39 protein-coding genes, 1 riboswitch and 1 other annotated feature are annotated in these 43,895 nt (G+C 29.7%); of the genes, 33 read left to right on the forward strand and 6 right to left on the reverse strand.

Annotated features, from left to right (window positions below; genetic code table 11):
- Position 1: 1 nt before the first annotated feature.
- The 23 genes from RSF37_RS08690 (at position 2) to RSF37_RS08800 (ending at position 26,004) form a co-directional block, all read left to right on the forward strand.
- Positions 2–1,693 (forward strand): GspE/PulE family protein, encoded by a 1,692-nt coding sequence (locus RSF37_RS08690; RefSeq protein WP_332564015.1) that lies wholly within the window; start codon positions 2–4, stop codon positions 1,691–1,693.
- Between the two features lie 21 nt (positions 1,694–1,714).
- Positions 1,715–2,929: a type II secretion system F family protein gene (locus RSF37_RS08695; RefSeq protein WP_332564016.1), complete on the forward strand. Its 1,215-nt coding sequence runs from the start codon at positions 1,715–1,717 to the stop codon at positions 2,927–2,929.
- Positions 2,930–2,992: 63 nt separating this feature from the next.
- Positions 2,993–3,424, forward strand: coding sequence for a type II secretion system protein (locus RSF37_RS08700; RefSeq protein WP_332564017.1), 432 nt, complete (start codon positions 2,993–2,995; stop codon positions 3,422–3,424).
- 67 nt (positions 3,425–3,491) lie between these two features.
- The gene (locus RSF37_RS08705; RefSeq protein WP_332564018.1) at positions 3,492–4,256 is read left to right on the forward strand and encodes a prepilin peptidase; all 765 of its coding nucleotides are present in this window, start codon (positions 3,492–3,494) and stop codon (positions 4,254–4,256) included.
- Positions 4,257–4,274: 18 nt separating this feature from the next.
- On the forward strand, positions 4,275–5,276 hold the full coding sequence (gene pilM, locus RSF37_RS08710; protein WP_332564019.1) for a type IV pilus biogenesis protein PilM: 1,002 nt from the start codon (positions 4,275–4,277) through the stop codon (positions 5,274–5,276).
- A gap of 6 nt (positions 5,277–5,282) precedes the next feature.
- Positions 5,283–5,873: a PilN domain-containing protein gene (locus tag RSF37_RS08715; protein ID WP_332564020.1), complete on the forward strand. Its 591-nt coding sequence runs from the start codon at positions 5,283–5,285 to the stop codon at positions 5,871–5,873.
- Positions 5,848–6,498: a hypothetical protein gene (locus RSF37_RS08720; protein WP_332564021.1), complete on the forward strand. Its 651-nt coding sequence runs from the start codon at positions 5,848–5,850 to the stop codon at positions 6,496–6,498. The genes RSF37_RS08715 and RSF37_RS08720 overlap by 26 nt, the downstream gene beginning before the upstream one ends.
- Before the next feature lie 32 nt (positions 6,499–6,530).
- A complete protein-coding gene (locus RSF37_RS08725) occupies positions 6,531–7,022 on the forward strand; it encodes a type IV pilus modification PilV family protein (RefSeq protein ID WP_332564022.1) in 492 nt (163 codons plus the stop codon).
- Positions 7,023–7,035: 13 nt separating this feature from the next.
- A complete protein-coding gene (locus RSF37_RS08730) occupies positions 7,036–7,614 on the forward strand; it encodes a PilW family protein (protein WP_332564023.1) in 579 nt (192 codons plus the stop codon).
- 19 nt (positions 7,615–7,633) lie between these two features.
- Entirely contained in the window at positions 7,634–8,782 is a 1,149-nt protein-coding gene (locus RSF37_RS08735; RefSeq protein ID WP_332564024.1) for a hypothetical protein, read from the forward strand.
- A 122-nt stretch (positions 8,783–8,904) separates the two neighbouring features.
- Positions 8,905–10,038, forward strand: a complete 1,134-nt coding sequence (locus RSF37_RS08740; RefSeq protein ID WP_332564025.1) for a hypothetical protein — start codon at positions 8,905–8,907, stop codon at positions 10,036–10,038.
- 101 nt (positions 10,039–10,139) lie between these two features.
- Positions 10,140–10,237: riboswitch (purine riboswitch) on the forward strand.
- A 116-nt stretch (positions 10,238–10,353) separates the two neighbouring features.
- Entirely contained in the window at positions 10,354–11,808 is a 1,455-nt protein-coding gene (gene guaB / locus RSF37_RS08745) for an IMP dehydrogenase (protein WP_332564026.1), read from the forward strand.
- A gap of 136 nt (positions 11,809–11,944) precedes the next feature.
- The gene (gene guaA / locus RSF37_RS08750; RefSeq protein WP_332564027.1) at positions 11,945–13,477 is read left to right on the forward strand and encodes a glutamine-hydrolyzing GMP synthase; all 1,533 of its coding nucleotides are present in this window, start codon (positions 11,945–11,947) and stop codon (positions 13,475–13,477) included.
- Between the two features lie 133 nt (positions 13,478–13,610).
- Positions 13,611–14,735 (forward strand): sigma-70 family RNA polymerase sigma factor, encoded by a 1,125-nt coding sequence (locus tag RSF37_RS08755; RefSeq protein WP_332564028.1) that lies wholly within the window; start codon positions 13,611–13,613, stop codon positions 14,733–14,735.
- Positions 14,736–14,971: 236 nt separating this feature from the next.
- Positions 14,972–17,098 carry an immunoglobulin-like domain-containing protein gene (locus RSF37_RS08760; protein WP_332564029.1) on the forward strand — a complete coding sequence of 709 codons (2,127 nt, stop codon included), beginning with the start codon at positions 14,972–14,974 and terminating at the stop codon, positions 17,096–17,098.
- A gap of 157 nt (positions 17,099–17,255) precedes the next feature.
- Entirely contained in the window at positions 17,256–17,558 is a 303-nt protein-coding gene (locus tag RSF37_RS08765; RefSeq protein ID WP_332564030.1) for a hypothetical protein, read from the forward strand.
- A 39-nt stretch (positions 17,559–17,597) separates the two neighbouring features.
- Entirely contained in the window at positions 17,598–17,774 is a 177-nt protein-coding gene (locus tag RSF37_RS08770; RefSeq protein WP_332564031.1) for a hypothetical protein, read from the forward strand.
- Positions 17,775–18,125: 351 nt separating this feature from the next.
- Positions 18,126–19,478, forward strand: coding sequence for a glucose-6-phosphate isomerase (locus tag RSF37_RS08775; protein WP_332564032.1), 1,353 nt, complete (start codon positions 18,126–18,128; stop codon positions 19,476–19,478).
- A gap of 3 nt (positions 19,479–19,481) precedes the next feature.
- On the forward strand, positions 19,482–19,925 hold the full coding sequence (locus RSF37_RS08780) for a YaiI/YqxD family protein (RefSeq protein ID WP_332564033.1): 444 nt from the start codon (positions 19,482–19,484) through the stop codon (positions 19,923–19,925).
- Positions 19,926–20,122: 197 nt separating this feature from the next.
- The gene (locus RSF37_RS08785; protein WP_332564034.1) at positions 20,123–22,123 is read left to right on the forward strand and encodes a triple tyrosine motif-containing protein; all 2,001 of its coding nucleotides are present in this window, start codon (positions 20,123–20,125) and stop codon (positions 22,121–22,123) included.
- Between the two features lie 129 nt (positions 22,124–22,252).
- On the forward strand, positions 22,253–22,969 hold the full coding sequence (locus tag RSF37_RS08790; RefSeq protein WP_332564052.1) for a pseudouridine synthase: 717 nt from the start codon (positions 22,253–22,255) through the stop codon (positions 22,967–22,969).
- A 401-nt stretch (positions 22,970–23,370) separates the two neighbouring features.
- Positions 23,371–23,611, forward strand: a binding site (T-box leader).
- Positions 23,612–23,659: 48 nt separating this feature from the next.
- Complete coding sequence (gltX, locus tag RSF37_RS08795; RefSeq protein WP_332564035.1) at positions 23,660–25,321, forward strand: glutamate--tRNA ligase; 1,662 nt, start codon at positions 23,660–23,662, stop codon at positions 25,319–25,321.
- A gap of 110 nt (positions 25,322–25,431) precedes the next feature.
- Positions 25,432–26,004, forward strand: a complete 573-nt coding sequence (locus RSF37_RS08800) for a helix-turn-helix domain-containing protein (RefSeq protein ID WP_332564036.1) — start codon at positions 25,432–25,434, stop codon at positions 26,002–26,004.
- 80 nt (positions 26,005–26,084) lie between these two features.
- On the opposite strand, the gene RSF37_RS08805 is transcribed toward RSF37_RS08800, so the two are convergent.
- The 3 genes from RSF37_RS08805 to RSF37_RS08815 form a co-directional block, all read right to left on the reverse strand.
- Complete coding sequence (locus RSF37_RS08805; protein ID WP_332564037.1) at positions 26,085–27,749, reverse strand: glutamine--tRNA ligase/YqeY domain fusion protein; 1,665 nt, start codon at positions 27,747–27,749, stop codon at positions 26,085–26,087.
- Positions 27,750–27,968: 219 nt separating this feature from the next.
- Entirely contained in the window at positions 27,969–28,595 is a 627-nt protein-coding gene (locus tag RSF37_RS08810) for a superoxide dismutase (protein WP_332564038.1), read from the reverse strand.
- Between the two features lie 52 nt (positions 28,596–28,647).
- Complete coding sequence (locus tag RSF37_RS08815; protein ID WP_332564053.1) at positions 28,648–29,547, reverse strand: radical SAM protein; 900 nt, start codon at positions 29,545–29,547, stop codon at positions 28,648–28,650.
- Positions 29,548–29,740: 193 nt separating this feature from the next.
- Between RSF37_RS08815 and RSF37_RS08820 the strand changes: the two genes are divergently transcribed.
- The 3 genes from RSF37_RS08820 (at position 29,741) to RSF37_RS08830 (ending at position 31,879) form a co-directional block, all read left to right on the forward strand.
- Entirely contained in the window at positions 29,741–30,322 is a 582-nt protein-coding gene (locus RSF37_RS08820; RefSeq protein WP_332564039.1) for a pentapeptide repeat-containing protein, read from the forward strand.
- A gap of 20 nt (positions 30,323–30,342) precedes the next feature.
- Positions 30,343–31,155 (forward strand): aminoglycoside N(3)-acetyltransferase, encoded by an 813-nt coding sequence (locus RSF37_RS08825; RefSeq protein WP_332564040.1) that lies wholly within the window; start codon positions 30,343–30,345, stop codon positions 31,153–31,155.
- Positions 31,156–31,396: 241 nt separating this feature from the next.
- Entirely contained in the window at positions 31,397–31,879 is a 483-nt protein-coding gene (locus RSF37_RS08830) for an HdeD family acid-resistance protein (protein ID WP_332564041.1), read from the forward strand.
- A gap of 84 nt (positions 31,880–31,963) precedes the next feature.
- On the opposite strand, the gene RSF37_RS08835 is transcribed toward RSF37_RS08830, so the two are convergent.
- Positions 31,964–32,419 carry a hypothetical protein gene (locus RSF37_RS08835; RefSeq protein WP_332564042.1) on the reverse strand — a complete coding sequence of 152 codons (456 nt, stop codon included), beginning with the start codon at positions 32,417–32,419 and terminating at the stop codon, positions 31,964–31,966.
- 135 nt (positions 32,420–32,554) lie between these two features.
- Between RSF37_RS08835 and RSF37_RS08840 the strand changes: the two genes are divergently transcribed.
- Genes RSF37_RS08840 through RSF37_RS08850 form a run of 3 tightly spaced genes read left to right on the forward strand, consistent with a single transcriptional unit; the run spans position 32,555 to position 38,181 of the window.
- Positions 32,555–35,887: a UvrD-helicase domain-containing protein gene (locus RSF37_RS08840; protein WP_332564043.1), complete on the forward strand. Its 3,333-nt coding sequence runs from the start codon at positions 32,555–32,557 to the stop codon at positions 35,885–35,887.
- A gap of 23 nt (positions 35,888–35,910) precedes the next feature.
- On the forward strand, positions 35,911–37,902 hold the full coding sequence (gene ligA / locus RSF37_RS08845) for an NAD-dependent DNA ligase LigA (RefSeq protein WP_332564044.1): 1,992 nt from the start codon (positions 35,911–35,913) through the stop codon (positions 37,900–37,902).
- 6 nt (positions 37,903–37,908) lie between these two features.
- Positions 37,909–38,181: a hypothetical protein gene (locus tag RSF37_RS08850; protein WP_332564045.1), complete on the forward strand. Its 273-nt coding sequence runs from the start codon at positions 37,909–37,911 to the stop codon at positions 38,179–38,181.
- 41 nt (positions 38,182–38,222) lie between these two features.
- Here RSF37_RS08850 and RSF37_RS08855 read toward each other — a convergent pair whose 3' ends face one another.
- Positions 38,223–38,504: a hypothetical protein gene (locus tag RSF37_RS08855; protein ID WP_332564046.1), complete on the reverse strand. Its 282-nt coding sequence runs from the start codon at positions 38,502–38,504 to the stop codon at positions 38,223–38,225.
- A gap of 144 nt (positions 38,505–38,648) precedes the next feature.
- Between RSF37_RS08855 and RSF37_RS08860 the strand changes: the two genes are divergently transcribed.
- Positions 38,649–40,136, forward strand: coding sequence for an ABC transporter substrate-binding protein (locus RSF37_RS08860; protein ID WP_332564047.1), 1,488 nt, complete (start codon positions 38,649–38,651; stop codon positions 40,134–40,136).
- A gap of 62 nt (positions 40,137–40,198) precedes the next feature.
- On the opposite strand, the gene RSF37_RS08865 is transcribed toward RSF37_RS08860, so the two are convergent.
- A complete protein-coding gene (locus RSF37_RS08865) occupies positions 40,199–41,686 on the reverse strand; it encodes a hypothetical protein (RefSeq protein WP_332564048.1) in 1,488 nt (495 codons plus the stop codon).
- Positions 41,687–41,786: 100 nt separating this feature from the next.
- On the opposite strand from RSF37_RS08865, the gene rph reads away from it, so the two are divergent.
- The 3 genes from rph to RSF37_RS08880 are packed head-to-tail and all read left to right on the forward strand — an operon-like array spanning position 41,787 to position 43,623.
- Positions 41,787–42,533 (forward strand): ribonuclease PH, encoded by a 747-nt coding sequence (gene rph / locus RSF37_RS08870; protein ID WP_332564049.1) that lies wholly within the window; start codon positions 41,787–41,789, stop codon positions 42,531–42,533.
- A 3-nt stretch (positions 42,534–42,536) separates the two neighbouring features.
- On the forward strand, positions 42,537–43,145 hold the full coding sequence (locus RSF37_RS08875; protein WP_332564050.1) for an XTP/dITP diphosphatase: 609 nt from the start codon (positions 42,537–42,539) through the stop codon (positions 43,143–43,145).
- A 1-nt stretch (position 43,146) separates the two neighbouring features.
- On the forward strand, positions 43,147–43,623 hold the full coding sequence (locus tag RSF37_RS08880) for a metallophosphoesterase (protein ID WP_332564051.1): 477 nt from the start codon (positions 43,147–43,149) through the stop codon (positions 43,621–43,623).
- The last annotated feature ends 272 nt before the right edge of the window (positions 43,624–43,895 follow it).

Raw genomic sequence — 43,895 nt, forward strand, 5'->3', positions numbered from 1 at the left:
TATGAAAACAAAAATGAGATTAGGAGACATATTAGTTCAAGCAGGTAAGATAACTCAAATTCAGTTAGTAGAAGCATTAAGAAAACAAGCTATGCAAGGAAAAAGATTAGGAGAAATCTTATTAGAAGAAGATCTTGTTAATGAGGATGACATATTAGCCGTACTAGAAATTCAGTTGGGGATAAAGAGAGTAAAGTTAGATTATATAGAATACCAAGAAGAGGCAATAAGAAAAGTACCAGAAAATTTATGTAAGCAACATAATATTATGCCTTTTAAAATAGAAGATAACAATATTCATGTAGCAATGTCTGATCCATACAACATAATAGTTGTTGATGATATTAGATTAATTACTGGTCTTAAGACAGTTAAGTATCTTGCTAGTGAAAGTGATATAAAAAAAGCTATAGAAAGTAAGTATAAAAAACAATATGCAGAAAAAGTTGCACAAGATTTAGTTGCAGAAGAAAAAGCAAATGAATTAGATAATAAAAAGCAAGATCAATTTGGAGAAAGTGAAGAGACTAAGGATGCGCCGGTAGTTAAGTTAGTTAACACAATTATAGGTAACGCAGTAATATTAAAAGCTAGTGATATTCATATAGAACCATTTGAAGATATTGTAAGAATCAGAGCGAGAGTTGATGGACAACTACAAAAAATGTTAGAGATTCCTAAAAACTCACATAACTCGTTAGTAACAAGAATTAAAATATTAGCAAATTTAAATATAGCAGAAAAAAGAGTACCTCAAGACGGAAGAATATTAACTAGAGTAAATGGTAAAGAAGTCGACCTTAGAGTTTCAGTGTTACCTACTATAAATGGAGAGAAGGTAGTTATAAGAATACTTGCTCGAAATGTAGAACTAATTGATAAACAGAAGTTAGGTATGAGAGATGACGATTTAGTTAAATTAAACAGTATATTAAGTAATCCTTATGGAATTATTTTGGTAACAGGTCCTACTGGAAGTGGTAAATCAACTACATTGTATGCAGTTCTTAGTGAACTAAATACTATTCAACAGAACATAATAACTGTTGAGGATCCAGTAGAATTTTCTATAAATGGTATTAATCAAGTTAATGTTAATGTCAAAACAGGACTAACATTTGCATCAGGACTTAGATCAATACTTAGACAAGATCCAGATATAATAATGGTTGGAGAAATTAGAGATGGTGAGACAGCAGAGATTGCAGTAAGGGCATCAATAACAGGACATGTTGTGTTAAGTACACTTCATACAAATGATGCACCATCAACAGTTGCAAGGTTGGTTGATATGGGAATAGAACCATATTTAATATCAACATCAGTTACAGGGATTATAGCACAGAGGCTTGTTAGAAAGAATTGCCCTAAATGTTCAGTTTGGTATGACGCAAAAGAAAGAGAAAAAGAAATATTAGGTTTTAATTATAATGATGAACTGAGACTGAAAAAAGGGGATGGATGTCCATTCTGTAATGGGACAGGCTATAAAGGAAGAGTTGGGATTTATGAAATATTAGATATCAATAAAGAAGTTAGGGAAGTAATATCGAGTGGTAGAAATTCAGATGAAATAAGAGATAGTGCAATAAAGAATGGAATGAAGACTTTAAGAGATGCTTGTGTTGAACATGTCCTGGAAGGAATAACAACAATAGAAGAATTAATGAGAGTAGCATTCTTAAAAGAATAGATAGAGAGGGAAGTATGGGATATGGCTGTTTTTAAATATGTAGCTATTAATAATGAAAATGTAACCATAAAAGGTACCTTAGAAGCACAGAGTAAAAAAGAGGTTGTTAAAAGCTTAAGGGAGAGAGGATATTATCCTACTGAGCTTATACAAGAGGGAATTGGTAATAAAGATATAGAGATAAATTTATTTAATAAAATTACTCTTAAGGATTTATCACTTTTCTGTAGACAATTTTCTTTTACATTAGAAGCTGGAACTCCAATGGTTAGGGCTTTAGAGCTATCTATAGCTCAATGCCATAATAAGAAGTTAAAGGAAGTTTTAATAAGGACTAAAGAGCAAGTTCAAAGAGGAAGAAGTTTTGCGGATGCTTTAAGATTTGAAGAAGACATACCAAACCTTATGGTAAGTATGATTGAAGCTGGTGAAGCATCAGGGAGATTAGAATTTGTAATGAGTGAACTAGCTAAATATTATGAGAAGCAATATAAGCAAAAACAAAAAGTAAGTTCTGCAACTATGTATCCTAAAGTTGTATTGACATTTGCTGTATTAATAGTAATGGCAATGATGACATTTGTTGTTCCACAGTTTATAGAGAATTTAAAAAGTGCAGGGGCAGAATTGCCACTTCCTACTAAGCTACTAGTATTAATAAGCAATGTATTTAAAAAATATTGGTTTATATTACTTATAATAGTAGGAATTTATATTGCATTTAAAAAATTGGTTTTAGATAAGGATCCAAACTATATAAGAAAGTCTGATGAGAATAGCATTAAAGGACCTTTGTTTGGAAGTATAAATAGACAACTTGTTGCGGCTAGATTTGCAAATACATTTGCAATACTTAATGCATCTGGAATTGGGCTTATTACAGGGATAGATATTGCAGGGAAAGTACTAGAAAATAAGTTTATAGAAGAGAGACTTGATATAGCAAAAGAAGATATAAAAAAAGGAAATCCAATAGGTAAGACAATTGAAGATTTAGAAGTTTTTCCTTTGATGCTTACTCAAATGATAACTATTGGAGAAGAAACAGGAACATTAGATGATATATTAAGAAAAACTTCAGATTATTATGATGGGGAAGTTGAGTACGCTACAGAAAAGTTAGTTACATTAATAGAACCATTGTTAATAGTTGGATTATCGGTAATAGTACTATTTATAATTACATCAATAATGTTACCAATGTTTAGTATGATGGATGCAATAAAAGTTATGTAAATAAGATAAATGTCCAAGAAAGACTTTATTTTATAATAAATTATTATTTATGGAGGTATAATTATGATCAAAACTTTAAAGAAAAGAAAGAAAAAAGGATTTACTCTAATTGAATTAATTGCAGTTATAGCAATTATAGGTATTTTAGCAGCGGTATTAGTACCAAAGGTATTTGGATACATGCAAGATGCTAAAAGATCTAAAGTAATAGCTCAATCTAGAAGTGTTTTAATGGCATATGAAGCATATAATGCAAAAGTAACTGTACCATTAGCAGCTCCAGCAAATTGTGAAGTTTCAGATGTTAAAAAGGGAATAGCAGATGAGAATTTAACAGAATATGCTGATTTAGATGGAATTGATATGATTGCTGATACTGTCACACTTGACAAATTAAAAGAAGCTACTGATGGTAAAAAAGAAGTTGTAATTGGAGAAGGTGGAATCTGGACAGGAACATTTAAAGAAGATTCAACAGGCGGTTCAGAAAAATAATAATTATTAAATAAAAAATAAGCCTCTTATTAAAAGAGGCTTATTTTAAAACAAAGGAGGGATATACATGGAATTAATTTTAATGATAGGAATATTTATATTCGGAGCAATTATAGGTAGTTTTTTAAATGTATGTATATATAGAGTAATGAAAGAAGAATCGATTGCATATCCACCATCACATTGTGGAAGCTGTGGAGAAAACCTAAAAGCTAAAGATCTGATCCCTATTTTAAGCTATATATTATTAAAAGGTAAATGTAGGTATTGTAAAGAAAAAGTTTCGATACAATATCCTATTATAGAAGCGGTTACAGGGTTTTTATTTTTACTAGTATATTTAAAGTTTGGATTTTCTCTAGAACTTATACAGTATATGTTTTTCACATCAATTTTAATAGTAATAGGTATGATTGATTTTAAAACACAAGATGTTTATACAAATACTATAATAACAGGCCTAATTGGAGGGCTTATTTTTTTAGTGATAGGATATTTTACAGGTCAAGAAATAAATTTAATTAATTATATATTAGCAGCAGTAGTGCCAGCTGGAATAATAGCAATATTTTATTACTTTGGAGCTATGGGGTGGGGAGATGTAGAAATAGTCTTTTTTATGGGATTATTTTTAGGCTTTAAACTAAGTTTGTTAAATTTATTTTTATCAATAATAATAGGTGGAATAGTTGCACTTATCATTATTATGATTTATAGGAAAAAAGAAAGAGGAGCAGAAATGGCCTTCGGACCATACATAGCAATAGCTGGATTTATAACTGTTATGTATGGAAATGAAATAATATTATGGTATATGTCAACTTTTTTTTAAATTAAGAGGGGGAGTAAAATGTTTGATAAAGAGAGAGTTGCTATAGATATAACAAGTAAGACTATATCAGTTTTGATTGGACATAAATATAGCATAGCAGATGGAATGGTAATTGAGACACCAAAGGGAGCTTATAAGGATGACTGCATAAAAAATGTTGATGCAATTGCAGATGCTATAAGGCCTATGCTTAAAAAGAAAAAGGCAAAGGATGCATATTTCGTCTTAAGAGGTGAAGATATAATAATAAGACATATTGAACTTCCATTTATGAAGGATGAAGCACTTAGAGATTCGGTTGAATTTGAACTTAGACAAGTTATAGGGGATAGAATAGAATATTTATACTTTGATTTTGAAGTTATGAACAGTAAGGCGCAAGGAGCAACAAAGGCTAAGATAGTTGTTGTTGCTGTAGAGAAAACAAAGGTAGAAAGTTATATTGAGCTTGCTAATAAGTTGAAATTAAAAATAGAAGCTATTGATGCTTATGCAACAGTTGCTACTAGATTTGTTAGAAGTCTAAAGAAAAATTCTAAAAGTTACAGTAAAACAGTTGGCGTATTAGATTTAAGTGCAGATACTAGCTCAATATCAATAATTGAGTGGGATAAATTATTATTTGAAAGATATCAAAGTTTTGGTATTGCAAATGCAGCACCAAATACTATAGAAAGTTTAAATGATTATAATGATTTTTTAAAAACTATAGATTTAACTGATGTTGATATTGAGTCTAATGAGAATATAGATAGATTAATGAAAACTATAGTAGGAGAATTTAATTCATTTATTGATTACTGTATGACTGGAAAAGCCAAGAAACATTTAGATAGATTAATCGTAATTGGAAGTGGTAAAGAGATAAGAGGTATAGATAAATATTTAGAATCATATTTAAACTCAATTGTTAGTGATGGACCGGATTTTAGTGATATTAAATTAAATGTAAAAGCTCCAAAGAAATTAGCATTAAAGGATTATATATATCCGTACGGTTTATTATTAAGGAAGGAGTAGATAGGAATGGGTAAAGAATTAAATTTACTCCCAAGAGAGTATGGAAAAGGTACTATAGAAAATAGAAGGAAAAATAATACATTAATAGCTATAGTAGCGATAGCATTGATGGTTGCATTAAGCTTCGGTGGAGTTACAGCGAGAGAGTTGTATTTAAATATACAAAATAATAAGTTAAAAATGAAATTACAAGAGAGTAAGTCACAAGTGCTAGAAAAGGAAAGATTACAATTACAAATTGATCTTACTAAAAAGCATATACAAGTTGCAAATTCACTAAAGACTATAAAAGATAAAGATACTGATGAACTTATTAAATTATTAAAGAGTGAAGCTGAAAAACAAAGTGGAATTAAACTAACAATAGATTATAAGAATACAGGATTCTCAAAAAATCAAAGCTCAATAAATATAGATGGAAACGCTAAAAGTGTAGAAGATATAAATAAATTTTGGGCGAATTTAAGAGAAAATGATTTGTTTAAAAAATCACATTTAAATGGATACAATGAAGATAAAGGAAAAGGATTTGTTTTCAATGGAAAAATAATTATAGAAGGAGTTGATGAAAATGTTCAAACTCAGCAAGGACAATAGAGAACTTTCAAAAAACGAGAAAATCCTTCTAGGAACTATTGGAATAATGTCTATATTGGCAATTTGTTATATTTTGATAATACAACCAAATTTCAAGAAAACAGAGCCACTAGTTAAAGAAAATCAAAAGCTTACAAAAGAAATTGAAGCTGTGAAAAATATTCAAAATGAAATTGCAAATAGAAATAAAGAATTAGAAAGTCTTAATGCTGAATATAAAAAAGCTGCAGAAAGCTTACCAGAGTTAGATAAATATCCTTTAGTAGCCAATGACTTAAATGAGATGGCAAAAAAACATAAATTGAATATTAAATCATCTAAATTCGAAGAAGCAAAGATATTTGAAGAAAAAGAAGCTAATCAAGATGCTGAGAAAAAGAATACTGAGGACCAAAAAGAAAATGAAATGGTAAAAAATTTAAATGGTTTAAAATATTTAGATGTCTTTTTAGAACTTCAAGGAAATGAAGGCGATGTAATAGGTTTTGTTAATGAATTAGAAAATACAGATAGAATACTTGTAGTAGATACTTTGAATTTGGATGAGAAAGATAGTTCTATAAGAATAATTTACTATATTTCAGAACAAGGTAAAAACGAAAAAGAAGAATATGACTTCAATTAAAAGAACGCTAATGAAACATTGGAGGTGCTAAATTGAAGAAGAAAAAAGGGTTCACACTTATAGAAGTTATGGCTGGATTAGCTATGTTTACAATAGTTATGTTAGCCTTAATGTCTTTATTAAGCATGGCAATAAAATATAATTCATTAAATCAAAGAACGTATAATTCTAATATAAATTCAAAATCTTTTTTTGAGATGTTGAAATCAGATAGACCATTAGCACCAGCAGGTGTAGCTAAAGATTCTATAAATGGAGAGTATAAAATTGGTGTTGATGATGAACTTGATATAAAGAATTTTTCAGATAGTTTAATAAAATATAATATTAGTGGATTAAGTTCATACAAAGTTGGTTCTGGATTAGCTGATGATTTTCAAAACTTAGGTAATGAATATACATTAGGGGTAAAAGTTGAATGGGACAATTCAAAAGGAGTATATATTATTGAAAGTTGGTCATGGGATATGGGTGCAGGAGAAGTAAGTGAAATTAATAGAAAAACTTATTTAGCACCAAAGTAGTAGGTGAAATAATATGGTAAGAATAAAGAAGAAAAATAAAGGGTTAACATTAGTTGAGTTAATGGCAGTGATAGCTATTTCAAGTGTTTTAGGAGCATTAGTATTAACATTATGTGTAAGCTTAAGCAAGAATTTTTCAATAGCGCAGAAAGAAAATATATTTCAGGATAAGGCAAGGGTTATATACTCTCATATTGAAGATAATATAAGAGGTGCAAAGTTTGTAGAAGTAAATCCAGCATACTCAGGAGGACAAGTGACTATAAATGGCGATGTATATACTTTGCCATCCGTTGCAGTTAGACCTGTTATAACATTTACGTACAAAAAAAATGGTGATGTAATGAGTTGTGCATATGTATACGATGATACAAATAAAGAAATTTATAAATCAGAAATAGCTGAAGCATTACCGATAAACTCATTAAATAAAGTAACTAGTGAGTTTACAGAAGTTAAAGATTTTAAAGTAGAAGAACTAAGAAACTCAGATGGAACGATTGATTCAAAACGATATAAGGTTACATTAGAATTTGAAGATAGCAGAGGAAGAACGGATAAATATGAAAGTATAGTTGTAACAAGAAATTAATTTTACAAGGATGGTTGATATGAAGATAGGATTAAAAAATAAAGGATCATCACTTATATTTGTTCTTGGTGTTGCACTTGTTTTTGCAGTAATTTCAGGTATAACTGTAACAGCTGTAGTAGCAACAACAAAAAGCAATTCAGCAGAAGAAGAATGGGAAGATTTATTATATGCTGCTGAATCAGGAGTAGATGATGCCGTTGTAAGAGCCTATGCTGGAGAATATAATTCTATGGCAGAAGGTAGTACGAAAGATAATCCTATAATAACAAGTTTTAACGATATGGAAGTAAAGGTTAAAGTTAAATTTGTAAAAGAAATTACACCAGAAGGATATAAGAAATACTATGATATAGAGAGCCTTGCTAAGAATACTTTAGATGGTAAAGAAAGAATAGTACAAGCTAGAATTAACAAAAAACTAAAAAGTGGAGATTTATTTAAATATTCTATTTGCGGAAAAGTTACTGAAGTTGAATCAGGGTCAATAATGACAGGACCAATTAACTCAAGCATAGTAACACCCTCTTTAGAGGGTGGTTCAGTTGCGACGGGGGATAAAGAGTCGGCGGAGTTTAATCTTCCTAAATATAATTTTCAGAAAATGGATAAAGATGCAACGGGAAAAAGTAAAGTACGAGTAGGAAGTGGAAGTACGTTAATAAAAGAATTAGATTACTTAGCATCAACTGGAGATAACCCAAGTGATAATTTACAAAGTGATGGAAGTAAAATAATTAAGGGAAATAAAGGTGTAGTGAAAATTGCATATAATGATACTGGCAATTCTAATCCGGCGGATGCTGATTTGTATAATGTTTATTTAATAAATGCAGATGAATTAGTTTTAGAATTAAACGGAGACAATATAAAACGATGTATGATTATATGCAGTGGAGATATAAAAATGGAAATACCATCTACAATACAATATTCATATGGTTCTATAATTGGTAAAAAAGTAGATTTTGGGGTTACGGGAGCGCTTCAATTTGTACATCCGCCATATGCTGAGCCTGGTAGTATAGATTTCGGTCATTCTCCATTTGATAAAGATGATATAAAAAATATAAATAAATTTATAGGGTTATTTGCTAATGATTGGGATACATCAGGCGATGTTGGAACTGATGTAGACTATTGGGGATCCTTAGAATATGGCTATTAAAAGAACTAAGTAATTAGTTCTTTTTTTTGTGTTTAAAAATGTAAAAAATGTAATAAAATTGTTGAAAAAAGTGATTTTTTGAATTATAATTTAATTAATGTATTAGATTGGGGGAGTGGGTTGTGAAAGGTAAGAAGAGGGGTTCATCGATAATAGCAGTTATGGCAATGAGTATGTTTTTTATGACGATAGCATCAATTGTAGTTACATCTGTTGTAGCAACTTTGAGTAGTAATGATGCTGAAAAGGGATATGAAGATTTAACTTATGCAGCAGAGAGTGGAATTGAAGTAGCATATTCACAAATAAAGTTAGGTAATATTACTGCTTATCCAAGTAATTTAGATAATAGATATTTGGATCCTTTAAAGACTGAAGAGGTACAGAGTGTAGTAGTGGAGATGAATAAAGATAGTGTTGATAATAATAAAATTAATCTAAAGAGTACTGCTTACGGCTATAAGGGAGCTGAAAAAGTTGTGAAAAGTAGCTTGAAGATTACAAATACTTCAGGTAACACAAGTCCCCGTGCAGAAGATATATTTAGTAATTCACTAGTAGCAGAAAATAATATTAGTATTGATTCTTTAGGTAGTTTTGATATGAGTGATACTGAGGTTTCCTTAGGAGGAGCATTTACTAAGCCGGGTAGTGGAGGACAAGGTCCAACGGTAAAACCCCAGGGATTCGAATCAGCAATATTCAAACCTAATGTTATTAAGGTACCTGTGGTAGAAGCGGATTGCATAGAAAGAAGTGGATACAGCCCATTAATATCAAAAGCAATTGATATTAATATTAATGGTGGAACAAATGTTGTAAATGGAATAGGAAAATTTAGATATACAAAATCTAACTCAGTTAGTTTTGATATTATAATAGTAAATGCAGATAAGTTAATAATAAAAAATAGTAATACATGGCCCATGGATGAATTTAATAAAGTAGTTATATGTAGTGGGGATGTAGAAATAATCACTAACTCAGGTCAAACAAATAAATTAACTAATAGTAATATATTTGCTAAAAATATAGTTATGTCTAAGCCTGGAAGTATGCATATTGTAAAAGCGCCTGCACAAAATACTACTGTAAGTGATCAATTAAATGAAGATGACTTAAAAAAAGTTGATAAGATTTTAGAAAAATATATAGAAAATTGGAATTCATCATCAGGTGGAACTGGTGGCGGATCAGGAAGTGGTGGATCTACAACTACTGTGGAATTCGATGATGGTTCATTTGAATATGAATAAATGAAATAAAGAAATCATAAATTCAAATTAATGACTGCTTTATTTCATATAACTTATATAAAGCTATTGACTTAATTCATTAACTAATTTATAATTATCATAATTTAAAAGACGAACGAGCTCATATATCCCCTGAATACGGCAGGGAGTATCTACCGGAAACCTTAAATTTCTGACTATGAGTGAAATTGATATACCATACTAATTCAGCATAGAATTAGTCTAAAGGCGTATTAACTTCACTTATGAAGTTAACTACGCCTTTTTTTATTATCTATTATATTACATAGCGTTTAGAAGAGGAGGAAATTAAAAATGGCAAGAATTTTAAAACAAGCTTATACATTTGATGATGTATTATTAGTACCAAATAAATCTGAGGTATTACCAAACGGGGTAACACTAAAAACTAACGTAACAAAGACTATTGCATTAAATATTCCTTTAATAAGTGCAAGTATGGATACAGTAACAGAATCAAAGATGGCAATTGCGATGGCTAGAGAAGGTGGACTTGGAATAGTTCATAAAAACATGAGCATAGAAGCACAAGCTAAAGAGGTAGATAAAGTAAAGAGACAAGAAAACGGAATAATTACAGACCCAATATATTTATCACCAGAACATACATTACAAGATGCAGAAGAATTAATGTCTCAATATAGAATCTCAGGAGTTCCAATAACAGTTGACGGAAAACTAGTTGGAATACTTACAAACAGAGATGTAACTTTCGAAGATGACATGACAAGAGTAATATCAGAAGTAATGACAAAAGAGAACTTAATAACAGCTTTAGAAGGAACAACTATAGATGAAGCAAAAGAAATATTAAAGAAGCATAAGATTGAAAAACTTCCATTAGTAGATAAAGACGGAAACTTAAAAGGTCTTATTACAATAAAAGATATAGAAAAGACAAGAATATTCCCAAATGCAGCAAAAGATAGTAAAGGAAGATTATTATGTGGAGCAGCTGTTGGAGTAACTAAGGATATGATGGAAAGAGTTGATGCTTTAGTTAAAGCTAAAGTTGATATAATAACTATCGATACAGCACATGGACATTCAAGAGGAGTTCTTGATGCAGTTAGCAGAGTAAAAGAAAAATATCCAGAACTTCAAATAATAGCTGGTAACATAGCAACACCAGAAGCTACAGAAGACTTAATAAAAGCTGGAGCAGACTGTGTTAAAGTTGGTATAGGACCAGGATCAATATGTACAACAAGAATAGTTGCAGGTGTTGGGGTTCCTCAACTTACAGCAGTTATGGATTGTGTTGAAGTTGGTAAGAAACATGGCATACCTGTAATTGCAGATGGTGGAATTAAGTATTCAGGAGATGTTGTTAAAGCATTAGCAGCAGGTGCTTGTGCAGCTATGATGGGATCATTATTTGCAGGATGTGAAGAAGCTCCAGGAGAAGTTGAAATATTCCAAGGTAGAAGCTATAAAGTTTACAGAGGAATGGGATCACTAGGGGCTATGGCTAAAGGATCTAAGGATAGATACTTCCAAGATGGAAATAAGAAATTAGTTCCAGAAGGTATAGAAGGAAGAATAGCTTATAAAGGATCAGTTTCAGATACTATTTTCCAAATGCTTGGTGGAATAAGAGCAGGTATGGGATATTTAGGATCACAAGACTTAGAAACTTTATACAATACAGCAACATTCGTTGTTCAAACTTCAGCAGGTCTTAGAGAGAGTCATCCACATGATATTAACATGACAAAAGAGGCTCCAAACTATAGTGTAATGAAATAATTTGAATATATAACGAAATATATTAACAAAAATATAAAAAATATTCGTATCAGAAGAGAATTTTCTCTTCTGATATGATATAATATTAATAGATAAAAGTAAGAAAATACAAACTTAGTATGTCTAGGAGGCAAGCATGAAAAATGATTTAGTTTTAGTTGTTGACTTTGGTGGACAATATAATCAATTAATAGCAAGAAGAGTTAGAGAGTGTGGAATTTATTGCGAAATAATACCATATACATATAGCCTTGAAAAAATAAAGGCGAAGAATCCTAAGGGAATAATATTTACTGGTGGACCAAACAGTGTTTACGGAGAAGGTACACCACAATTAGATAAAGAAATATTTAATATTGGAGTTCCTATACTTGGAATATGTTACGGTGATCAATTAATGGCTCATCTTTTAGGTGGAGAAGTTAAGACAGCACCAGTAAGAGAATATGGAAAGACAGAAATTCAATTAGATACAAAATCAAAGTTATTTAAAGGAATTGACAGCGTAGGAAGTTGCTACATGAGTCATACTGATTACATATCAAAAGCGCCTGCAGACTTTGAAGTAATAGCACATACAGAAGTATGTCCAATTGCAGCAATGCAAAATGAAGAAAGAAATCTTTATGGAGTACAATTCCATCCAGAAGTAGAACATACTTTATTTGGACAACAAATGCTTAGAAACTTCTTATATGAAATTTGTAAATTAGAAAAGTCATGGACAATGGCTTCATTTGCACAAGATAAGATTAAAGAAATTAAAGAATTAGTTGGAGATAAAAAAGTTTTATGCGCATTATCAGGTGGAGTTGATTCATCAGTTGCAGCTATGATAGTACATAAAGCTATAGGTCACAACTTAACTTGTATATTCGTAGATCACGGTTTACTTAGAAAAGATGAAGGTGATACTGTTGAGAGAGTATTTAAGAAAGAATTTGATATGAATATTATAAGAGTTAATGCTGAAGATAGATTCTTAGGTAAGCTTAAAGGAGTTTCAGATCCTGAAACTAAGAGAAAGATTATCGGAGAAGAATTCATTAGAGTATTTGAAGAAGAAGCAAACAAAGTTGGAGATATAGATTACTTAGTTCAAGGAACAATATATCCTGACATAGTTGAAAGTGGAACAGATACTTCAGCAGTAATTAAGTCACACCATAATGTTGGAGGACTTCCAGAAGATATGGACTTTGAACTTATAGAACCTTTAAGAGAGTTATTTAAGGATGAAGTTAGAGCTGTTGGAGAAGAACTTGGAATACCTCATAAGTTAGTATGGAGACAACCGTTCCCAGGTCCTGGTCTTGCAATAAGAGTACTTGGAGATATAACTCCAGAAAAGCTTGAAATTGTTAGAGAAGCTGATGCAATATTTAGAGAAGAAATTGCAAATGCAAACCTTGATGAAACAATATGGCAATACTTCGCTTGTCTTCCAAACATAAAGTCAGTTGGAGTTATGGGAGATGAAAGAACTTACTGTCACACAATAGCACTTAGAGCAGTTACTTCAAATGATGCTATGACATCTGAATGGGCTAGAATACCATACGATATACTAGACCTTGTAAGCAGAAGAATAGTTAATGAAGTTCCAGGAGTTAACAGAATAGTGTATGATGTAACTTCTAAGCCACCAGCAACTATTGAGTGGGAATAAAATAGTAAAATTATAAGATGATTTATAAAATATCTATGATATATCTTTAATATATCATAGATATTTTTTTAATTTAATTAATAAAAAAATTTTACTATATATGGTATAATCATTGAGTGATTAAGGAGGTTATATGGATTTAGATAGTAAATTAGTTAGTTTCAAAAATGGTAATCTAGATGATTTCGAAGAAATATATAATTGTTATTATAAAAAAATATATTTCTTATGCTTCAAGATTTTAAAAAATGAACATGATAGTATTGATGCGACACAAGAAGTTTTTATTCAAGTGTACAAGTCAATAGGTACATTAAGAGATATAAGCAAATTTAATTTTTGGATAAATAAAATTGCTATTTCAAAATGTAGTTACATAATAAAGAAAAATAAAAATATAGTTTTAGATGATGATAATTTTGATAACATTACAAACTCTGTAGAAGAAGAGAACCCAGAATTAATAGTTTGTGAGGATGAGAATAAAAAAATAATATTAGAAATGATTAATAAGTTAGCTGTTAAGAAAAGGACTGTAGTACTTTTATATTACTATAGTGAACTAAAAATAGAAGAAATATCAAATATTATTAAGTGCCCTACAGGTACTGTTAAAAGTAGGCTTAATAGTGCAAAAAGAGATCTTAAAATTTACTTAGATGAATATAAAGAAGGCAGTAAGTTATATGGAATGTCACTTCCTGCATTATTATTATTACTTAAGTACAATAGTAATGACATATTTAATATTCCAGCGGGAAATCAAGTACATGAAATAAAACAAAATGTACAAAGTAATAAGTCTAGTTTGAATAGTGGAAAAGTCACTAAAATTTTAAGGAAAATTGATATATATAAAGTAGTTGGTATTATTTTGATTTCAGTTATGCCGGCAATGAGTGCGTATAATTTTATTGAAAAGAAAGTTACGGAAAAAGTAGAAATGAATAATACAACTAATATAAATAATAATTCTGAGAAGGCTACTCAAAAAGATACAGAAAAAATAAGTGAAGAGTCAGTTCCAGATAAAGCTCCAGAAATAATCGGAGCAAATAATGTTACTATTAAATTAGGGGACACCTTTGATAAGCAAAAGGGTGTTTATGTTAAAGATGATAATAATGATATTAATACTACAAGTATAAATGGATATGTGGATACTAATAAAGTTGGTAACTATACACTCGATTATTTAGCTGATGATCATAGTGGAAATAAGACATTAATAAAAAGAATAATAACTGTAGAAAAATAAATATAAAAAAGGTTCATTAAAAATGAACCTTTTTTTGTTTATATGCTTCTATATTATATAAGGCTAGATAATATGGATGTTATATATGAATTCAATAGACATATAGTTAACAAATGTATCAAAAAGTTAACGATATAGACACACATAATACATTATTTATAGTTATATTGATAATTCATATTATAAAATAATTTTTATCCATAAAAATTCAATTGAATATAAAGGAGGATATTAGTTTGAACAAAAAAAATATACTAGCATTAATAATGTCAATATGCATATTTTCATCAATAGCAATAGAACCTATGACTGTATATTCAGCAGAAGAGAATATATCGATGAAGGACGAGGAAAATAAGGGGGATTCATGGATAGAAATAGAAATGAAAAATAATGAACCTTTTATAAAAGCTATAGAAAATGCAACTAAAAAAAGTAGAGAAAATATTACAAAAGATGATTTAAAAAGAATAAAAAAGCTAATAGGTGGAGGGGCTAGTGATATACCTGATAAAATTGATGATTTGGAAAATTTAGTTGAACTTGATTTTTCAGGTGGAACAATAGAAAAGGTTCCTAATAGTGTTGGTAATTTGAAAAATTTAGAAAAAATAAATTTAAATCAAAATAACCTTCAAGAATTTCCTAACGCTGTACTTAGACTGCCTAAATTGAAAAATTTATGGATAAATAAAGGGAATATAAAAGAAATTCCTGAAACAATAATAGAACTTCAAAACACCTTAATAAATTTGGATATAAGATTTCAAAATTTAGTAGAAATACCAGAGGTATTATTAGATGTGGACAAGTGGCCTGCAGCTTCAAAAGTATATGATGGAATGGGACTTGGTCTTGATATAACAGATAATCAAATATCACAGCCATATACTTGTGAAATTAATGCTCCATTTTCAAGTAGAGGGAACTTATTAGGTGAAAGTAAATTTGAAAAACCTTCATATGGAATAAAACAAGATCAATTATATTATAGTGGTAAAACTATAGAGATACCAATTGGGACAAATATCAAAGCTATAGAAGTTCCTATAAGTGATTTGTTTCTTTCATCAGGACATAAGTTATTTGAAAATCATATATTTGAAGTAGGTGTTGATTCAAAATCAGATTATAAAGATCTATTTGAAGATGGAATAGCAAAAACTAAAGGTAAAACTAATATTTTCATTAAAACTATTCAAGCAAGTAGTGATAATATGAAAGCAAGAGCAGTTGTTCCTGTTGAAATAATAGGAAGTAATGACAAACCGATAATAAGTGGGGCTGACAACTGTAGTATAAAAGAGGGTGATATATTCGATCCGATGGCTGGGGTAACAGCAGAAGATACTGAGGATGGAAATATAACAAAAGATATAAAAGTAATTGGCGAAGTAAATACAAATAAGCCAGGAAAATATGAGATAACATATGAAGTAACAGATTCAGACGGTAATAAAACAATGGTCAAAAGAATAGTTACCGTAAATCCAAAATGGTCAGATTTAAATAGTGTTCCAACAATAAATGGAGCAGAAAATAAAACAATAAAAGTTTCAGATATCTTTAATCCGTTAGATGGTATAACGGCAAATGATAAAGAAGACGGAGACATAACAAAGAACATAAAAGTTATAGAAAATACAGTAGATACAAGTAAAACAGGAACTTATAAAGTGGTATATGAAGTGACTGATAGCAAGGGTGCTAAGACTACAAAAACTATAACAATAATAGTTAGAAGCAATGACAAACCGGTAATAAGTGGGGCTGACAACTGTAGTATAAAAGAGGGTGACACATTCGATCCGATGGCTGGGGTAACAGCAGAAGATACTGAGGATGGAAATATAACAAAAGATATAAAAGTAATTGGCGAAGTAAATACAAATAAGCCAGGAAAATATGAGATAACATATGAAGTAACAGATTCAGATGGTAATAAAACTATGGTCAAAAGAATTATTACAGTAAATCCAAAATCTATTGAAATAAACAATGCACCAGTAATAAATGCAAAAAACAAGACACTTAAAGTAGGGGAAAAATTTAATCCAATGGATGGAGTAACAGCTGAGGATAAGGAAGACGGAGATATAACGAAAAATATAAAAGTTATAGAAAATACAGTAGATACAAGTAAAGCTGGAACTTATAAAGTAGTGTATGAAGTAATTGATAGTCAAGGCGTTAAAACTATAAAAGAAATAACAGTAATAGTAAATAACGAGGAAGATAATAGCACAATTACTAATGGTAAAAATAATTTACCTAAGACAGGTTATACAGCAGTAATGACAGTAATAGGAACTATAACAACAGGTGTAGGTGCAGCATTTTTAAATAAAAAGAGTAAGAGATAACAAATAAATTAATCATAATAAATTTTGTATGCTAATGTATGGTGAAGATTTATTTAAATCTTCACCATATTATTTAAAAAAATGAACTTTTTTTACATTAAAATACTCTATAGTATATGAGATTTATTAAAAAGTAGAATTAGAGAGGAATTATATTATGGATAAAAAAATGCAGTTTAATAATAGAGATAAATATTTAATTAAATATCAAGGAGATAAAATGCTTGTTAAAAGCTATGATGAATTTTTATCTGTATTTGTAGATGATTATTACATTGAAGATATAAATGAAAAAGAAGAAGTTTTAAATGGAATTATACAAATTGTAGCTATTGTTAAGAATACTGAGTTTAGTGAGAATATTGCAAAAAAGCATTTAGTTTGTATTGAAGATATTGAAAAAGTAATTACTGTTATAAATGAACTTAATATAGCAACCGTATTAAAAGTATGTTCTTAAAATAGTATAGAAGCCTAAAAGAGGGTAAGGAGAGTTTTTGTGAGTGATAGTCAAAAGATTATTTTGAAATATGTATCTGCCTTTGTTAATTTGAAGAGTGTTGAAATAATTTTAGAATATGATAAAAAGAGCGTTATTATATTAGACGAAAATATAATATTACATTTTAAGTACTTAAATCATAAGGTTGTACTTATTAACTCAAATATGAGGTAGATTTGAAATGATAAAAAGTTACACGTAAAATCTTTTAATTAATAGTTTACAGTAGTGTACTAAGCAGGGCGTAGAGTGTGTTAAAGGTTAAATATACCAATATATTTATAATATAAATAGTATAAAGAAAATCAATTGATTTATAAGTAAAAATTATAAATCATTGTTAATATTACGCTTTTATATATAAGGGATATGTTGTACAATATACTAGTAATGCCCTTTTAATTAAGAAAGTTTATATGGTTTTTTTAATCAAAAGGAATTGTGGGTTATAAATATATGGTATACAGCATAAGATAACTTTATGCGAATAACTAACTATTATACAAAAAGAAGGAGGACGCGATTATGACTAAAGGATTATCATTAGATTTATCTAAAGTAGCTCCATATTTACAAATGGAAGAAATAGAGTATATGGAAGATTTAGTACAATCAGCACATAAGAAATTACACGAAGGAACTGGTGCAGGAAATGACTATTTAGGTTGGATTGACCTACCAGTTAATTATGACAAAGTTGAATTTGACAGAATTAAAAATGCAGCAGAAAAGATCAAGAAGGATTCAGACGTTCTTATAGTAATAGGAATAGGTGGATCATATTTAGGAGCTAGAGCAGCAATTGAAATGCTTACAAATAACTTCTACAATGTATTATCAAAAGAAGATAGAAAAGCTCCACAAATATTCTATGTAGGTAATAACATAAGTTCAACATACATGAACCAATTATTACAAGCAATAAAAGGAAAAGATATTTCAGTTAACGTAATATCAAAATCAGGTACTACAACAGAACCTGCTATAGCTTTTAGAATATTTAAAGAACTATTAGAAAAGAAATACGGAAAAGAAGAAGCTAAGAAGAGAATCTACGCATCAACAGATGCTAGCAAGGGAGCTCTTAAAACATTAGCTGATTCAGAAGGATACGAAACTTTCGTAATTCCTGATGATGTTGGAGGAAGATTCTCAGTATTAACTCCAGTTGGATTACTTCCAATTGCAGCAGCTGGAATTAACATAGATGAAATTATGAAGGGTGCAGCAGATGCAAGAGAAACTTACATGAACCCTTCACTTAAAGAAAATGATTGTTACAAATATGCAGCAGCTAGAAATGCTCTATATGGTAAAGGAAAATTAATAGAAATATTAGTTAACTACGAACCATCAGTTCACTTCTTTAATGAATGGTGGAAACAATTATACGGAGAATCAGAAGGAAAGAACAACAAAGGAATATTCCCAGCAGCAGTTGATTTCACAACAGATTTACACTCAATGGGACAATATATCCAAGAAGGAAGAAGAGATCTTTTCGAAACTGTTCTTAATGTTGAAAACTCAGCAGAATCAGTTACAATAGAAGCTACAGAAGATAACATCGATGGATTAAACTTCTTAGCAGGAAAAGATATGAACTTTGTAAACCACAAAGCATTCCAAGGAACATTATTAGCTCATAATGATGGAGGAGTTCCAAACATGGTATTAAACATTCCAGAATTAACTCCTTACTACTTCGGACAAATGGTTTACTTCTTCGAAAAGGCTTGTGGAATTAGTGGATACCTTTTAGGTGTTAATCCATTCAACCAACCAGGAGTTGAAGCTTACAAGAAGAACATGTTTGCTCTACTTGGAAAGCCAGGATACGAAGATCTTAAAGCTGAATTAGAAGCTAAGTTAAAATAATATATGAAAATAATAATTGATGGAGATGCTTGTCCAAGCATCTCCGAAATTGAAAAAGTAGCAAAAGAATATGATGTTGAAGTAAATATTTTTGTTGATATACATCATTATATTCAAAGCGATTATTCAAAAGTTGTTATTGTTGATAGTGGTTTCCAAAGTGTTGATATGTATGTTGTGAATAATTCTAAGAAAAAAGATATTGTAATAACTCAAGATTATGGAGTTGCAGCAATGTGCCTTCCAAGGGGAGTTACTGTATTAAGTCCTAAAGGAAAGGTTTATTCAGAAGAGAATATTGATGCATTATTAGAGCAAAGGCATGCCTCTCAAAAAATTAGAAAAGCTGGTGGACGTTTTAAAGGTCCAAAGAAGAGAAGCTTTGAAGATGAAGAGAGACTGATTAGAAATTTAAAGAGATCAATAGAGTATAATTTAAAAGCTTAAGACGTATATAAAATAATTTATTTTATTTATATAGGTCTTATTTTTTTACATATAAGGACTAATGTAATAATCTATTTATATAATCACTATGTAAAATGATGTATAATTAAAAAAGAGAATAATGGTAAAAATATTTACAAAAAATGGTATTGTAGTATAATAGAAGGATAGGAAGTGATTTATGTGGGGTGAGGTGTATGGGCGGTATGAATATTTTGTTTGATAAGAAAAGTCCTCAACAAGTAAACGAAAATATTGAGATTGCAGTTGAGTTTGAGGAAGAGATAGATTTTAAAGTTTTAATTGGAACAGAAGGAATTTGGAATACGATAAAAGAATTTAACAAAAAAAAGTCATGTGTTTGGACTCCTAAAGAAGATGGGAATTATATGGTTTTAGTACAAGGAAAAAAAAGAGGCTCAGATAAGCCTTTTGAATATTTAGCAAGAGAAGAATTTAAAATAGGAAAGTGCGTAGGGGAAGAAAAAGTGATTAAAGATATTATTTTAGGTAAAGAGCAATATTTTATTGGCGAAAAAGCAAATATAGAAGTAATAGGTGAAAAAGAAACTTTATTATATAGATTTTGGAGAAGAGCAGAAGTTGGTTGGGAACCAATTAGAGATTACTCTACAAATAATATATTATTATATACACTTACTAAAGAAGGTAATGAAGAGATTCTAATTGAATGTAAAGATATTGAATCTAAAGATAATGTTGATGAATTTAAAATAGTAAAAGTAAAGGTAAAAGAGAAAAATAAAGTTGAACTTACTGATTTTAAGTGCTTAACAGAACAATTATTATTAAATGAAGAGTTAGTATTTAAAGTTGAAACTTCTTGTGGTGAAGATAGACCACTTTTATTTAAGTTTGTAAGAATGGATAGTGAAGGAAGAGTTGTATGTATACAAGACTTCTCATCAAGAAAAATAGTAAGTTTCCAAGAAAGTGAGCCTGGAGAGTACAAGCTATTATGCTTAATGAGAGATATTTTCTCAAATAAGGAGTATGACGATAGAGCTGTAATGGTTTATAAAGTTACTCCGTATAAAGAAGTAAAAATAAGAAGTTTTAAAGCGGATGTAAAATCACCACAAGCATCAGGAACTGATATAACTTTTAAAGCAGAAGCTACTGGTGGAAGAGAGTTAGTTTATAGATATATAGTGGATGGTGTTATTGCAGAAGACTCATGTTATACAAGAAGTAAGGAGTTCTATTGGTGTCCTAGAGAGGAAGGTTCATATAAAGTAACTTTATATGCTAAGGATATTTCTTTTGAAGGAGATTATGAAGATAAGAAAGTAATTCTTTTTGATATTGATAAAAAGAGTGATAAACCTATAAGGATTTTAGATGTTATATCAGATCAAAGAAGAGAAGCTCTAATTAATACTCCAGTAAACGTGAGAGTTATAGCTGAAGGTGGATCAATACTTTTATATGAATTTATAATACTTAAAAATGGAAAAGAAGTAGATAGAATAGAGTATGGAAGAACAAACTGGCTCAATTTCACACCAGAAGAAAAAGGCGAGTATGAAATTGATATAAGAGTTAAAGATAAGTTCTCTAAAGATGAGTATGATGGTCAATCAAGCTTATTTTTAAATATTAAAGATTATATAGGGGCAAAAATTGATTATATATTACTTCCTTGTAGAGAAACATTTTTAGTTGGAGATAAAATTGATATTGAAGCGATAGTTCAAAATACTAAAAATGTAAAGGTGAATTTTGCAACTAAAATAAATGGTCATGAAGTTGAAGAGACAGGATTTATGAGTAATAAAAAGCTTGTTGTTAAGCCAAAATGTCCAGGAAAATATACTTTTGAAGTATATGCTAAAAATATTAAATGTGAAAGTAAATATGACACTAAAAAAGAAGTAAGTATTTATGTTCATGAAGCTACTCCAGTTACAGATACTAAAATAACTGTAGATAAAGAAGGTATTATTCAAAATAAAGAAGTTAACTTCTGGGCAGAAAGCTCAGGCGGAAAAGATGTTTGTTATGAATTTTACTTAATGGAAAAAGGTAATTGGGTTAAAGCGCAAAGCTATAGTAAGAAAAGATATTATACATTTATTCCATTCTCAAAAGGTAAGTACAAAGTAATGGTACTTTCAAAAAGTTTTTATAAAAGAGTTAATTACGAAGATTATTCAGTATATGAATTTGAACTTTAAAGTTATAAAAAGCCTAATATTTTTAGGCTTTTTTTAGATTGTTTATTATTATATAAAATTGCTTTTTGGGTAATTTAATAATACAATAAGATGAAACTTAATAAATGAAAGTAAGAGGTGTTTGTGAAATTGCAAAGATTAGATAAAATTATTTCAAACTTAGGATTTGGAAGTAGAAAAGAAATAAAGACATTAGCAAGAAAAGGCTTTATTGAAGTAGACGGAATAGTTGTTAAAGACAGTGGAATGAATGTTGATCCTGATAAATCAGTTATAAAGATTAATGGGGAACAAGTTTTTTATAGAGAATACATATATCTTATAATGAATAAACCTGCAGGAGTAATATCTGCAACACATGATAATAAAGATGAAACTGTTATAGATCTTTTAGAAGTTGATCATCAAGCTTTTGATCCATTCCCAGTAGGAAGATTAGATAAAGATACAGTTGGATTATTATTATTAACTAATGATGGAGAATTAAATCACAGATTAATAGCTCCAAAGTGGAAAGTAGATAAAATTTACTACGCTAAAATAGATAAGAAAGTAACAGAAAAAGATATTGAAGCTTTCAAAAAAGGAATAACTCTTGATGACGGATATGTATGTAAGGAAGCTCATCTTGAAATTTTAAATGCAACAGATGAAGGATCAGAAATCAACTTAACTATTCAAGAGGGAAAATTCCATCAAGTTAAGAGAATGTTTGAAGCTGTAGGTAAAGAAGTTGTATATCTTAAAAGAATAGAATTCGGTGGATTAACTTTAGATGAGGACTTAGAAGAAGGCGAATATAGAGAATTGACAGAAGAAGAATTAGCACAATTAAAAAGCTTTTAACGAATGATGGAAAAGAGTGCAAGAAAATCATTCATAAATTTCCATAAAATGAATAAAAATTTTAAAATTACTTGCATTTTATAAAGCAGTAACATATAATACTAGTGCAAGGATAAATAAAAGGAATAAATAGCCCCCTTTTTATTTATTGCTTATTGCTAAAGCGCAACCTGGCCCCAAGGGTTGCGTTTTTTCGTGTGCCAAAAAACATAAGTGTAAATATTTACATTACTGTGTAAAATGGATGAATTATTGCTCATATATTGACATAATATATGAATTAAATAAATCATTGATGAATTATAATGCAATAAATTATTCATAAAATAATTCATCTAACTGATGTGTTTACAATAATATTTAATAAGGGTATAATTAGAGACGAAAGTTAGAATAATAATATATGTGCTAAGAAAAAGAAGAGTATATGACATTTTATTTTAAAGAGAGCTAGAGCAGGGTGGAAGCCTAGTAAGTAAAATCATAGAAAGAAGCTTTGGAGCATTGAACTGAAAGAGAATTATCATAGTAGGTTCTGGGTTATCTCCCCTTATAGAGAACATAAGTGAACTTGAAGAATATTATATTCTTTAGTTAATTTAGGTGGTACCGCGAGAAGTTAATAGTCTTTTCGTCCTAAAATATAGGATGAAAGGGCTTTTTTTTATACAAAGAAAGGTGATGAATGGAATGAGTAGAGAAGTATTAGCAAATTTAATATTTAAAAAAGATTTAAAAACTAGAGAAGATTACTTAAAAGAATATCCAGCAAGAGATATAAAGGAAGGTGCAAGAGTTTTAAGATATGCACCATCTCCAACAGGATTCCAACATATTGGAGGAGTTTATACATCAATCATAAATGAAAGATTAGCTCACCAAAGTGGCGGAGTATTTTACTTAAGAATAGAAGATACTGATCAAAAGAGAGAAGTTGAAGGCGCTATTGCAGATACAATAGAAACAATGCATAGTTTTGGAATGAACTTTGATGAAGGTATGACAGGAGACAATACTGAAATAGGAACTTATGGTCCTTATAAGCAAAGTGAAAGAAGAGATATATACCAATCTTTCGCTAAAGATTTAGTATTAAAAGGATTAGCTTATCCATGTTTCTGTACTACAGAAGAATTAAATGAAATTAGAGAAAAACAAATGGCAGAAAAGATTACTACAGGATACTATGGTAAGTATGCCGTATATAGAGACCTTCCAATAGAAGAAGCTATAAAGAAAATAGAAAATGGTGAAGAATATATATTAAGATTAAAATCACCAGGAAAAGAAGAAAACAGAATAGAATTCCATGATTTAATAAAAGGAGATGTTTCATTCCCTGAAAATCTTCAAGATGTAGTTATAATTAAGTCAGATGGACTTCCAACTTACCATTTTGCACACGTTATTGATGATGCATTAATGCATACAACAGACGTTATAAGAGGAGAAGAATGGTTATCATCACTTCCAACACATCTTCAATTATTTGATGTTTTAGGATTTGATAGACCAAACTATGCTCACGTTCCAACAATAATGAAGACTGAAAATGGTTCAAAGAGAAAGCTTTCAAAGAGAAAAGATCCAGAAAGTGCTGTAAGTTATTATAAAGAAGAAGGATATCCATCAGTTTCTGTAATTGAATATCTTCTAAACATAATAAACTCAAGCTTTGAAGATTGGAGAGCTGAAAATCCAGATGCTGATTATCATGAATTCCCAGTCTCACTTGAAAAAATGAGTAAGTCAGGAGCTTTATTTGATATAGTAAAACTTCATGATGTAAGTAAGAATGTAATTTGTAAGATGAAACCTGAAGTAGTTTATGACTACTATATTACTTGGGCTAAAGGTTTCGATAAAGAAATGTATGACTTAGTAAGTGGAAATGAAGCTATGATGAAGGAAGTATTTAACATAGATAAAGAAGGTCCTAAACCAAGAAAAGATTTCGGAAAATGGAATGAAGTTAGAGAAAAGATATTCTACTTCTTTGATGAATTATTTGCAAGAGAAACAGCAGCAGATGTTGAACTTCCAAAGAACTTAGAATTAGAAGAAGCTAAGAGAATTATTGAAAGTTATGCAAAAGCATATAACTTTGATACAGACCAAGAAACTTGGTTTAATGAACTTAAAGAAGTTGCAGTAGAACTTGGATATGCAACTGATAGAAAGAAATTTAAAAAGAACCCAGAAGAATATAAAGGAATGGTTTCAGATGTAGCTGGAGCAGTTAGAGCTGCCCTTACTCACAGAAGTAATACTCCAGATCTTTATACAATAATGCAAATTATGGGTGAAGATAAAGTTAGAGACAGATTCAATAAGTTTTTAACAATACAATAAAAATAAAATCCTGCCTCATAGTATGAGGTGGGATTATTTTTTTGTATAAATACAATTTGGATTATTTGTAAATGGTACATTATGGGTTACAATTAATTAGAGGTGATTATATGAGTATAAAACATTCTGTTTTAAAAAATGCAAGAAGGAAAGCCGGATTAACACAAGAGGAATTAGCGAATAATATTGGAGTAAGTAAATTTACTATAGCTAAGTATGAACAAGGTCAAAGAGAGCCTAATTTAGATACGTTAAGTAAGATAATCAATGAACTTGATATAGATTTTTGGGATATTATAGAGGATAAAAATATTGAGGTAGAGGCTAGAGGCATCTATAAAAAAGGAGAAGAATTTTATAAAAATATAATAAGGCGTGTAAATAGAAGACGGGGCGCTGAAGATTGGGTTTATGATAATTATTTAAAAGATATCTTTAGGGAAACTGTTGAACGGGGAGAGGGTTATAAAATATCAAATACTATAAATGATTTTATAGAAAAAGCATGTAAAATAGATTCAGAGGATATGGATGTTTTAGGAGTATATGAATTTAATAATAAACATGCAAAGCTTAAACGAAAAATTATAGATGATATTGTTAGAAGTTTAGAATTTACATTAGAATTAAAGCTTAAAGAAGCAGAAGAAACAATAAATAGAAAGTTATCTCATAAAAAATGATATTATAATAATAAAAAAATAAGCTTTAGAAAATCTAAAGCTTATTTTTTATATATAACCTATTAATTTAGGATTTTTTACTACTTAGGTAATCTAAATGAAGTCTTTAATGAAACTATTCTGTTAAAGACTAATTTTCCGTCTTTAGTTAATTTGTTATCTACTGAGAAGAATCCATTTCTAATTAATTGGAACTTATCAAGTTCTTTAGCACCGTTTATTGCAACTGGTTCTATAAATCCTTGAAGTACTTCCATAGAATTTGGATTAATTTGTTCTAAGAAATTCTTATCAATAGTACCTTCTTCACTATCTAGTATTAAAGGTTCATATAATCTAAATTCAGTTGGTACAGCAGTTTTAGCATCAACCCAATGGATTGTTCCTTTAACTTTTCTTCCTGTAAAGCCTGAACCACTCTTAGTTTCAGGATCATAAGTACAGTGAAGTTCTGTAACATTTCCATTAGCATCCTTTATAACATCATTACACTTAATGAAATAAGCTCCCATAAGTCTAACTTCGTTACCTGGGAATAATCTAAAGTACTTCTTAACTGGTTCTTCCATAAAGTCTTCTCTCTCAACATAGATTTCTCTTGAGAAAGGAACTTCACGAACTCCAAGATCTGCATTCTTAGGGTTATTATCAACTGGTAACATCTCAGTTTTATCATCTGGATAGTTAGTGATTATAACTTTAAGTGGTCTCATAACTGCCATTGCAGTAGGGGCTTTAGTTTGAAGATCTTCTCTTAAGAAGTAATCAAGCATTTGAGAATCAACTACTGAATTGTTTTTAGCAACACCAATTGCAGAGCAGAAGTTTCTTATTGATTCAGGTGTATAACCTCTTCTTCTTAGCCCTGATATAGTTGGCATTCTTGGATCATCCCATCCGTCAACTACTTTCTCATCAACTAATTGTTTAAGCTTTCTCTTACTCATAACAGTGTTTGTCATGTTAAGTCTTGCGAATTCAATTTGTCTTGGAACACTTTCCATTTCACAATTTTCAACAACCCAATCATATAAAGGTCTGTGATCTGCGAATTCAAGAGTACATATTGAATGAGTTATTCCTTCTATAGCATCTTCAATTGGATGAGCAAAGTCATACATTGGATATATGCACCACTTATCACCAGTATTGTGGTGAGCTGTGTGAGCAATTCTATAAATAATAGGATCTCTTAAATTAATGTTTGGAGAAGTCATATCAATTTTAGCTCTTAAAACTTTTTCTCCATCTTTGAATTCACCTTTTCTCATTCTTTCGAAAAGATCAAGGTTTTCCTCTACAGTTCTATTTCTGTAAGGACTATCTTTACCTGGTTCAGTTAAGTTTCCTCTATATTCCTTCATTTCTTCAGGAGTTAAGTCACAAACATAAGCTAAGCCTTTATTTATTAAAAGAAGAGCTCTTTTATACATTTCATCAAAGTAATTTGAAGCAAAACGTAATTCATCCCAGTTACAACCAAGCCATTTTACATCTTCTTCAATTGACTGTACATATTCAGTATCCTCTTTAAGTGGATTTGTATCATCAAATCTTAAGTTTGTTCTTCCTTTAAATTCGTCTCCAAGACCAAAATTTAAAAGAATTGATTTAGCATGACCTATGTGTAGATAACCATTTGGTTCTGGTGGAAATCTAGTTATTATAGATTCATGTTTTCCGCTATCTAAATCTTCAATAATAATATTTCTAATGAAGTTAGATGAATTTACATCGTTTGACATAAATATTACCCCTCCTATAAATATATTTTAAAAAGGTTGCTATAAGCAATCTCCAAGTTATGTCTATATATTACACATTTAACTTTAATTTTAATCCAATATGGCAAAAAAATAAAGTGAAACTTTTCCTTTTAGGGTAAGTAAATGCGTAAAATAGGGGATTTTTATAATAAATAGAGAAAAAAACAGCTATATCAAAATGATATAGCTGAAATTTCTTTATTTAGATTTAGCTTTTAAATATCTTTCGCTAACAATATCCCAATTAATAACATCAAAGAAGTTATTTAAATAGTCTACACGTTTGTTTTGATATTTTAAATAGTAAGCATGTTCCCAAACATCCACATTAAGTAGTGGAATCTGTTCATTAGATAGTGGACAATCTTGATTAAGTGTTGATAAAATTTCAAGTTTACCTTTTTTGTTTAAAACAAGCCATGCATAACCTGAACCAAACTGTCCAAGACCAGCTGCTATTAGTTTCTTTTTAAAATCTTCAAAAGACCCAAAAGCACAGTCCATTGATTCTTTTAACTTACCTGATGGTTCTAGTCCTTTATTTGGACCCATTCCATCAAAGTAGAATTCATGATTAAATACTCCGCCACCGTTATTTATTACAGCTTGACGTATTTCCTTTGGCACTTTATCAATATGTTTAAGAATATCTTCTAAACATTTAGATTGTAACTTTTCATGATTTTCTAAAGTTTTGTTTAAGTTATCAACATAAGTTTGTTGATGCTTATCATGATGGATAGTTACTGTTCTTTCGTCGATATAAGGCTCTAATGAGTCATAAGCATAAGGTAATGGTTTTAATGTGAATTTTTTTTGTTCCATAATATATCACCTCTACATAGTATTTATATGAATTTTTAAAAACATATCAATTTTATAATATTCCTTCCAAATCAAAAGAGGGAACAAATTCAGTAGTATTGCTACCACTTTCTTGAATAAAAGCATTTTTCACTCCAATGCTAGCTGCATAATCGATTAAGCTATCATAAAGCTTTGGATTTAATGGTTTTGATAGCTCCTTATATTTAAAAGCATTAAACATAGGAGTATATTGATTCATAATACTTATATAAACATTATCCCCAAAGCGTGAATAAATAGTATCAATAATTTTTTTAGAATCAAACAAAAGTCCTGGAAGCATAAGATGCCTAATTATTAATCCCTTAATCATCTTACCGTCTTCGTCAAATTTATTAATGCCAACTTGATCATACATTTCATTTAAAATATTAATTAAATTATCTTTATATCCTGGAGCTTTAGAATACTTTATTGCATATTTATCGTTAAAATATTTAAAGTCAGGAAGATAAACATCTATATATCCTTTTAAAGCTTTTATAGTATCGAGTGAGTCATAACCATTTGTATTATATAAAATTGGTATTGTAAGACCATTAGCTTTTGATATTTTTAAAGCTTCAATTATTTGCGGAACGTAATGAGTTGGAGTTACTAAATTAATATTATTAGCTCCTTTAGATTGAAGTTTTAAAAATATATTAGAAAGTTCATCATTAGTGATGAAAGCACCTGTATTTTCTTGACTAATTTCATGGTTTTGACAAAAGACGCATCTGAAATTACAATTTGAGAAAAATACTGTTCCAGATCCGTTGCTTAAAGAAATTGGAGGTTCTTCCCACATATGAAGATAAGCTTTTGAAGCTTTTACTTTATCAGTTGAATTACAAGCTCCGATTTCTCCATTTAATCTATTTACACCGCAATTACGAATGCATAAATTGCAATTACTTAACATATTCATGTAGCTCAAATATAATCACCTCATAATTTGATTATAATCTTTAATTTGTATTTAATCAAAGTGCTAAAAATTTTACGTATTGACTTTTATAAAAGTAAAACTATAGAATTGTAATATGTAAGTTTGGGCAGCTATTTAATAAAAAGAAAAGAAGCCCTTTCATATAATTATTATAAAAAAGGAGCTTTTTAGTATGGATGAATTTATAGAGTGGGATTATGAGGGTCAGGAATTTAAGAGAGTTGAAATTAGAAATTCCGAAATAAAAGAAAGAAATTTTGAAGGGTGTACTTTTAATGGATGTGACTTTTCAGGAGCTAATTTTTTAGAGTGTAGTTTTGATGATTGTGTATTTAAAGAGTGCAATATAACATTAACTAAATTTTATCATTCAAAATTTAGAGGTGTTAAGTTTGTTGATTGTAAAATAATGGGGATAGATTTTACTAAGTGTGATAGATTTATAATTGATTTTGAATTTTCAAAATGTATTATACAAAGTTGTAGCTTTGCAGAACTTAAAATACCAAAGACTAAGTTTATAGAATGTAATGTATACTCATGTGATTTTATAAATGCGGATTTAAGAGGAGCAAACTTTGGAAGATCAAGTCTTGAAGAGAGTATATTTGAAAATACTAATATATCAAAGGCTAATTTTTTAGATGCACTTAATTACAGAATAAGCCCGGCGAGAAATAATGTGAAGAAAGCTAAATTCTCTATGAGTGAAGTTATAAATCTTTTAGAGGAATTTGATATTATTATTAAATAGTTATATTGGAGGATTTTAAGGTGAGTAGATTAGAAGAAATTGTAGAAAATACTAAGAAACCTCTTACTAAAAGTTTTCTTAAAGAGGAATTCAATAGATTGGGGTTAAAAAAAGGTGATAGCATAATGGTACATTCTTCATTAAGCAAACTTGGATTTGTATGTGGTGGAGAAGTAGCAGTAGTTGAAGCTCTTATAGAAACAGTGGGAGAGGAAGGAACTATTGTTATGCCAACTCATAGTGGAGATTATGTGGATCCTGTATTTTGGGGAGCGCCAGCTGTTCCGAAGGAATGGTTTGAAGAAATAAGAAAAGAGATGCCAGCATTTGATCCATATGTTACTCCTACATTTGGAATGGGAAGAATAGTTGAATGCTTTAGAAATTATAAAGGTGTTAAGAGAAGTTATCATCCGACAGTATCTTTTGCAGCTTATGGTAAGTATGCAGATTTTATTACAGAGAATCATTCGCTTGAATACTCTTTAGGGGAAAATTCGCCTTTAGCTAGATTTTATGATATTGACGGTAAAGTTTTATTACTTGGAACGGACTATGACAGCAATACTTCTTTTCATTTAGCAGAATACAAAGCAGGAAATTTTGATAAATCAGTAAATGCATCACCAATAATAGAAAATGGTGAGAGAGTATTTAAAACTTATGATGACATAGAATTCAAGACAGAACTATTTATGTTTGCAGGAGAAGGTTTTGAAGAAAATTATAAAGTAATAGTAGATAAAATAGGAAATGCCGAAGTAAAAATATTTAGTCAAAGAGAATGTGTTGACCATGGAACTAAGTATTTTAAGGAATGTACTTTATATTAAAGTGTGTATAATTTGTATGAAAAAAATTTACAGTTTAGAAATTGCAAAATTTAACAAAAATGAGTATAGATGATGTATTTGAATTATTTATTAGATAATAGCAGTAAAAACAGTAATAACTGACGAGTATAATTAAATTTAATATAATTTGAACTAAATATAAAAATATGAACACAGTTAATATTACATAATACGGATATAATTTACTTATAAGAAATTATAAGGAATGGAGGAATGTATTATGAAATGGTTATTTGCGGTAGAAGGTATTTTATTAGCTATTGTAGGTGTAATATTTTTTATGTATCCATTAGAATCATTAATTAATTTTACAATGATTGCAGGAATATTTATTTTAATAGCAGGTATTATATCAATAATTAAGGCATTTAAATCAGAAAGAAAAGGAATGTATATCTTTAATGGTGTAGTAGATATTTTATTTGGTTTAACATTATGGTTTTCACCAATATACTCAGCAGAATTTTTAGTAATATTCTTTGGTGTTTGGGGATTAATAAGAGGTATATCATTATTAGTTGGAGAATTCCAATACAAAACGGCAGGATTCAATTTAAGTACACTATATACAATATTAATTATAATATTAAGTGTATTAGTAATTTTATATCCAATTCTAGCACTAGCTTATACACCAATAATAATTGGAGTATATTTAATATTAATTGCAGTATTTGAAATATATTTATGCTTTAGAATTTAAGGCTAATTAAATTTATAAAAGTTAAAATAGGCAACATATAAAGGAAGTAATTATCCAATATATGTTGCCTATTTTTTATATATTTTATTTAGCGTCTTTTGATAGTTCTTCTATCTTTGGTGAATTAAAGAATAATCCTGATACTTTATGGTTTGGATCATCTTCTTTAAATGATATAGATATTTTAACTCTCTTATCTTCATTTGTGAACTTAGCACTATAAAGAACATTTATAGTATCTTTTTGAAGCTTAGCCTCTATAAATTCTAAAGAATTTTCTTCATAAGTTCCTACTGCATTTTGAATTGGCATAACTAAGTTTATAAATGCACTTTTATCTGGAGCCATTTGCATCATGTCATCATTAAAATCTTTTATAAAATCTTCGTAATTCAAACTGCTCATAGATGACAGTATATTCGTTGTTATACTGTCTGAATATTCTCGTACAGATTTGGAATCATAATCAGATGAACATGAAACTAAAGACAAGGCAAATACAAGGCTTACAATTAGTGTTATAAACTTTTTAGTATTCATAAAATACCCCCATTTACGTATAAAAAATAGTTAAAAAGATTATACCACATTTTTACTAATAATTGAGTTTAAAGGCAACAATATAAATATGATGTATGATATAATATTTTAATACTAAGAAAGGAGGATGATGATTTGGACTTAAAATCATTATTAAATAAAGAACAGTATGACGGTGCTGTCACTGTTGACGGTCAAGTTCTAATACTGGCAGGTGCAGGTTCAGGAAAGACTAGAGTTTTAACATATAGAATGGCACATATGATTGAAGATCTAGGGATTAAACCTTGGAGTATATTAGCAATCACATTCACTAACAAGGCAGCTAAGGAAATGAAAGAGAGAGTTGAAACTCTTGTTGGAGACAAAGCTAATGATATGTGGATATCAACTTTTCACTCAACTTGTGTAAGAATACTTAGAAGAGAGATTGATAAACTTGGTTATAAATCAAGTTTTACTATATATGACACTTCAGATCAAAAAACATTATTAAAAGAATGTATGAAAGCTTTAAGCATAAATGATAAAGATATTACACTTCAAGAAATTATGGGTAAGATAGGTAGAGCTAAAGATAATATGCAATCCCCAAGCAGTTTTATGAGGGAACATGAAAGTAATTTTAGAGAGAAGAAGATTGCTGATGTTTATGAAATGTATCAAAAGAGACTTAAAGAGAATAATGCATTAGACTTTGATGACCTTATATTTAAAACAGTTGAACTTTTTAGAGGTCATGAAGATGTACTTGAATTTTATCAAAACAAATTCAGATATATTATGGTAGATGAGTATCAAGATACTAATGGTGCACAGTATGAATTTGTTAAGCTTTTAGCTAAGAGATATAAGAATATTTGTGTTGTGGGCGACGACGACCAATGTTTAGTAGAGGGAACTTTACTTAATGGAGAAAATGGTAAAGTAAAAGTAGAAGATATTAAAACAGGAGATAAAGTGTTAGCAGCTATAGGCAATGGTGAAAGTGCTTTTAAATCTGTAGATGATATAAATATTAAAGAACATAATGGAGATGTAGTAACAATAACTACAGAGAGCGGTAAAGTAATAAAAGGAACTCCGAATCATATAGGATTTGGAAAGATTGATATTATAGAAAATAAGCATTATGTATACTTAATGTACAAAGAAGGTTATGGATATAGAGTAGGTAGAACTTCATCGATTAGAAGCAGAAGAGGGGACACAAACGGATTAGCTGTAAGACTTAATGGAGAGCAAGCAGATAGGATGTGGATACTTAAAGTTTGTGATAATGTAGGGGAAGCTAGTTATTATGAGCAATACTACTCTACAAAGTACGGACTTCCTACAATAGTATTTAATAGTAGAGGAAGAGAACTTGCTATAACACAAGACAGAATAAATCAGTTATTTAATGATATAAATACTTTTGATAGAGCTGAAAAACTTATGGAAGAAGAATATCTTTATAAAGATTTTCCACATCATCTAAGTTCAGCTGTAATAAGAGGCGAAAGTGTAAGAAAGAGAATAAATTTAACTTTCTTCGGTGGAAAAAAGAATAGAGAAGGTATATTTAGCCACAGAATAGGTCTTAATACATCAGATGATGAAAGTAAGAAGAAATTTATAAATGCTGGATTCAATGTTAGAGATGGCAGAGGAGATACATTTAGAATAGAGACAGAAAGAGCTGAATATGATGAGGCTTATGATTTCTCTAAAAAATTGAGAGAAGTTGAAGATTCATTTTCAATACTTCAAAAAGCTAACTTAACAGAAGAAAAAAGCTTTATGTTAATGCCAATTGGAAGTATGAAAGAAGGAATTATTATTCCTGTATATGATGGAACAAAGATAGTTGAAGAAAGAGTTTTATCTGTAGAAATAGAACAGTATACAGGCAAAGTATATGATCTTAACATTAAAGGAGTTAGAAACTATTCTGCAAATGACATAATAGTTCATAACTGTATATACGCATGGAGAGGGGCCGATGTAACTAACATTTTAGACTTTGAAAAAGACTATCCAGAATGTAAAGTTATTAAGCTTGAGCAAAATTATAGATCAAAGGCAAATATATTAGATGCAGCAAATGTAGTTATCGTTAATAACTCAAGAAGAAAGAGTAAAGAACTTAGAACAGAACAAGAACCAGGAAATAAGATTAAAGTTTATAGAGCTTACTCAGATAAAGAAGAAGGAGACTTCGTAGCAAGACAAATATTAGATATAAAAGCTAAAGAAAATTATACAAATAAAGATTTCGCAGTTTTATATAGAACTAATGCTCAGTCACGTATATTTGAAGAAACTTTCAGAAGAAGAGGAATAGCTTATAAAATTGTTGGAGGAACTAAGTTCTACGACAGAAAAGAAATTAAAGATATGCTTGCATACCTTAAAGTGCTTATAAATCCTCAAGATGATATAAGTATAAAAAGAATAATAAATGTACCAAAAAGAAGTATTGGTGATGCAACAGTTAACAAAGTACAAGAGTTTGCAGAAAACTTTGAATTAAATCTTTGGGATGCACTTGCAGAAGTAAGAACAATTCCAACACTTACTCCAAGAAATTGTGCATCATTAGAAAAGTTCACAAATCTTATGGATAACTTTATGACAATGGCAGAGAGCATGTCAGTATCAATGCTTATCGAAACAATACTTAGAGATACAGGATATTTAGATGAACTTAAAAAATCTAATGAAATAGAAGACAAGAGTAGAATAGAAAACTTACAAGAATTAGTTTCTGATGCTGTTGATTTTGAAAGAAATAATGAAGATAAGAGTCTTACTGCATATTTAGAAAAAGTTTCACTAGTTCAAGATACAGAAAAAAATGAAGATGATGAAGAAGAAACTGTAGTTCTTATGACTCTTCATAGTGCTAAAGGCCTAGAATTCCCTAATGTATTTATGGTTGGAATGGAAAATGGACTATTCCCAAGTATGGGTGACTTTGATAAAGAATCACAAATGGAAGAGGCAAGAAGACTTTGTTATGTTGGAATAACAAGAGCAAAAGAGACACTTTATATGACATCTGCTGAAGTTAGAAGAGTATTTGGTAGAACAATGTCTTATAGCCAATCAGATTTTATTGGAGAAATAAAATCTGACCTTAAAGAGTATATAAATGAAAGAAGTACAAATGGAGCTTCAAGAGATGGAATGTTTGGTGGTAAGCCTAAGCCAAACTTTAATAACCCTCACAGTTTAAGAAATTCTATAACATCAAGAGGAAACCAAAGTGGCAGTTCATCTGCAAGTAATATTGCAACAAACAGTAGTTCATCTGTTAGTTCACAAGAAGTTACACTTGGAAGAAAAGTTAAGCATGAAAAATTCGGAGAAGGTACTATCGTTTCAGTTTTACCATCAGGAAATGATAAGAAGCTTACAATAGCCTTTGACAAACAAGGAGTAAAAGTACTTCTGTTATCAATGGCAAACTTACAACTTTTATAGTATTTAGGAGGCAGGAATAGCTTATGGATAAGAGCGCAAGAATGGAAGAGCTTATTTCAGAATTAAACAAATATGCTTATGAATATTACACTTTAGATAATCCGTCAGTAACTGATAAAGATTATGATAAGAAATATGATGAGCTTGTAGCCTTAGAAAAGGAACTTAATATTGTACTACCATATTCACCAACAGTAAGAGTTGGTGATGTGGTTTTAGAAGGCTTTAAAAAGTATACACATAAAGGAAGACTTTGGAGCTTAGGTAAAGCGCAAAGTATTGAAGAAATAATAGAATGGCATAATAGAAATGTTAAATTTGTAGAGGAAGCTAGAAGAAACGGAGAAGAACTTCCACCTCTAAAATATATAGCAACAAAGAAGTTTGATGGGCTTACTGTAAATTTAACTTACGGAAATGATGGTATATTAAAAGTTGCAGCAACAAGAGGGACAGGAGCCGTTGGAGAAGATGTAACAGCTCAAGTTAAAACAATAAAGAGTATACCTCTTAAAGTTGATTGCGATGATGTATTTGAAGTTCACGGAGAAGCTATAATGACGACAGAAGCTTTTGAAAAATATAATGAAGAGTCAGCAGTTCCTCTTAAAAACTTAAGAAATGGAGCTGCAGGAGCTCTTAGAAACCTTAATGTACGTGAAACAGCTAAAAGAAATCTTTCAGCATTTTTCTATGATGTTGGTTATAAAGAAGGAGCTGAATTTGATACATATACGGAGATGATGAATTTCATAAGAGAAATGGGATTCCCTGTTGATGAATATATTAAAGAGTGCTTCACTATAGAAGATATTCAAAGAGAAATTGATTATATAAGAGATATAAGATTTAACTTAAACTACGATATAGATGGACTTGTTCTTGCAATAGATGATATGAGAACTAGAGAATTACTTGGTTATACTGTTAAATTCCCAAAATGGGCAATTGCATATAAGTTTGAAGCACAAGAAGCTACAACAAAACTTTTAGATGTTGAGTGGAATGTAGGAAGAAGTGGAAGAGTAGCTCCAACAGCTATATTAGAGCCAGTTGAACTTGCAGGAGTTACTGTAAAGAGAGCAACATTAAACAATATGGATGACATAAGAAGAAAAGGCGTTAGAATAGGCGCTGATGTATTCGTAAGAAGAAGTAATGATGTTATACCAGAGATAATGGGAATAGTTGAAGAGAGCTTAGATGGATCTACAGAAATAGTACCTCCAACTAACTGTCCAGCATGTGGAAGTCATTTAGTTGATGAAGGTGCTCACATATTCTGTGAAAATACTCTTTCTTGTAAGCCACAATTAGTTAAGACTATAGTTCATTATGCATCAAGAGAGGCAATGAATATAGCTGGATTCTCAGAGAGAACAGCAGAGCAATTATTTGAAAAGCTAAATATTAAATCAATATGTGATTTATATAAATTAAACAAAGAAGAATTAATTACTTTAGAAAAGTTTGGTGAAAAGAAGGCACAAAATCTTTTAGATTCAATAGAGAACAGTAAAGACTGTAAGCTTGAAGCATTTATATATGCATTAGGAATACAAAATGTTGGAGCAAAGACTGCTAAAGATATAGTAAACAGATTTAAATCAATAGAAGGTTTAAAGAAGGCTACATTTGAAGAATTAGTTGAAGTACCAGATGTTGGAGATATAGTTGCAAACTGTATTACTGAATTCTTTAGTGAAGAAAAAGTAATTGAGACAATAGACGAACTTATAAGTCTTGGAGTTAATCCGGTATATGAAGAGAAAGAAACTATAGAGAGTATATTTGAAGGAAAAACTGTAGTTGTTACAGGAACTATGGAAAAATACTCAAGAAAAGAAATAAAAGAAAAGTTAGAAATACTTGGAGCTAAAGTTTCTGGGAGTGTAAGTAAGAAGACAGATTACGTAGTTTACGGTGTAGAGGCTGGGTCAAAGCTTACTAAGGCAGAAGAATTAGGAGTTAAAACAATCTCAGAAGATGAGTTTGAAGAAATGATAGGAGGCTAATTAACTTTGAAGAAATTTATAAATATGTTAAGTGTAGCGTTAAGTATTGTAGCTTGTATAGTTATAATATGCACATTTTTAACCTCATATCAATTTATGTATATATCAGAAATGTTTGATTCATATTTATCAGTTCAAGTTGTAGTTGCTATAACTATGGCTGTTTGGTCAATTAGATTCTGGATGAATGAACGTGGAAATAGAAGATACTTTTATACATTATTTAGTTTATGTATTACAGCATCATTAATAGCATTTATGTTTGGAACTATAAGATAACAAAAAAAGACTTCTGTGAACTATCACAGAAGTCTTTTTTGTTATTTATTATCTATATTCTCAAAATCTTTAATGTTATCTAATTCAGATTTACTAAAACTTTGAGCATTTTCTTCAGTTAAGAATTCTTCAAATGAAAAGTCGCTATTGCTAGTTTTACAAAGTAAATCTAAATTGTGACTCATCTTTTCTAAAATATAATTTTTGTAACGAAGTTGATTGTAAGCTTTTAAAGCTACAATGAAAAGCCAAATGCCGATAAACATAAAAGTTAGCATGAAAATTATTCCGATAATACATACTGTACCAGTTAAAAATGCCATCTTAACGCCTCCTAAAAATATAGAATAATTATAGCATAATTATTTTATAAATTTAACCAAAGTACAAAAAAATATTCATTAAATGATTAGAAAATAAGCCCTTTGACAATAATTATGATAAGTAAACAAAAGGAGCTACAGATTATGAAGAAGATAATAATTACAGGGGTTTTGTCTGCAATAGTTATAATAGTTGGTTTAAGCTTTATTGAAATAGATAACTCAGATGAAGGTGTAATCAATAATTCAATAGTATATGCAGTTAATGCTATACCGAATGAACTTAAAGATGTAAGCAAGCTATCGACAAGAGATGAAGATATAATTTGTGCAACAAGCAAAGGGCTTGTTAGCAAAGATAACGAGGGAAAGATAGTTCCAGCATTATCAGAAGAGATAAAAGTAAAAGATGATGGGATAGAGTATGAATTTAAAATTAGAGATGATGTGTATTGGAGTGATGGACAGAAAATAACAGCTGAAGATATAAGAGATTTCTTTAGAGAACTTTTAAAGGAGGAGGGTGATGATAATATTAGCGCCTTCTTAAATGTATATGGAGCTAAAGAGTTTAGAGACGGTAAAGTTACATTTGAAAAAGGAGTTGCAATTAAAGCATCAGAAAATACTCTTAGCATAAGGCTTAATAAAAAAGATGATAAGTTTTTAGATGAATTAACAAAGACTCAGTATAGAGTAAGAAAATATTTAATAATGTGGGATGATCTTATTAATAATTATAAAAGAATCGTTTATTCTGGAGAATATAAGATAAACAATATAACAAAAGAAGGTATTGAACTTATAAAGAACTCAAACAGTAAAGAAAGTTCAGCTGGAAAGATAAATATAGTATCAGATGAAAATGAGGAGTTATCTATGGCTTCTTTTGAAGTTGGTGACAGAGATGTTGTGGTCAATCCTCCAAGCAATCAGTTAAATAGACTTGATAGTGAGGGAAGGCTTAAAACATTTAATTCAGATGGAGGAATGTATGTAAGTTTAAATGCAAATGAAGATAAGTTGCCATTATCATCAAGAAGAACACTTTACTTTAAATTAAATGTTGCTATGGGTGACTATCAAGAAGAAAATAGCAATGCATTAGAACTTGCAGAAGGAAGTTACTTTAGAGAAGATAAAGATAACTTAGATAAGCTTCAAAGTAGAAAGGTTATGACAAGCAGTAGTGAAGGTAAACTTCCTGAAGTTATAACTATATTAGGTATAGATAATAACTACAATAGGTCTGTGGTAAAGCATCTTGAGAAATGGTTTGAAGAAAACTCCAAAAGTAAAGTAAGATATAGTTTAGTTAAAGAAGAGGAATATAAGAACTTAGAACTTAGGAAAAGATATGATGTAATATTGATTGATGAAATTGCAAACCCTAAAGATAAAGAAGGATTTTATTCATCACTAAAAAGTCATTACACAGAAAAAGAAGTAGCGCTTTATGATAGTATAGATAAAAGCAATGATAAAAACTTTAATAAATTAGAAGAACAGCTATTTAATAATTACTCAATAGTTCCTTTAACTTTTGAAAATAAGAATGTAGCTATATCAAAAGAAATAAACAACATAGAATTTGACTTCTATGGAAATATTAAATTTGAAACATTAAAATAGTATAAGAAAAAACACTAGACAGTCTATTATTAAGATTGTCTAGTGTGATTTTTTTTGTAAGTTTAATTTTCTGTCGTTTCATCGTTTTGAATACTTTCACTAGATGGCAGTTTCTTAATATCATAACTATCTAATGAATTTGAATTATCATAATTAAGTTCTAAGTTATTCATGAATCCATCCCTAAATGAATGAATCATAAGGAAGAATATAAACATGTTCTTATAACTATCAAAAGATTTACGCGAAGATTCAAAAACTTCCTTCTTCTTAGAATAAGTTATATTTTTAAGGAACATAGGTGACATTCCAGTAGAATTCAATGTAGGAAGGTTAGGCATTCTAAAGAATGTTTCATCTAACATATCTTTAGATAGCATACTACATTTTTTATATCTTTCTGCATTATCTAAATCTGGTGCATCAGGCCAACTAGTTACTAAATTTGAATTTAAAATATATTTTTTATATATATTAGAAATAATTTGATTATTTTCACGCGAGTTACCTGAGGTCTCAGAATACATAACAAATGCAATTAAATAAAAACATATATCAAAGGATGTATATTTAATTTCCTTCTTATCTGTAAGTTTTTGAATTACATTGTTATCTTCATCATATAGAGATAGAAGTCTATCCATGATTTCAGAGTATTTTTCTTTGAAAGTCATTATATTTGTATGTTTATATGAAGACATTAAATTAATTGCAAATAGGGAACAGTCATCTAATGATTCTACGTAGTAATCTTTTTCATCGAATTTATTTATAAGAAATTCTGATAAGTCTATTATTAAACTTGTTACATCTTCATTTTTAGAATATCCAAAGAATACATTAAAAGCTAAAAGTATTTTTGAACCTTCATCAAATGATACGTTGTAAAGAGCTTCTTTATAGTCTAAGAACATTTGAAGTATTTCTAATGCAAAATTTTTATATTCTTCTTTAGTTTCAGCATCATCAGCTGAAAGTGAATATAAATAATAAGCATTCATCATAAATGCTTGATCACTAAAAATAAATTTTCTATCTTTTTCAATTAAGTTACCATCTTTAGAGCCTGAATCAAATAAACTTTTCTTAGGTATGAATATACCTTCTGAATTTCGTAGGTTTTCGTAGTAAAAGTCTAATTGTTCATGGCAAAGGCATCTATAGGCAGAAGCTAATTCTCTTTCATTACTTTTTCTATTAAATTTAGAATAGTAATCACTAAGCTCTAATAATGAAAGGGTCATAAATGCATTTGTAGTTGGTTCAACTTCTCTTTTGAATGTTGATGAATCAAAGCCGTGGGATGTCTTGCTGTGCATGAATAACGGTGATGATTTTTTATATAAGCATAATACTGGAGAAAATTTACTTAATATGCTAATATCTTTTGTAGATGCACTTTTTTTAGAATTTCTTGATGAAAAAACATAACCACACTTTGAGTTTAGAGTAAGTATTTTAACAGCTTCTTTTGATAAATGAAAAAGCTGACCACATATTTCATCTTGTGATAGGCTGTTCATTCGGAAAAATGGCCCGATATATCTCAAAATATTTCACCTCATATATAATTCTTATAATAATTAATATGAGAGAATTCTAAAAAAAGTGCATAAAATATTGATAAATATATTTAGGGAGGCGAATTAAATGAGATGTGATGGGAGAAAAAATGATCAAGTTAGATCAACAAAGATAACTAGAAATTATACGAAATACGCTGAAGGTTCAGTTTATATAGAGGTAGGAGATACAAAGGTATTATGCAATGTATCAATTGAAGATAAGGTACCACCATTTTTAAAAGGTAGTGGAGAAGGTTGGATAACAGCAGAATATAATATGCTTCCAAGAGCTACAGGAACAAGGAAGATTAGAGATATAGCAAGATTAAAAGTTGATGGAAGAACTATGGAGATACAAAGATTAATTGGAAGAGCACTAAGATCAGTTGTTAATCTTAAAGCACTTGGAGAGAAAACTCTTTGGATAGACTGTGATGTTATACAGGCTGATGGAGGAACAAGAACGACATCAATAACAGGAGCTTTTGTTGCTATGGTTGATGCAGTTAATAAATTGCATAAAATAAAACCTTTTAAAGTATATCCAATAAGAAGCTTTGTTGCTGCAACTAGCGTTGGAATAGTAAAGGGTGAAAAAGTAATAGACTTATGTTATGAAGAAGATTCAAAGGCAAAGGTTGATATGAATGTTATAGCAACTGATGAAGGTGAATTTGTTGAAGTTCAAGGAACTGGAGAAGAATCTCCTATGAGTAGAGCGGAGCTTAATGAACTTTTAGACTTAGGTGAAAAAGGAATTAAGCAAATGGTAGCACTTCAAAAGAATGCTTTAAAAATGGATGCATTATGGATTGGAACAGGAGGAAACTAAAAGATGAAACTTATACTTGCAAGTAATAATGAGAAAAAGATAAAAGAGATTAAAGAGATATTGAATATTAATGATTTAGAAGTTAGATCATTAAGAGATGAGAATATAGATATAGATGTTGTTGAAGATAGTGACACATTTGAAGGTAACGCAAGAAAGAAAGCTAGTGAAATAAGAGAATACTTATTATTAAAAGGTGAAAGTAATTTTATTGTTATGTCAGATGACTCTGGTCTTGAAGTTGACTACTTAAATGGAGCTCCAGGAGTATATTCTGCAAGATATGCTGGAAGTCATGGAGATGACGCTAAAAACAACGAGAAACTTTTAAAAGAGTTAGAAGGCGTTAAGATGGAAGATAGAGGAGCTAACTTTGTTTGTCATATAACACTAATTAATAGCGATGGAAAAGAATTAAATGTTAGAGGGGAAGTTAATGGCAAAATACTTGAAACTTTAAATGGAGCTTCTGGATTTGGATATGATCCATTATTTTATTATGAAGGATACAGAAAAACTTTTGGCGAAATATCAGGAGAAGATAAAAATAGAGTGAGCCATAGAGGAAAAGCTCTACAAAAATTAAAAGAGAGAATTAGCGAGGTACTATAATATGTTAATTGCAGTTGTTAGTGATACTCATAGAATGAGTAAGTATATAGAGATAGTAAAAGAGAGAATTAAAGGGGCAGATATACTTATACACTTAGGAGACAATGTAGATGATGTAGATGAACTACGTGAAGGTTTTAAGGGGGAAGTATACGCTGTACTAGGTAATTGTGATTACAACTCTAATTATCCATTAGAGAGGGTAATAGATGTTAATGGAGTTAAGATATTTGCAACACATGGTCATGGATATAATGTTAAGTATGGCTTAAATAGTCTGTATTTTAAAACTAAAGAAATAGGTGCAGATATAGCTTTATATGGACACACTCATGAAGAGGTAGTATTAAAAGAACAAGGGGTTACTATAATGAATCCGGGGAGTCCATCTTTACCTAGAGGTAGAGGAAGATCTATTGGATTTATAGAAATCAATGATAAAAATGATATAGATGCTTATTTAGAAAGTATAGAATAGAGTATAAGTGGTGATAATTCGTTAATAGAAAGGCGTATATAGTGACAAATTATTTATAAAACTAAGGCTTGGTTTAAAAAATGAAAATGATTGAAATTAATTAGAATTTATTCATAAAAACTATTGACGGATTAGCTAGCATAATGTAGAATAGTCATTGTCGTTGCGAGAGACAACAACGTGAAACGAAATGTGTGAGCGACGATTAATGACTTACCGGGGTGTGGCGCAGATGGTAGCGCGCATGGTTTGGGACCATGAGGTCGCAGGTT

It is taken from the genome of Clostridium sp. (assembly GCF_036643715.1).
In the GTDB taxonomy this organism is placed as follows: domain Bacteria; phylum Bacillota; class Clostridia; order Clostridiales; family Clostridiaceae; genus Clostridium.

Coding starts and splice junctions, on each gene's coding strand:
- RSF37_RS08690 (WP_332564015.1), top strand. CDS start 2: ATGAAAACAAAAATGAGATTAGGAGACATATTAGTTCAAGCAGGTAAG.
- RSF37_RS08695 (WP_332564016.1), top strand. CDS start 1,715: ATGGCTGTTTTTAAATATGTAGCTATTAATAATGAAAATGTAACCATA.
- RSF37_RS08700 (WP_332564017.1), top strand. CDS start 2,993: ATGATCAAAACTTTAAAGAAAAGAAAGAAAAAAGGATTTACTCTAATT.
- RSF37_RS08705 (WP_332564018.1), top strand. CDS start 3,492: ATGGAATTAATTTTAATGATAGGAATATTTATATTCGGAGCAATTATA.
- pilM (WP_332564019.1), top strand. CDS start 4,275: ATGTTTGATAAAGAGAGAGTTGCTATAGATATAACAAGTAAGACTATA.
- RSF37_RS08715 (WP_332564020.1), top strand. CDS start 5,283: ATGGGTAAAGAATTAAATTTACTCCCAAGAGAGTATGGAAAAGGTACT.
- RSF37_RS08720 (WP_332564021.1), top strand. CDS start 5,848: ATGTTCAAACTCAGCAAGGACAATAGAGAACTTTCAAAAAACGAGAAA.
- RSF37_RS08730 (WP_332564023.1), top strand. CDS start 7,036: ATGGTAAGAATAAAGAAGAAAAATAAAGGGTTAACATTAGTTGAGTTA.
- RSF37_RS08735 (WP_332564024.1), top strand. CDS start 7,634: ATGAAGATAGGATTAAAAAATAAAGGATCATCACTTATATTTGTTCTT.
- guaB (WP_332564026.1), top strand. CDS start 10,354: ATGGCAAGAATTTTAAAACAAGCTTATACATTTGATGATGTATTATTA.
- guaA (WP_332564027.1), top strand. CDS start 11,945: ATGAAAAATGATTTAGTTTTAGTTGTTGACTTTGGTGGACAATATAAT.
- RSF37_RS08755 (WP_332564028.1), top strand. CDS start 13,611: ATGGATTTAGATAGTAAATTAGTTAGTTTCAAAAATGGTAATCTAGAT.
- RSF37_RS08765 (WP_332564030.1), top strand. CDS start 17,256: ATGGATAAAAAAATGCAGTTTAATAATAGAGATAAATATTTAATTAAA.
- RSF37_RS08775 (WP_332564032.1), top strand. CDS start 18,126: ATGACTAAAGGATTATCATTAGATTTATCTAAAGTAGCTCCATATTTA.
- RSF37_RS08780 (WP_332564033.1), top strand. CDS start 19,482: ATGAAAATAATAATTGATGGAGATGCTTGTCCAAGCATCTCCGAAATT.
- RSF37_RS08785 (WP_332564034.1), top strand. CDS start 20,123: ATGGGCGGTATGAATATTTTGTTTGATAAGAAAAGTCCTCAACAAGTA.
- gltX (WP_332564035.1), top strand. CDS start 23,660: ATGAGTAGAGAAGTATTAGCAAATTTAATATTTAAAAAAGATTTAAAA.
- RSF37_RS08800 (WP_332564036.1), top strand. CDS start 25,432: ATGAGTATAAAACATTCTGTTTTAAAAAATGCAAGAAGGAAAGCCGGA.
- RSF37_RS08805 (WP_332564037.1), bottom strand. CDS start 27,749: ATGTCAAACGATGTAAATTCATCTAACTTCATTAGAAATATTATTATT.
- RSF37_RS08810 (WP_332564038.1), bottom strand. CDS start 28,595: ATGGAACAAAAAAAATTCACATTAAAACCATTACCTTATGCTTATGAC.
- RSF37_RS08815 (WP_332564053.1), bottom strand. CDS start 29,547: ATGAATATGTTAAGTAATTGCAATTTATGCATTCGTAATTGCGGTGTA.
- RSF37_RS08820 (WP_332564039.1), top strand. CDS start 29,741: ATGGATGAATTTATAGAGTGGGATTATGAGGGTCAGGAATTTAAGAGA.
- RSF37_RS08830 (WP_332564041.1), top strand. CDS start 31,397: ATGAAATGGTTATTTGCGGTAGAAGGTATTTTATTAGCTATTGTAGGT.
- RSF37_RS08835 (WP_332564042.1), bottom strand. CDS start 32,419: ATGAATACTAAAAAGTTTATAACACTAATTGTAAGCCTTGTATTTGCC.
- ligA (WP_332564044.1), top strand. CDS start 35,911: ATGGATAAGAGCGCAAGAATGGAAGAGCTTATTTCAGAATTAAACAAA.
- RSF37_RS08855 (WP_332564046.1), bottom strand. CDS start 38,504: ATGGCATTTTTAACTGGTACAGTATGTATTATCGGAATAATTTTCATG.
- RSF37_RS08860 (WP_332564047.1), top strand. CDS start 38,649: ATGAAGAAGATAATAATTACAGGGGTTTTGTCTGCAATAGTTATAATA.
- rph (WP_332564049.1), top strand. CDS start 41,787: ATGAGATGTGATGGGAGAAAAAATGATCAAGTTAGATCAACAAAGATA.
- RSF37_RS08875 (WP_332564050.1), top strand. CDS start 42,537: ATGAAACTTATACTTGCAAGTAATAATGAGAAAAAGATAAAAGAGATT.
- RSF37_RS08880 (WP_332564051.1), top strand. CDS start 43,147: ATGTTAATTGCAGTTGTTAGTGATACTCATAGAATGAGTAAGTATATA.